We start from the raw sequence: 54,490 nt of genomic DNA, 5'->3' as shown, positions 1-54,490 counted from the left end.
GAAGTTAAGCTCTTCAGCGCCGATGGTAGTTGGGGGATCTCCCCCTGTGAGAGTAGGACGTCGCCAGGCAATAGAGAAAAAAGCAGCTCATTTGATGGGTTGCTTTTTTTGTGGTGTTTTTTCGTTGGCAGGGAATGTTGGTGCTGGTGATGTTGGCCGTTTGAAATAGGGTGGCTAGAAAGATGTTGATTAGAGAGATATGTGAAGATCGCAGGTTGAAAGGGTTGGCTAGGAGGACCAGATTACGGTTAGAGTATGGGATGAGGACGGTGAGCAAGGTCAAAGAGACAGAGTTTAAGAGCTTGAATGACATGTGGGAGTATATGATCAGCCAAGTGGGTTGGACAGAGGCGTTATCTGGAGATGAGGCTATGGGGAAGTCGCGCTTATTTGCGACTTTTTTTCATTCCGTACGAAGGGGGCGTGATACCTGCGGATAGGATGCTTTTATCAGTGAAGTTTTTCCAGATAAAGTATTCACTTATGTACCTGACACCATTCGACATTCCTCGCAACATCTTTTTCCCATTTGAAGCACTCAAGGACCCATCGTTCCCTTCCACGCACGAAAATACCTGCGAAATTCAACCATCTACTTGCGACATTTTTGATTTTATTTGTGAAAATCGACTTTTTATTTGCGAAACGGACCACTGGCCATTTTTCTATTTGCGATCCGACCCCTGTATTTGCGCAAGGCCGTGCATACCTGCGACCTTTCAATCGTAGTTTCAAGTTCGTAAGGGATAAAATTATTACGGCTTAAATCCCAAAAAATCCCATAACTTGACGTTCTGTCTGTGTACAATAAATGAGAAAAATGGTAGGAGCTATAAAAAAATAAATTAAAATATCCAATACCTCCCATAACTTGACGCTTTGTCTGTGTACAAAACCCACCGAATATGCTAAAGATGTAAACCTCACCGTAGGATCAAATCAGAAATCCCTCTCCTTCAACCAGTTCATCCCAAAACTTGACGCTCTGTCCCTGTACAAACAAAAAAGATTATGAAACAGCTTTCTCCTCAGAACGCCCAACTTTTTTCAGCCTGTGAACACAGACCAAGCCGGTGATACATAAGATGGAAGTACACCGTGATAATTCAGTTAGTTGAAAAGTTGATAATTGCGTATACAATTCATCGGTTGGTGGCAGAATAGATGTATGGAGGAGGAGAGCCCTATGAGTAATGTGAATGCGAAGGCGGTTGGTGAATGCTGCATTGTTTGCAGTGAGGAAAAGCGGATCGGCATCCATCTGTATACATCGTTTATATGCTATGAGTGCGAGCGTGAAATGGTGGAGACTGAGACGAGTGATCCTCTTTATAAGCTGTTCGTGCAAAGGTTGAAGAAAGTGAATACTTCAGAAATCTATTCATAGCCGATTTGGTTATGATTTTTTTTTGCCCGGGAAGCTCAGGTAGAATAAGCCTGAGCGCAATGGAGCCTGGATATGATACGATAGATGGATAGAGTGTTGGAAGGGTTAGTGGAAGATGAACGTTGATCAATCAAAGATGCCGCTTGTGCAGGCAATCAATAAACATATAAAGAACAATCCGATTTCGTTTCATGTACCGGGTCATAAAAATGGCATCCTTACGGGAGATCCCGCTCATAAAGGGGATATGACGGAACTCACGGGGTTGGATGATCTTCACGATGCCGAGGGGCCGATTGCGGAGGCGCAGGCTTTGCTTTCCAATTTGTATGGGAGCACGTCGAGTCATTTTCTTGTGAATGGTAGTACTTCAGGGAATATGGCTGCCATCCTGGCTACTTGTACGGACGGGGATTATATACTGGTCCAGAGGAATTGTCATAAGTCGGTATGGAATGGAATCAGGCTTGCTGGTGCTGTCCCGGTCCTGCTCGAACCAGAGTGGGAGGAAAAGGGGGAATCGGTTCTTGGTGTCTCGTTAGAAACGGTCAAGGAGGCACTTGAGGCGTTCCCGAATGCAAAGGCCTGTGTGCTGACCTATCCGACCTATTATGGGTTTACCTATTCCATTGAAGGAATCATAGGGGAACTTCATGCGAGGGGGATTCCCTGTATCGTGGATGAAGCGCATGGCGCGCATTTTCAGGCAAGCGATAAGTTTCCCGAGTCGGCACTTGCTCTTGGCGCGGATATCGTCATCCAGTCAGCTCATAAGATGCTGCCGGCCATGACAATGGGTTCTTATTTACATATCAAGGGTCCCCGGGTGGATGAGGGTCGGTTGAAGGAGTATCTCTCCATGCTACAGTCTAGCAGTCCTTCCTATCCCATTATGGCATCCCTCGATTATGCCCGTTCTTATCTTGGGACGATGACACCATCCGAAGTGGACAGGGGGTTGGAGGCTATCTCCGGGTTCATCTCGAAATTGGATAGGCTACATCCGGGACTGGAAGTGGTCAGGGCCGATGATCCCCTTAAAGTTCTTGTCAGGTTTACGGGATGGTCCGGCTACCGCCTTCAGAAAAGGCTGGAGGAAATAGGGGTTTTTGCAGAGCTTGCCGATCCCAGGCAGGTGTTGTTCATTTTTCCACTATTGAAGGAATCCGATGGCTTTCCTTATGGGGAAGCTCTGGAAAGGATCAGGGCCATGCTTGAAGGGGAAGGGGACGGGGTGAAAAGGAAAGAAACGTTCATTCCACCTGCATCCAGCCGATCGTACAGCCTTTTGTCCATGGAGTGGAAGGAAATGAAGGATCGGGATGAAGAGGCCGTGTCTCTTCAATCGGCTGCAGGCCGCATTTCTTCACAGATGATCATCCCGTATCCTCCTGGCATCCCCCTGCTCCTGAAAGGGGAAGCTATCACAGATGATGTGATGGTCCGGTTGAAGGAGTATGTGGACATGGGCGCAGCGATCCAGGGGCGTCACGAATTGAAAGAAAAAAAGATTTATGTGTTCAAGGAATTGGAGGAACAATCATGATGAATGGTAGCTTCATAACGGTTGAAGGGCCTGAAGGGGCCGGGAAGTCGACCGTATTGGCCGTGCTGGCAAAACGATTGGAAGAAGACGGCGTACCCGTTGTCATTACCAGGGAGCCTGGTGGCATCAAGATTGCCGAACAGATACGGGAAGTCATTTTACATACGGAGAATACAGAGATGGATGAGCGAACGGAAGCTTTGCTTTATGCTGCTGCGAGGAGGCAGCATCTCGTTGAGAAGGTGCTGCCGGCACTTCGGGAAGGGAAAGTGGTCCTGTGTGATCGGTTCATCGACAGTTCCCTCGCTTATCAAGGGAAGGGCCGGGGAATCGGGATGGATGCCATCGAGGAGATCAATGCATTTGCCATCGAGGATCATATGCCTGACCTTACCCTTTACTTTGATATCGAGCCAGAGGAAGGGTTGAAGCGGATCAATCAGCATAAAGGGAGAGAGGTCAACCGTCTCGATCTTGAATCGGTCGGATTCCATCATAAGGTACGGGAGGGGTATTTGGAACTTGTGAATAAATATCCAAACCGTATACAAGTGGTCGATGCGAGCCGGAGTGTGACAGCTGTAGCCGATGCGGCGTACGACATCGTGAAGGGCTTTTTACAGAAACGGACAGTGTAAGAAAGCGCCGTTCAGTGCTATAATAGTAGGAAGTATATGGATGATTGAATGAGAGGATGATTCAGATGAAATTGATTATGGCTGTAGTTCAGGATAAGGATAGCAATAAATTATCAAATGCTCTGCGGGATCATAATTTTCGTTCGACAAAATTGGCGAGCACCGGTGGTTTCCTGAAATCGGGAAATACCACATTCATCATCGGAACGGAAGATATCAGGGTGGATAAAGCCCTTCAAGTAATCAAGGATAACTGTCAGTCCAGGGAACAGATGGTGGCCCCTGTCTCACCGATGGGTGGAAACGCCGATTCATACGTTCCCTATCCGATCGAAGTCGAAGTCGGCGGAGCGACGGTCTTTGTCATGCCGGTTGAGCAATTCCATCAGTTCTAAGAAGGGCGTGTAGGGATGAAGATTAATCAGGACCTGCGGATACCCGTCGATAAGTTGCCGAAGGATCAGCGCCAGGCGGGATCGGCGCAAGCCCGCTTTGGTCAGATGGTACAGCAGCATGATCAGAAGCTGCATATGGAGCAGTTGAATCAACTTCTGTCCACCATCGGAAATGCCGGCTCCCGTCTGGGACATAGCCGGTCCTTCCGGGATCTTGCTAAATATAAGACGCTGGTGAAAAAGTTCCTCAAGGAAGCGGTGGACTACGGGGTGGAGCTACAGGAATCCCATACGTGGAATCAGTTCGGCGAAGGCAGGAAGCTGCGCCTCGTCGAAACCATCGACCAGCACCTGATCGATCTTGCCGAGGCGGTGATGGATCAGGAGAGGCCGTCCATTGACATCCTGGATAAAATCGGGGAAATCAAAGGATTGCTCATCAATCTATACAGGTAAGAGAGTGATTAGGAAATGATGATTGAAGAATTACAACCATTCCAGCCCGTCGTTCTTCAAATGCTTCAAAACAGCATCCAGAAGGACCGGGTGGCCCATGCCTATCTGTTTGAAGGAGAAAAGGGAACAAGGAAAAAGGAAATGAGCCTGCTGTTTGCCAAGGCACTCCTGTGTGAGCGGAAAGTGGACGGGCTTGCCTGTGGAGAGTGCTCCAACTGCAAGCGGATCGATAATGGGAACCATCCTGACCTCCATTTACTGGAACCGGATGGCCTTTCCATTAAAAAAGAACAGGTCAAAGCGCTGCAGGAGGAATTCTCCAAAACCGGAGTAGAGTCCAAGAAAAAGGTATACATCATTGTGCATTCGGATAAAATGACTGCCAATGCAGCCAATTCCCTTCTGAAGTTCCTCGAAGAGCCCCTTGCTGATACGACGGCCATCCTCGTCACGGAGAATGTGCACCGCATCCTGCCGACGATCCTGTCAAGATGCCAGGTTGTATCCTTCAAGCCCCTTCCGAAAGAGCAGCTTGTCAAACAGTTGCTGGAAGAAGGAATCGAACCCCAATTCGCATCGTTGGCCGCGAATCTGACCAATCATTATGAGGAAGCTGTAGAATTATGTCGCAATGAGTGGTTTGCACAAGCAAGAATAATAGTGTTAAAATTATATGAAGTCCTTCAGAAAAGTCCCTTCCAAGCGATGGTGAAAGTCCAGGAGGATTTTGTACAGCACTTCAAAGAGAAAGATCAAGTCGATCGCGCACTGGATCTTTTACTTCTGATATATAAAGACTTACTCCATATCCAGCTGGGAAAAGTCGAACAGCTTGTATACCCGGACCAAAAGGAAAACTGGAAATCCAACGCACTTCATGTATCGACGAACCGTCTTTCTACTAATATGACGGCCATACTTGAAGCCAAACGCAAGTTGAACGCCAATATGAATTCGCAGCTGCTGGTAGAACAGCTTATGCTAAAACTGCAGGGGTGATGGTCCTTTGTACGATGTTGTAGGAGTACGCTTTAAAAAAGCGGGGAAAATCTATTATTTCGATCCGGGTCAGCTCGACGTCCATAAGAATTGTTATGTGATCGTGGAGACCGTACGCGGGGTCGAATTCGGTAAAGTAGTTGTTGAACGTAAGTCAGTGGGAGAGAATGACGTTGTGCTTCCCCTTAAAAAAGTCATTCGGATCGCCGATCAAAAAGATCGGTTGATTGTGGACGAGAATAAGTCGTCTGCTGAGGAAGCCTATAATGTCTGCTGTGACAAGATCAATCAGCATCGTCTGGATATGAAGCTGGTTGATGTGGAATATACATTCGACCGCAATAAGGTCATTTTCTACTTCACAGCGGACGGACGCGTGGATTTCCGGGAGCTGGTCAAAGACCTGGCTTCCATCTTCCGTACGCGCATCGAACTTCGTCAGATCGGCGTTCGTGACGAAGCGAAGATGCTCGGTGGGATCGGTCCTTGTGGCCGAATGCTGTGCTGCTCGACGTTCCTGGGTGATTTTGAGCCTGTATCCATCAAGATGGCGAAGGATCAAAATCTATCCCTCAACCCTACGAAGATCTCAGGGTTGTGCGGACGCCTGATGTGCTGCCTTAAGTACGAGAACGATGAATACGAGGCAGCCAAGGAAGAACTTCCGGATATGGGGGCTGTGATCAAGACACCTCATGGAAAAGGCAAAGTGGTTGGTCTTAATATTCTTGAGCGTATCCTTCAAGTGGAGATCAAGGAGGAAGAACGCGTTCTTGAATTCACATTAGATGAAATTATGAATGAGAGTGCCGTATCAGTCCAAGCCACAGAGTAACGGGGTGTAGCATTGTGGATAAGAAAGAATTCTTTGATTCAGTCAGTAATATGGAACAACAAATTGATCATTTACATCGTCAATTGGGTGAGCTCAAGGAGTTCCTGGCTGAGATGGTGGAGGAGAATCATTCTTTGAAGCTTGAGAATGAACATTTACGCCGCAGGCTGGAGCAAACGGAGGCCTCATCCGCAGCGGCTGCCGGAGAAGCGCAAGCGATGGAACGAGCAGGAGAAGGGGAGAAGGCACTGGATATCGGGGAAGGTTACGATAACCTTGCCCGCCTGTATCAGGAAGGCTTCCACATCTGCAATATCCATTTCGGCAGTCCGCGCAAGAATGAAGATTGTCTGTTCTGCCTTTCCTTTTTAAATAAAAAATAGGCAGGAAGAGAACGAAGGACTGATTCCTAACCGGATTGGTCCTTTTTCTTGATGTAAAACAGGAGGAACGCATGCTTGAACTAAAAGATGATGAACGATTGGATTACTTATTGGCAGAAGATATGAGGATCATCCAGAGTCCCTCGGTGTTTTCATTTTCCCTGGATGCCGTCCTCCTTGCCCACTTCACCTACCTTCCGCTCCAAAGGGGGAAGATCGTCGACCTTTGTTCGGGAAACGGGATCATTCCCCTTCTGATGGGAGCGAGGACGAATGTGCCCATCACAGGAGTGGAGATTCAGGAAAGGCTCCATGACATGGCGACGCGGAGCATACGGTACAACAAGCTCGATGATCAGATTGAGATGAAGCTCGGGGACGTGAAAGAGATCGGCGATCTTCTTCATCACTCTCATTATGATGTCGTCACATGCAATCCGCCGTATTTCGATACCCCGGCAGAGGACAAACGGAATGAGAACGAGCACTTTGCGATTGCGAGGCACGAGATCCTCTGTACCCTCGAAGACACGATAGAGGCTGCCGCCTTTGTGTTGAAACAGCGCGGGAAAGCGGCCTTCGTCCATAGACCTGGACGGTTGCTGGATATCCTTTCTCTGATGAGGAAGCATAGACTGGAGCCGAAGAGATTGCGATTCGTCTATCCGAAGGCCGGACGTGAAGCCAATACGATCCTGGTGGAGGGTATCAAGGACGGCAAGCCCGACCTGAAGATCCTGCCGCCGCTATATGTATACGATGAACATGGAGAGTACACCGAAGAAGTGAGGGAGATGCTCCTCGGGAAGGGAGGCAACAAGGATGAACCAACAGAAAAGCTTTGAAGACGGGCAGGCAGGGAGCCTGTACCTCGTTCCGACTCCAATCGGGAATCTGGAAGACATGACGTTCAGGGCGATCAGGATGATGAAGGAAGCGACGGTCATCGCCGCCGAGGATACGCGGAATACGAAGAAGCTCTGTAATTACTTCGAAATCCAGACCCCGATCGTCAGCTACCATGAACATAATAAGGAAGCAAGTGGGCCGAAGCTGATCGAACGGATGAAAGACGGGGAGACCGTAGCCCTTGTAAGCGATGCGGGCATGCCGTCGATCTCGGATCCCGGATATGAGCTTGTACAGCTGGCAATCGAAGAAGGGGTGGCGGTCATTCCGCTTCCGGGTGCCAATGCTGCCCTGACTGCGCTTATCGCCTCCGGACTCGCTCCGCAGCCATTTTACTTCTATGGCTTCCTGCATCGGGGCAAGAAGGATAAGCGGAACGAGCTGGAGGAACTGAAGCAGATCGAAAGTACGTTCATCCTTTATGAATCACCGCACAGGTTAAAGGAAACCCTCAAGGAGCTGCATGCCTCCCTCGGTAACCGTCAAATCGTGGTCTGCCGTGAGCTTACGAAGAAGTTCGAGGAGTTCATCAGGGGCTCTCTTGAAGAAGTGATGGAATGGGCTCAAGACGGAGAAGTACGCGGGGAGTTCTGCCTGCTGATCGAAGGCCGGCCTCCGGGTGAAAAGGTTGCCGAGGAAGAATGGTGGACATCCCTTCCGGTGAAAGAGCATGTCGAGCATTACATGGAGAAGGAGGGTGCTTCTTCAAAAGACGCAATCAAGAAAGTGTCACTGGAGCGATCCCTTCCGAAGCGTGATGTGTATCAAGCGTACCATGTAGAATAACTGGGAATAAGAAAAGGACTGGCCAATGGCCAGTCCTTTTTATAACGACAATTATTTTGTAGTAAGGGCGTTTTGGATTTCTTTAAGAAGGATATCCGCACCTTCGCGGCTAAGGATGAGTTTACCGTCAGCTAGTTTGATGTTGTCATCAGATACTTCACCAGTGATTTGGCAAGTCATGCTTGGTTTGTATTTCTTAAGGATGATTCTTTCGTCATCAACGTAGATCTCAAGAGCGTCTTTCTCAGCAATGCCTAGTGTACGACGCAATTCGATAGGAATAACCACACGACCAAGTTCATCAACTTTTCTTACAATACCTGTAGATTTCATAGTAAATCTCCTCCATTAAATAGAAATGAATGTATATCTCTCTGTAGTTCGTCAATATTCGACAAATTTCTTTTACTGCTATTATCATACCAACGATTTGGTAACACGTCAACAAATTAATCTGTAAAAAATTACGAATTTATGGATATTCAAATGTTGTTATAACAACATTATCGGAACCTTGTAAAAAAATGTATTACCAATTAAACATTATTGTAATAAGTGTAACGAATCAGAATATTGTCGAATTTCATTTGAGGACAGCGATTATTCGACTTATTTCGACACCAATCACCTTTTGTTTCGACATCGTTTGAGGGGATTCCGCTATAGTTGCAGAAACCAGCATTTTTAGGTATATTTTGATGAGATAAGCGGTTAAGATGATAAGAAGAAAATGGAATTACATAACAATTATACCACTGTAGACCTTTCGGCTGGAATGGGCTATTTGTGGGGGTCGTTTTTATCTAGGAAAAAGGTTTTTTAGGAGAGCGGGTCGGTCAAATCCTTGAGAGTTGCTGGATGGTCGATTTGTGACAGAAATGAAAACATTGCTTCAGATGAAGAGGTTCATCGGGCATTAGGATAACGAGGAGGAATTATGGTGGAAGAGAAATTGAATACCTTCTATTTAACAACACCGATTTACTATCCAAGTGGAAATCTACATATTGGACATGCGTATACGACCGTGGCAGGGGATGCCATGGCCCGATACAAACGGATGCGTGGATTCGATGTGATGTATTTGACCGGAACGGATGAGCACGGACAAAAGATCCAGCGCAAAGCGGAAGAAAAGGGAATCACCCCGCAGGCCTATGTGGATGAAATCGTCAGCGGCATCAAGGACCTTTGGGGTAAACTCGACATCTCTTACGACGACTTCATCCGTACGACGGAAACCCGTCATAAGGAAATCGTCGAGAAGATCTTTACCCGCCTGTTGGAACAAGGTGATATCTACCTTGACCAGTACGAAGGCTGGTATTGTACACCGTGTGAATCATTCTTCACGGAAAGACAACTTGTGGACGGGAACTGTCCTGACTGTGGCCGTCCCGTTGAAAAAGTAAAGGAAGAATCCTACTTCTTCAAGATGAGCAAATACGTGGATCGTCTTCTTGCTTATTATGAAGAAAACCCGGAATTCATCCAGCCAGAGTCCAGGAAGAATGAAATGGTCAATAACTTCATCAAGCCGGGCCTCGAAGATCTTGCCGTTTCCCGTACGACCTTTGATTGGGGCGTAAAGGTACCGGGGGATCCGAAACATGTCATTTATGTTTGGATCGATGCTCTTTCGAACTACATCACCGCCCTTGGATATGGAACGGAAAATGATCAGAAGTACCAAAAATACTGGCCTGCAGATGTTCATCTTGTCGGAAAGGAAATCGTCCGTTTCCACACCATCTACTGGCCGATCATGCTTATGGCGCTCGAGCTGCCGCTGCCGAAAAAAGTCTTTGCCCATGGCTGGTTGCTCATGAAGGACGGGAAAATGTCCAAATCGAAAGGGAATGTCGTGGATCCCGTGACACTCATCGATCGTTATGGACTGGACTCCCTCCGCTATTATCTTCTCAGGGAAGTACCGTTCGGTTCAGATGGCGTCTTCACGCCTGAAGGATTCGTGGAGCGCATCAATTTCGACCTTGCCAATGATCTCGGGAACCTGTTGAATCGTACGGTTGCCATGATCAATAAATACTTTGACGGCGTCATCCCGAGCTATGCAGGGCCACGTGGCGAGTACGATAAGCAGCTTGCCGATATGGGCCTTGATACCGTGAAGAAATACGAAGAAGCAATGGAAAACATGGAGTTCTCGGTTGCCCTTTCAAGTCTGTGGCAGTTTGTCAGCCGCACGAACAAATACATTGATGAAACACAGCCTTGGGCCCTTGCCAAGGACGAAGAAAAGCGGGAAGATCTCGGCAGTGTCATGAGTCACCTGGCAGAATCATTGCGACGGGTCGCCGTTCTCTTACAGCCGTTCTTGACGCGTACGCCGAAGAACATCTTTGAACAGCTGAATCTGCATGATGAAGCTCTTCAAACGTGGGCAAGCCTTGAAACATTCGGAGTGATTCCTGCTGGTACAGAAGTGGTGAAGAAAGGGGAGCCGATCTTCCCACGCCTTGACCTAGCTGAAGAAGTGGCCTTCATCAAAGAAAAGATGCAGGGGTCAGCGCCTGCTGCAGAGGAAAAACCATCCGTGGAGGAATCCGACGAAATCGCCATTGATGATTTCATGAAAGTGGACCTCCGTGTTGCTCAGGTGACGGCTGCAGAACCGGTGAAGAAAACCGATAAGCTGCTCAAGATCCAACTGGATCTCGGATATGAAAAACGACAAGTCGTCTCCGGCATTGCCAAATTTTATTCTCCGGAAGACCTGGTCGGTCGGAAGGTGATCTGTGTCACCAATCTGAAACCGGTCAAACTCCGCGGGGAATTGTCACAGGGAATGATTCTTGCCGGAGAGGAAGACGGCATCCTTTCCCTTGCAACCGTCGATCAAACCCTTGCCAATGGAGCGCGGGTGAAATAAGAAAGGAAAGGGGTGTTCCACGTGGAACACCCCTTTCTTCTTTTATTATAGTAAGAAAACGATTTTGAGTTCGGTTTGCATGAATCATTTGTATTGAGAGAAGATAAAGCTATTGCTAATAAAGCAATTCGTTACTTGATTATGTAATGGCGCTTTCCGTTTCCTCTGGAGATCCAATAGACCTATAAACAAATCATTTTGGATTTCCGCTGGCGTTTTATACAATGTGTGAAGGACAAAAAGCAACATAAATTACTAAAAACCAACCAATATAACCATAATATGTAACGCAATTGTTACAATTCTGAGAAGCTTGTCATGATTTTTTATATTAAACTAATCTCACACAAGGAGTGTTTAACATGCTATTTGACACACATGTCCACTTGAATGCAGAGCAATTCGATGAAGATGTAGAGGAGGTCATAGCACGGGCAAAAGAGGCTGGGGTTGAGAACATGGTCGTAGTCGGATTTGACCGGCCGACGATCGAAAGGGCAATGGAGCTTGTTGAAACCTATGATTTTCTTTATGCAAGTGTAGGGTGGCACCCTGTGGATGCCATCGATATGAAGGACGAAGATCTTGATTGGATCGAAGAATGGACAAAGCATCCGAAGGTCGTGGCTTTAGGTGAAATGGGCCTTGATTATCACTGGGATAAATCACCCGAGGATGTGCAAAAGGACGTGTTCAGAAGGCAGATCCGTCTGGCTAAGAAAGTGAAGCTGCCGATCATCATACATAATCGCGAAGCCACACAGGACATCGTTGATATCCTCAAGGAAGAGGGGGCTTCTGAAGTGGGCGGAATCATGCACTGCTTCAGCGGAAGTCCGGAAGTGGCGAAGGAATGTGTGGATATGAATTTCTATATATCATTAGGAGGCCCTGTCACTTTCAAGAATGCGCGCAAGCCGAAGGAAGTGGCAAAGGAGATCCCTCTCGAGAAGCTGTTGGTGGAAACCGATTGTCCGTATCTTGCACCGCATCCCAACAGGGGCAAGCGGAACGAACCGGCCTATGTGAGGCTGGTTGCTGAACAGATTGCCGAGCTGAAAGAAATCTCCATCGAAGAGGTGGAAGCAGCTACAACCCGCAACGCAAAGAAATTATTCAACATTAATTGACAAAAGCTGTTGTCGATTTGGGGGAGAGCTTGTCCGGTAGGGCTACAATAACAAAAAGTTCTACAAAGGAAAGTCCATACATAGGATAACCTTGTCGACAACTCTCCCTTTCCTTTTTTTCTTTCTTTTTGCATAATATGTTTTGTGTTCCCTTGATTTCAACATTTTGCTAGATTAAGAAAAAAGAAGTACAGGTTGACAGTCTTTGGATTACTCTATATAATCACTCCGAGAAAAGGAGGCGTTTTTCATGAATGAGAAAAACATGAAAAGCCTGTTTTCCAAGTCTTTGAGTCGAGGGAAATGGATCGTGACGGTTGCAACGATCGTTACCAGTGCAGCGATCTTCGGAATTCTTTTTTATGAAGGTTCAAAGAAGGCGGTCGCATTGACCCTGGACGGCGAGCAAAAAGAGATAAGAACGCATGCAAATACAATTCAAGATATATTAGAAGAATTAGATGTTTCAAATCGCTCTGAAGACTATTTGTATCCCTCGGGAGATACAAAGGTATCCAATAATATGAAAATAGTATGGGAACCGGCTAAACAGGTAGATGTGACAGTGGGAGATCAGAACAAGAAGGTCTGGACGACTGCTGACACGGTAAAGGATTTACTCTCTGAACAGGATATTGAATTAGGGGAGCACGACGAGATTCAACCGGATGTATCAGAGAAGATTGACGGGAACACGAAGGTAAAGATTGATACCGCATTTGCCCTGTCCCTTGTAGACGGCGGGAAAAAGAAAAAGGTATGGTCTACTTCGACTACGGTCGCTGACTTTTTAAAGCAACAGGGAATCACACTCAAGAAAACAGACCGAGTTGAACCAGAATTAGACACAGTCATTGGGGAAAAAGATGTCGTAAATGTTGTTCGAGTTGAAAAAGTCACCGATGTAGTGGAAGAGGCAACAGATTTTACGGTTGTTTCCAAAAAAGATGCCGATCTTGAAAACGGCCAGGAGAAGGTTGTTCAAGAAGGGAAAAAAGGCAAAAAGGAAAAGAAATTCGAGATCGTGAAGGAGAATGGGAAAGAAGTCTCCAGAAAGCTGATCAGTGAAAAAACGGTCAAAGAAAGCCAGGATAAGATTGTCAGTGTCGGTACGAAGAAACTGGTAGCCCAGGTTTCCCGCGGGAAATCGACGACTGCAGCCAAACCTGTCAGCACCAGCACCAAGGAAGAGCCGAGCGGCGGCAAGGAATTCTATGTGAGCTCTACTGCTTATACGGCTTCTTGTAATGGATGCTCGGGTCATACGGCTTCAGGTATGAACCTGAAAGCAAATCCGAATGCGAAAGTGATCGCCGTTGATCCATCCGTCATTCCTCTGGGCACGAAGGTATATGTAGAGGGATATGGATATGCGGTCGCCGCTGATACAGGCGGTGCCATCAAAGGCAACAAAATCGATGTGTTCTATTCAGATCATGCCGATGCCTATCGCTGGGGCCGGAAAACGGTGAAAGTGAAGATCTTGGATTAAGGCAGGGGAATTCTCCTGCTTTTTTTTCATTTTTATCAGAAGAAGGTATAATGGTCGTTAGGTATTCAATCTATAAGACGGGTGAGACCCGAAAAAAGTTTCAACGACTTTGGAGGAAATATGAAAATTAAAGAAATCATCGTGGTGGAAGGGAAGGATGACACGGTCGCGATCCGTCGCTCCGTGGATGCAGATACCATTGAAACGAATGGATCTGCCGTTTCTCCTGTAACCATTGAAAAAATAAAGCACGCACATGAAAAGCGAGGTGTCATCATCTTCACGGATCCCGATTTCCCCGGGGAGCGGATCCGGAAGATCGTCAGCGATGCCGTACCCGGCTGCAAGCATGCCTTCATCCATAAGAAGGATGCCCTTCCGAAGGCGGGAAGGGGCATCGGCGTGGAGCATGCCAGTCCTGAAGCGATCAGGGAGGCCCTTAAAGAGGCTCAAGTCATTCAAGAAGACCAGGAAGAGCTGATCACACAGGAAGACCTCATCGACGCGGGACTGATCGGCAGCGCGAAATCAAAAGATCGCCGGATCGCCCTTGGTGAGAAGCTGAGAATCGGTTACACTAATGGGAAACAATTGCACAAGCGTCTGCGGATGTTCAATATCCAAAGGGAAGAATTCAAGAAGGCATTAATGGAGATCATTCAGGAGGAAGAGCATGCATAAAGATATAGCGACACCCATACGAACGAAGGAAATCTTGGAGAAGCACGGATTCTCATTCAAAAAGAGTCTAGGACAGAACTTTTTGATCGATCCGAATATCCTCCGTAATATCACCGACCATGCCGGTTTATCCAAAGAGACGGCGGCAATCGAAATCGGGCCCGGGATCGGGGCTTTGACGGAGCATCTTGCCCGGACTTCCGGGAAGGTGGTTGCATTTGAAATCGACCAGCGCCTGATCCCGATTCTTGAAGACACCCTTTCTCCTTATGACAATGTGACGATCGTGAACCAGGATGTGCTGGAAGCGGATGTGGCATCGATCATCGAGACGGAACTCGCTGGATATGAAGATATCATGGTCGTGGCGAACCTCCCGTATTACGTCACGACGCCGATCATCCTGAAGCTGTTGATGGAGCGCCTGCCGATCCGGGGGATCTGCGTGATGCTCCAGAAGGAAGTAGGGGACCGTATATCGGCCCGTCCCGGGACAAAGGCCTATGGCTCCCTCTCCATCGCGATCCAGTACTATACGGAGGCAGAGATGGTCATGACCGTGCCGAAGTCTGTCTTCATGCCGCAGCCGAACGTCGATTCAGCTGTCATCAGATTGACGAAACGGAGCGTGCCTCCCGTCCAGGTACAGGATGAAGACTTCCTTTTCACGGTTTCCCGTGCTTCCTTTGCCCAGCGCAGGAAGACCATCCTGAACAACCTGACAAGTCAGCTTCCACAAGGAAAAGAAAAGAAAGATCTTATCCTGGAGGCCCTGTCGAAAGCAGGCGTCGATCCGACTCGTCGGGGGGAAACCCTTTCCATTGAAGAATTCGGTGTCCTCAGTGACGCCTTACTACCCGATTTTAAAGAATAACGTATGAAGAGACCGGCTTTGTCCGGTCTCTTTTTCTTTTCCTGGGACGCTGACACAGATCAATGGTGGGCTGCATAGGGTAAGTAAAGGAATCTGCAGGATAGACATCGGCAGACCTGAGTCTTGATCGTCTATGGGAGTGACGGATATGAATATCGAAATCAATGATGTCGTCGGCCGGCTATCGTATCAGTGTGATATATTATTCCGCGTGATCGATATCCGTATGGTGAATGGCCAAAAAACGGCGATGCTATACGGGGAAGATTATCGATTGATAGCGGATGCTCCTTTTCACGACCTGAAGAAGATGGATCCGAGGGAACGCGACCGGATCACCAGGGAATTCCGCAACCTCGAGGAGCAATCATTCGACTTGTTCAAGCAGGATATCGAACTCCTCAAACATAAGCAGGAATACAGAGTGACCAATGCCTACAGGGAGGACTATAACTACTTCCAGGTTCCAGGAAAGGTCCTTCACCTCGATGGGGACCCCAGTTACTTACGGAAATGCCTCGATCTGTACGAAAAGATCGGCGTGCCCGTCAAGGGGATACACTGCAGTGAAACCGAGATGCCGAATCGTATCGGTCCTCTGATTGATAAATACAGGCCGAACATCATCGTCCTCACCGGACATGATGCGTACACCAAATCAAAAGGCGGTAAAGGCGAAATCAATGCCTATAGGCACTCCAAGTATTTTGTGGAGGCCGTCAAGGAAGCGAGGAGGAAATCTCCCCACCTTGATCAACTAGTCATCTTTGCAGGGGCCTGCCAGTCCCATTTTGAGTCCCTCATCCATGCCGGGGCCAACTTCGCAAGCTCTCCTTCCAGGGTGAATATCCATGCCCTCGACCCCGTCTATATTGTGTCAAAGATCTGCTTTACGGGTTTCAAGGACTCCGTCAACGTGTGGGATGTGATCCGCAACACGCTCACGGGAGAAAAGGGCCTTGGGGGGATCGAGACCAAAGGGGTGCTCCGGACGGGAATGCCATTTAAGATTACCGACGATCAATGAAGAGACAGTGAGATCTTACAAGGGGATTGTAAGGTCTTTTTGTGTGCTTGTACATCCCGGGATAGCTGAGGAATAAGGGTTTTGGACGAGGTCTACATAATTTTTCAACTTCTGGGGAAAGGTAGGGGTGTAGAAAAAACGTACTTTTTGTTGAATAAAATATGTTGACAGGTATTCATGGTTCTTGTTAAAATAATAAATTTATTTGACTGAAATTACATAATGTGTTATACTTATCTTTAGTGAGGTGGAAGCGAAATGCCAAAAACATTAGCCGACATTAAAAGGTCCCTTGATTCCAATCTGGGGAAACGATTAATGCTCAAAGCAAACGGTGGACGTCGCAAAACGATTGAGCGTTCAGGCGTTCTTGCCGAAACGTATCCTTCAGTGTTCGTGGTTCAGCTCGATCAAGAAGAGAATGCGTTTGAAAGAGTTTCTTACAGCTATGCAGATGTTCTCACTGAGACAGTTCAACTAACATTTTATGATGAAGCAGCAGGAAATATCATCTTTAGCCAGCAGTAGACAACTCGTTTACTGCTTTTTTATTTGTCCAAAAATCCAATTGGTGCAAACTCCCTTCGTATCCGACCGGGTACAGGCACATACTAAGCCCAGGTGGATCTTGAAGGAGGATGACTATGGCTAAACGAAAAGGTGTCATGTCTGATCAATTGAAGGCGGAACTGGCCAAAGATCTTGGTTTTTATGATGTCGTGGAGCGTGAAGGCTGGGGTGGCATTTCTTCAAGGGATGCCGGCAACATGGTGAAGCGGGCAGTAGAACTCGCAAGCCAGCAGCTGACGTCAAGGGATCAGTCGTAGTCTGCCGACTTTTATCATTTACCGAAGGAGCCTTCCTGATCAACGGGGGGCTCCTTTCCTTTAAACGGAGCATCGTGATAAAATTACTTACTGCTTTGATGTAAAACACTCGTTATAATTAGTGTATGATACAATATAGAGCAAAGAGATTGGTAAGAAGGTGATGATATGAGGTTATCAGTAAAGGCGCCTGCAAAGATCAACCTGTCTTTGGATGTGTTACATAAGCGGCCGGACGGTTACCATGAAGTCGAAATGGTCATGACGACGATCGATCTTGCGGATCGAATTGAACTGGTGGATCTACCAGAAGATAAAATTACAATTCTTTCGCATAATCGGTTTGTTCCGGATGACGGACGGAATCTTGCTTATCAGGCGGCCCAGTTGTTAAAGAAGAGGTTCAATATCAAAAAGGGTGTGGCCATCACCATTGATAAGGTGATCCCTGTGGCAGCAGGACTGGCAGGCGGCAGTAGCGATGCAGCCGCCACGCTGAAAGGTCTGAACGAGCTGTGGGGCCTTGGATTGAGCATGGACGAGCTTGCGGATCTTGGGGCTGAAATCGGCTCTGACGTTTCGTTCTGTGTGTACGGGGGAACGGCCCTGGCATCGGGACGAGGGGAGAAGATCCGACACCTTCCATCCCCGCCGAACTGTTGGGTCATCCTGGCCAAGCCGACGATCGGTGTATCCACAGCAGATGTTTACAAGAATCTGGATGTGAAAAACCTGAAGCACCCGGATACAGAAGCGATGATCAAAGCGCTGGAAAATGAGAGCTACCATGGGATTTGTGATCATCTCAGCAATGTTTTGGAATCTGTCACATTAAATATGTATCCAGAAGTGGCGCATATTAAAGAGCAAATGGAGCGCTTCGGTGCCGATTCGGTATTGATGAGTGGAAGCGGTCCGACGGTATATGGATTGGTGCAGTATGAATCGAGGGTCCACCGGATCTACAATGGCCTTCGCGGCTTCTGTGATCAGGTGTTCGCGGTCAGGATGCTTGGGGAATAAGAGGTCCTTGCCTAAATCCGTATAATAATGATATATTTACATTACATTATTCGGATTCGGGAGGTTTCTTTAGTGAAGTTTAAACGAAGTGAGCGATTAATCGACATGACCCATTACATGTTGGATCGTCCTCATCAGCTTGTCCCTTTGACTTTTTTCTCTGAGCGGTACGGTTCAGCCAAGTCTTCCATCAGCGAAGACCTGACCATCATCAAGGAGACATTCGAGGGGCGCGGGGTAGGCACGGTCCAGACGGTTCCAGGGGCAGCGGGCGGAGTGAAATATATCCCCAAGGTGAATACGGAGGAAGCAAAGGCGATCGTCAGTGAGCTTTGCGAACATATGGAAAGTTCAGATCGCCTCCTGCCGGGGGGATATTTGTTCATGACCGATCTTCTGGGAAATCCTCAGCTGATGAAGAAGGTAGGGAAAATGCTCGCTTCTGCATTCGCTGAAAAGGAAATCGACGTCATCATGACGGTGGCGACCAAAGGGATTCCCATTGCCAATGCCATTGCATCGTTCCTGAACGTGCCCGTTGTGATCGTCCGTCGCGACAGCCGCGTAACAGAAGGGTCCACTGTGAGCATCAATTACGTGTCGGGGTCTTCAAAGCGGATCCAATCCATGGTCCTTTCAAAGCGAAGCTTGAAAGAAGGATCAAAGGTATTGGTCGTCGATGATTTCATGAAGGCCGGTGGCACGGTCAACGGAATGAAGAATCTGCTGGAGGAATTCTCTGCAACCCTCTCGGGGATCGGGGTCCTTGTCGAATCGGACACGTTGGACGAACGACTGGTGGATGACTATGTTTCCATCCTGAAGCTGTCGGAAGTCAATGAACGGGATAAACAGATTTCGTTGACGGAGGGGAATTACTTTCAGTCAGGGGTAACGTTTTTACCATAAAGACATGAGGAGGAATACCAATGCGTACAGTTTCAACGAATCAGGCACCTGCAGCCATCGGACCATACTCTCAGGGAATCGTGGTGAATAATCTGTTCTACAGTTCTGGGCAGATCCCATTGACTCCGGAAGGGATGATGGTAGAAGGAGACGTGCAGGCGCAGACACATCAAGTGTTCCGCAATCTCCAAGCCGTGCTTAAAGAAGCCGGTGCAAGCCTTGAATCCGTCGTGAAGGCGACCGTATTCATCAAGAACATGGATGATTTCGGTTCAATCAATGAAGTGTACGGAGAGTATTTCAGCTCTCATAAACCGGCCAGGTCCTGTGTGGAGGTAGCGAAGCTGCCGAAGGACGCACTGGTGGAAATAGAAGTCATCGCACTCGTGAAGTAACGCTTCACGGGTGTTTTTTTATGAGGTTGAGCATGCAAACGGTACCATTTCAAAAGAAGACTAGTTCCTTTGAAATAGAAAAATACGGATAATAAAATAAAATTTTGAAAAAAATATGATCTTTAAGAAGGAATATTCAAAAAAATGTTGAATACATACAGTAGATTTCATCTAGGGAAAAGGTGGTGAACAGAATGGAAGTGACAGACGTAAGATTACGCCGTGTTAACACCGATGGCCGAATGAGAGCGATTGCATCTATCACGTTGGATAATGAATTTGTCGTACACGACATCCGTGTGATCGATGGGAACAATGGCTTATTTGTGGCAATGCCAAGTAAGCGCACTCCTGATGGGGAATTCCGAGATATCGCCCACCCGATTAATTCAGGTACCCGAGGTAAGATCCAAGATGCTGTTTTAGAAGAGTATCATCGTCTAGGTGAGTTAGAAGAAGTAGAACTGGAAGAAGCGGGGGCTTCTTAAGAATTGAATGCATCTAGAGCCTACTACTATGTAAGGCTCTTTTTTTATGTGCGGGGGTTTTTGTTTCGCTTACCTTATACCCTCTAACGGGAGGGGTAAACCGGTTTTTGTGAACTTTTTTCAAAAAATGGGTGATTGTGCATCTGGAGGGGTTTCCCATGGATGAATCGCTTTCAATTTTCAGGGTGACATTTTTCCTCTTCCATGCATGCATCCTCTCCTTTAACAAATATATGTACTTTTAGAGGAATCCTTGAAATGGTAGAGTTTTTAGGATATATTCGTTATGGATAAAAAGGTTATTGGAGGATCCGAGATGACAAATAGATATGCCGTTATTTTAGCTGCCGGTCAGGGGACCCGGATGAAGTCCAAGCTATATAAAGTGCTTCATCAGGTGTGCGGGAAGCCCATGGTTGAGCATGTGGTCGATCATATTTCCACATTGAACGTGGAAAAGACGGTCACGGTCGTCGGCCATGGTGCAGAGCTCGTCAAGTCCCATCTTGAAGGGAAGAGTGACTTTGCCCTGCAGGCGGAGCAGCTGGGAACGGCTCATGCGGTAAGGCAGTCGGAAGATGTGTTAGGGAATCTGGAAGGCACTACTTTAGTCGTATGCGGAGATACTCCCCTCATCAAGGGAGAGACGATGGAAGCGCTGGTGGCGCATCATGAAAGTCTCGGCGCGAAGGCGACCATCCTTACAGGGCATACGGAAGCTCCGGATGGATATGGACGTATCATCCGTAATGATCAGGGATTGGTCGAGCGGATCGTTGAGCATAAAGATGCGACAGACGAAGAGCGACGCGTGAAGGAGATCAATACGGGAACGTACTGCTTTGACAATAAAGCTCTTTTCGAGGCTTTGACGAAGGTATCGAATGATAATGTCCAAGGGGAATATTACCTCCCGGATGTGATTGAGATCCTTAAGGCCGAAGGAGAGATTGTCAGCGCATATCAAACAGGCGATTTCGCTGAAACGCTGGGTGTGAATGATCGAGTGGCCTTGGCACAGGCCGAGATCACCATGCAAGGGCGCATCAACGAATTTCATATGAGAAATGGTGTAACCATCAAAGATCCAAAAAATACGTACATTGATTCAGATATTACGATAGGGAGAGATACGGTCATCCTGCCAGGGACGGTGCTCAAGGGGAACACAGTCATCGGTGAGGATGCAGTGGTCGGACCGAATACGGAAGTGAAGGATTGCACAATTGGCGATCGCACTGTCCTGAGACAATCCGTCGCACACGATAGTTTCATAGGAGCAGATGTCCAGATCGGTCCATTCGCTCATATCCGACCGGCTTCGAACATCGGCGATGAAGTGAAGATCGGAAACTTTGTCGAGATTAAAAAGGCTTCATTCGGAAAAGGAAGCAAAGCGTCCCATCTCAGCTACATCGGCGATGCCGAGGTAGGCAGTGACGTGAATCTCGGCTGTGGCTCCATCACAGTGAACTATGACGGGAAGAATAAATTCCTCACCAAAATCGAGGATGGTGTATTCGTAGGCTGCAACTCGAACCTCGTGGCACCGGTGACGATCGGACAGGGCGCCTATGTGGCTGCCGGGTCGACCATCACGGAAGACGTACCGGGTGAGGCACTCTCTATCGCAAGAGCACGCCAGGTAAACAAAGAAAATTATGCTCAAAATCTAAATCATAAGAAATAATTGGAGGTCCACCATGCCAAACTCTTATACTAATTCGAAGCTTAAAATATTCTCTCTTAATTCCAACTACCATCTAGCGAAGGAAATCGCTGATGAAGTAGGCGTGGAACTCGGTAAATCATCTGTTAAACGATTCAGCGATGGGGAAATCCAGATCAATATCGAAGAAAGCATCCGTGGCTGTGATGTATTCGTCATTCAATCGACTTGCGAACCGGTGAACGAAAACCTCATGGAACTTCTGATCATGGTGGATGCCCTTAAACGTGCGTCTGCTAAAACAATCAGCATCGTTATGCCATACTACGGTTATGCCCGTCAGGACCGTAAAGCGCGTGCCCGTGAGCCAATCACGGCGAAGCTTGTGGCGAACCTGCTTGAAACGGCTGGAGCAGACCGCGTCATCACACTTGATCTTCATGCTCCACAGATTCAAGGTTTCTTCGATATCCTCATCGATCACCTTATGGGTGTTCCGATTCTTGCGGATTATTTCGAGAAGAGAGACTTCAACCGTGATGACCTCGTGATCGTATCCCCTGACCACGGAGGAGTGACACGTGCCCGTAAGCTTGCAGAAAGACTCAAAGCACCAATCGCCATCATCGACAAACGCCGTCCGCGTCCAAACGTAGCGGAAGTCATGAATATTGTCGGGAATATCGATGGAAAAGTGGCCATCCTCATCGATGACATCATCGATACGGCTGGAACCATCACCCTGGCAGCCAATGCCCTTGTGGAAAATGGAGCGAAGGAAGTATATGCATGCTGTACGCATCCTGTCCTTTCAGGTCCTGCCATCGAGCGCATTGATAACTCCATGATCAAAGAACTTGTTGTCACGAACTCCATTCCTCTCGGAGACGAGAAAAAGATCGGTAAAATCAAACAGCTTTCCGTTGCACCGCTCATCAGTGAAGCGATCATCCGCGTCTATGAGCAGCAATCTGTCAGCACGTTGTTCGATTGATGTTTTGAAAGGATCCCCCAGAATCACTGGGGGATCTTTTTGCGTTTTTCTACGAAAAAGCTAAAACGGTCATAAGCCTTGATATGAAGGCATCCTTCCCGCTCCCAAAAGGTGATCTGCCTGTGGATATGTTTAAATCGATACTCAATGGGGAAACAAATAGATATAGAAATTTTCATCTAAACGAATTTGGGAAGGTGTTGGATAACTTATGGCAACAGAATTGAAAGCAACCAAACGTAAAGACTTCAAACGTTCTTCACTAACAGAACTACGACATAAAGGAAGCATCCCTGCAGTAGTGTACGGGTATAAAACGGATAATACGGCCATCGAGGTCGACGCGATTACATTCATCAAGACGATTCGCGAAGTTGGACGCAACGGGATCATCTCCCTTAATGTGGACGGCAGCAAACAAAACGTCATCCTGAACGATTATCAACAGGACCACCTCAAGGATGCCGTCACTCACGTGGACTTCCTGGCAGTCAACATGTCACAGGAAATTGACGCTGACGTACGTATCGATCTATCGGGTGAATCGGCAGGAGTGAAAGAAGGCGGAGTCCTTCAGCAACCACTGTATGAGGTATCGGTATCAGCGAAACCATCTGATATCCCAGACAGCATCGAAGTCGATATCGCCGGACTGCAAATCGGGGATACCGTCACGATCGGTGATATCCGTGATCAATATAACTTCACAATCAACGATGAAGACGAAACAACCATCGCTTCCGTCCTTGCACCGCGTCAAGAGGAAGACATTGATTCCGGCGAGAAGCAGGAAGAAGATTCTCCTGAAAGCGAAGAAGGCGGGGAGCCTGAAGCCTCTTCAGAAAAAGGATCCGAAGAAGAATAATTTAACGTTTTACAGCGTAACCTTTTGCAGGTTACGCTTTTTGCGTTATTCTAATGATATAAGGTCAAAACGAGGTGTAAGAAATGAAATTGATAGTAGGATTAGGAAACCCGGGAGCGCGCTTTGATCAAACGCGTCATAATATCGGGTTCGACATTATAGATGCCCTTGCCCACAACCTGGGCACCCCCCTTGATCAGTCGAAGTTCAAGGGAGTCTATGGGGTTCATCGGCATAACGGAGAGAAGATCGTCCTTCTCAAGCCCCTTACGTTCATGAACCTTTCAGGTGAAAGCATCGTTCCCCTGATGGATTACTTCGACATTGCCAACGAAGACCTCCTCGTCATCTATGATGATCTGGATCTGCCCGTCGGTAAGATCCGCCTCCGGCAAAAAGGGAGCGCGGGCGGTCATAATGGAATCAAATCCACGATTGCCCATCTCGGTTCTCAGAACTTCAACCGGATCCGAGTCGGGATCGATCGACCGACAAACGGGATGAGCGTCCCTGATTACGTGCTCGGGAAGTTCTCCAAGGAAGATCAGGTTGAGCTCGACAAAGTCATCACTTCCAGCGTGGAAGCATGTAAAACGTGGTTTGAAAAACCGTTCATCGAAGTGATGAATCACTTCAACTGATGAATGAATACTTCCTTCCAAAGCCGTTCATACTAATGGGTAATAAAAGGTTTGGAGGGAAGGAAATTTGGCTATTCACTATCAGTGCCGGCATTGCGGTACAAAGGTCGGGACCCTTACCCACGCATGCAACTCGGAAACCCTCGGTCTTGATCGGCTATCGGATGAGGAGAGGCTGCACATGATCCATTACCGGAATGACGGTGATATCGAGATTAAAACCATTTGTGAAGACTGTCAGGAAAGCCTTGAGCGGTATCCTGACTATCATGGGTTGGACCATATCATCCAGTAAGACGCTTTGGTGAAGAACCAAAGCATTTTTCTGTTTAAATATGAAAGAACGATCATATATATAGATTGAAACATGGGGAGGAGCGTACTCTTGAAAGGAATTCTAACATATGTCCATCAGAGCGAAGAAGTCCAGTCCCTGATCACAGGGATCGAGGAACGTCTTTCAGAGCAGCTTGTGGCAGGACTTTCGGGTTCTTCCAGAAGCGCCTATATAGCAGATGTTTATCTGCAGACGAAGCGGTCGACGATCGTTGTCACACATAATCTGTTCCAGGCACAGAAAATCTATGAGGATCTTGTGCAGTTCCTCAGTGAGGATGAAGTCTATCTATATTCAGCCAACGAACTGATAGCAGCTGAACTGAGCGTGGCGAGCCCGGAACTCAGGGCCCAGAGGATCGAAGTGCTGAACAAGCTTTCCCAGCGTCAGAACGGAGTGTACATCGTCCCGGTATCAGGCTTGAGAAAGATCCTGCCACCGATGGACCTGTGGATCAAGAACCAGATCCGTTTCAACGTAGGTGAAGACATCGATCTGGATGAGGTCTTGAATCAGCTTGTCCAGATGGGCTATCAGCGCGCAGGTATGGTAAGCACGCCGGGTGAATTCAGCCTCAGGGGAGGGATCGTCGATATTTTCCCGTTGACTTCACAGCATCCGGTCCGAATTGAATTATTCGATACGGAGATCGATTCCATCCGCATGTTTTCAGTGGAGGATCAGCGGTCCATCGACAAACTGAAGACGGTCGATATCGGACCTGCCACAGAGGTTCTCCTCACCTATCAGAACATCGAGCGGCTGATTGGAGAAATCAATAAAGGTCTATCCAAAAGCTTGAAAAAGATCAAGTCTGCAGGCGTCAAAGAAAAGATGACGGAATATATCGGTCATGAAGTCGAGCAGCTTGAGAACGGTCAGGTGCCGGAACAGATCTTCAAGTATCTGTCCCTCGCCTATGAAACGCCTGCTAGTCTATTAGATTATCTGCCTGAAGACGGCGTCCTCTTCTTCGATGAGTACAGCCGTGTGCAGGAGATGAGCGAGTCCCTTGAGAAAGAGGAAGCCGAATGGTATACCTCGTTGCTCTCCGAGGGACAGATCATCCATGACATGGTCGTGTCGCATCCTTTTGCCTCTCTTGTATCCAATGCCAAACGATCAAAGGTGTATTTCTCCCTGTTCCTTCGTCAAATACCGAATACGAGCCCTCAGAACATCTTCAATGTATCCACCAAGCCCATGCAGAACTTCCACGGGCAGATGAATGTGTTGAAAGCTGAGCTCGACCGGTGGAAAAAAGGAAAGTATACCGTCGTTCTCTTGGGGCCGGATGAAGAGCGTGTGAAAAAGCTTCAGCGCGTACTGGATGATTATCAGATCGAAATCGCATTTGTAAAAGATGGTGGTAGCCTTCTTAACGGAAAAGTCCAGATGATCAATGGAAGTTTGACGAATGGCTTTGAACTTCCGCTGCAGAAGCTTGCCGTCATCACGGAAGAGGAGCTCTTCAATAAGCGCACGCAGAAAAAACCGAGACGGCAGAAGATGTCCAATGCCGAGCGGATCAAGAGTTATTCCGAGCTGAAGGTGGGAGACCTCGTCGTCCATGTGAATCACGGTATCGGGAAGTACCTTGGTATTGAAACGCTTGAGATAAACGGTGTCCACAAGGACTATCTCCATCTGAAATACCAGGGCAGCGATAAGCTCTATGTCCCAGTCGATCAAATCGATCTGGTCCAGAAATATGTTGCCTCGGAGAATAAAGATCCGAAGCTGTATAAACTGGGCGGGAACGAATGGAAGAAGGTTAAATCGAAGGTTGCTTCCTCCGTCCAGGATATTGCCGATGACCTCATCAAACTTTATGCCGAAAGGGAAGCAGCGAAGGGATACGCCTTCTCACCTGATGGGGACATGCAGAGAGAGTTTGAAATTGCATTCCCATACGAAGAAACCGAAGATCAGCTCAGGTCGATCCATGAAATCAAACTGGACATGGAGCGGGAGCGCCCCATGGACCGCCTCCTGTGCGGGGATGTCGGATACGGGAAGACCGAAGTTGCCATCCGTGCGGCCTTCAAGGCCATTGCCGACGGGAAACAGGTCGCCCTCCTTGTACCGACTACGATCCTTGCTCAGCAGCATTATGAAACCATCAAGGAACGATTCCAGGACTTCCCGGTGGAGATCAGCCTCTTGAGCCGATTCCGTACGCGGAAGCAGCAACAGGAGACCACGAAAGGCCTGAAAGACGGCACGGTCGATATCGTCGTCGGTACCCACAGGCTCTTATCGAAGGATATTCAATACCGCGACCTTGGCCTTCTCATCATTGATGAAGAACAACGATTCGGCGTCACACATAAAGAAAAGATCAAACAGTTGAAAACCAATATCGATGTACTGACACTCACGGCTACACCGATACCGCGTACCCTTCACATGTCCATGCTCGGAGTGAGGGATCTCTCGGTCATTGAAACGCCGCCTGAGAACCGTTTTCCTGTCCAGACCTATGTGATGGAGTACAACGGCGCCCTCATCAAAGAGGCGATCGAACGTGAGATGGCACGTAATGGTCAAGTATACTTCCTATACAACCGCGTCGAGGATATCGAGCGGAAGGCAGACGAAATCTCGATGCTGGTACCGGATGCCAGGGTGGCGTATGCCCACGGCCAGATGTCAGAAAACGAACTGGAAGCCGTGATCCTCGGCTTCCTGGCAGGGGAATACGACGTCCTCGTCACGACGACGATCATCGAGACAGGGGTCGACATACCGAACGTCAATACTCTCATCGTCTTTGATGCGGATCGAATGGGTCTCTCCCAGCTCTATCAATTGAGGGGGCGTGTCGGAAGGTCGAACCGCGTGGCGTACTCGTACTTTACCTACCGCAAGGACAAAGTCCTGACAGAGGTGGCGGAGAAGAGGCTTCAGGCCATCAAGGAATTCACGGAACTCGGGTCTGGGTTCAAGATCGCCATGCGCGATTTGACCATCCGGGGAGCGGGGAATCTGCTCGGAGCCCAGCAACATGGGTTCATTGATTCCGTCGGTTTCGATCTGTATTCCCAGATGCTCAAAGAAGCGATCGAGGAGCGTAAAGGTGATCGTCCGAAGCAACCGGAAGCCTCACTTGAGGTCGATCTTGATCTTGATGCATACATCCCGGACACCTATATCAAGGACGGCCATCAAAAGATCGAGATGTATAAACGGTTCCGTGCCCTTTCTTCCCTTAAAGAAGTTGAGGAGCTGGAAGAAGAGATCCTTGACCGGTTCGGGGAATATCCTGAAGAAGTGGGCTATCTGTTCCTGATATCGGAAATGAAGGTCTATGCGAGGAATACAAGGCTCGACAGCGTCAAGCAGGATAAGAAGAGCGTGAACATCTTCATGTCGCCTGAAGGTACGGCTGCCATCGATGGATCGAAGGTATTCGACATCTGTTCGAAACACGGAAGGGTCGTAGGACTCGGCATGGAAGGGTCCAAACTCAAGATCTCCATCAATACCACAAGACTGAAAGCAGACAAATGGTTCAATATGGCATATGACATTGTGAAGAATTTGGACCAGGCTTTGAAAACGGAAGTTCATGAAGCCTGACCAATCTTAATATTTGTCATAGAAAACATATACAGTGCCGGTTTTCCTTACCAATCGTTATGATAATGTAACTCAAATGTAAATGCGCTCGTAGTTTGATTTTACTATGATAAGGGTATTAGTATTAATGCAGCTGCCATTGATGGAAAAAGATACCTCTATTAGCATTTAAGAGAAATGACAGAAATAATAACTGATTGTGTATAGAACTTCTAAGTTGTAAGATACTAAACTCAATTACGGTAGAGCGGCTTCAATCGCTTTACCCTATAAAATCATCTGATGAAAGTGAGGCAGCTATAGATGAAGGCAACTGGTATTGTTCGTCGTATTGATGATTTAGGTCGTGTAGTCATCCCGAAAGAAATCCGCAGGACCCTGAGGATCCGTGAAGGAGATCCCCTTGAGATCTTCGTCGATCGCGACGGCGAAGTCATCTTGAAGAAGTACTCTCCGATCTCGGAACTTGGAGACTTTGCGAAAGAGTATGGTGAAGCACTGTATGACAGTCTCGGAAGTGCGGTATTGATCTGCGACCGTGACGCCATCATCGCCATCTCAGGAGCGTCCAAGAAGGAATACCTCAATAAGAATGTCGGTGAACTCATCGAGAAGGTGATGGAGGACCGCGCATCCCTCCTTCACACCCAGCAGGGACAAGCCGAGCTTGTTGACGGCCACGGTGAGGATCTTGCTTCCTACACCATCGCCCCGATTGTTGCCAATGGCGACCCGATCGGTGCAGTGGCGATCTTCTCAAAAGATCGCACAGTTGGCGAAGTGGAACAAAAAGCAGTCGAAACGGCAGCTGGCTTCTTGGCAAGACAGATGGAGCAATAATATTTTCATGGGAGCGGCTCTTAGCCGCTCTTTCTTTTTTTGTTGATAGTGGAATTCATCCCGCCACTTTCATTTGTGGTAAACTATTTTTAAGAAATCCCACGCTTCGATCATTGGGAATATGCAGGGTTCCTTCATGGAAGGAAGCCTTTGAAAGGCAGAGATTTCATTGGGTCATACATACTCCTCCAAAGGATTTCTGAAGGGTGCGATGATCCTCACCATGGCGGCACTTGTGACAAAGTTATTAAGCGCCGTCTATCGGATCCCTTTTCAGAATATCGTAGGAGATATTGGATTTTATATTTATCAGCAGGTGTATCCTTTTTACGGGATTGCCCTTGCCCTCTCCACTTATGGATTCCCTGTGATCATTTCAAAAATGGTGGCAGAGAAGGTCGACCGGGGAGATCAGGAAGGGGCAAAGAAGGTGGCGGCCACCTCATTCATCTTCCTCCTCCTCGTGGGAGTGATCTGGTTTGTTGCCGTCTATGCAGGCGCCGATATGATCTCGACCTGGATGGGGGATCCTCAACTGGCCCCTTTGATCCGTGTCATATCCTTATCCTTCTTGCTACTCGCCCCATTATCGGTTCTCAGGGGGTACCATCAGGGGAAGGAGCAGATGGTCCCTACGGCGGTCAGTCAGGTGGCTGAGCAAAGCATACGCGTCGTGACCATCCTGGTGTCGTCCACTGTCCTCCTTGCCAAGGGGAACTCTCTCTACGCTGCCGGACAGGGGGCGCTATTCGGCTCGATCACGGGAGGGCTTGGTGCCGTGATCGTCCTGGTTTTATTTACGGCAGCGAAACAGGAAGGGTTGTTTACCGGCATTTCTTTTTTCCCTAAAGGGTTTGGAGGGATCTGGACGGCCCTCATGAAAGATGGAACAGCCATCTGTGTGAGCGCCATGCTCCTCGTCCTTCTTCAGTTTGTCGACTCCCTGAATGTATATGCACTGTTGACTACACACGGGGTGGGACAGGAAGCCGCGAAGACCCTTAAAGGTGTCTATGACCGTGGACAGCCATTCATACAGCTTGGGACCGTGGCGGCCACCTCCATCTCGCTGACGATCGTTCCCCTGGTCACCACGGCTTACCTGAAAGGGAAGCAGGAGCTCGTGAGGGACTACAGTCAGCTTGCGTTGAAGATCAGTATCCTTATCGGTTTTGCGGCAACGCTCGGACTCGTGAATATCATGGTGCCCACGAATACGATGCTGTTTGAGAATGCAGACGGGTCCAGCGTATTGTCGGTGTTTTCCCTGTCGATTTTCTTCAGCTGTCTGATCCTTACGTTTTCAGGCATCCTGCAGGGGATCGGAAGGATTTATTTCCCTGCAGCCATCATCATTGGCGGGATCCCGATCAAATACATCGTGAATATGCTCCTTATCCCTGTGTTCGGGGTCATGGGTGCATCACTCTCGACGGTTCTTACATTGGGATTGATCACGATCGGGCTTGTGTGGAAGATGAAGCGATTATTCGGAATCAGCTTGATCACCCCGTCATTTTATAAGAGCCTTTTTATCAGCGGTGCAGGGATGACCCTCGTCCTGCAGGGCCTGTTGCTTGGCTACAGGTGGCTCCTGACAAACGGGGCGCATGAGCGGATGACCTCGGCGCTCTTCGCCCTTGTCGGTGTGGCAGTGGGGGCGGGGGTGTTTCTCTTCTTATTCCTAAGAGCGGGGCATCTATCTGAAGAAGAAATCAGCTTTTTGCCATTCGGCAGTAAAATGAACCGGTTGAAGAAAGGCCTTGGGCCCCGGTATAGAAAGTAGTGAATGCAAATGAGCCATACCATAACAGTCATCGGACTCGGTGCAGGGGATTTGGATCAGATCCCCTTGGGTGTATATAAACAGTTGAAAAACGAACATCATCTATTCCTCCGTACAAAGGAACATCCTGTCGTGAAGGAATTGGAATCGGAAGGGATGACCTATACATCCTTCGATTCCGTATATGAAAAACACGAGCGCTTTGAAGCTGTATACGAGGAGATCGTTCAGGAGCTTGTGGCCGCTTCCAAGGAGCATTCGGTCCTGTATGCGGTTCCGGGACATCCCCTCGTAGCGGAGAAGACCGTCCAGCTACTCCTTGAGCTCCATGAGAATGGAGAAGCGGAGATCGTGATCGGAGGGGGACAAAGCTTCCTGGATGCCCTGTTTGCTTCCGTCGGTGCAGATCCCATTGATGGCTTCCAGCTCCTTGACGGGACGAGCCTCAGCGTCCACGATATCCAGATGACCCAACAACTCATCATCGGTCAGGTGTACGACGGCTTTATCGCGTCGGAAGTGAAACTGACACTCATGGAGCTCTATCCATATGATTTCGAAGTCATGCTGGTAACGGCGGCCGGCAGCTCAGAAGAGAAGGTGGAGCGACTCCCTCTCGTCGAGCTCGATCGTGTTGCACAGCTGAGCAATCTTACGAGCCTGTATGTACCTGCAGTAAAAGATCGCTCACAGCGATACAAGCAGTACAGTACCCTGAGGGAGATCATTTCGACTCTGAGGGGACCGGACGGCTGTCCGTGGGACCGGGAGCAGACCCATCAGTCACTGAAGAAATATCTGATTGAAGAAACATATGAGCTCTTGGAAGCGATCGATGAGGATGATATCGATCATATGGTTGAAGAATTGGGTGACGTCCTCCTCCAGGTCCTCCTTCATGCCCAGATCGGGGAAGATGAAGGCATGTTCAATATGGAGGAAGTAATGGAAGGACTATCTTCCAAAATGGTACGCCGGCATCCTCACGTATTCGGTGATGTCGAGGTCGGGGATTCGGCAGAAGTGAAAGCGAACTGGGCAGAGATCAAGAAGCAGGAGAAGGGCGGACAGAGTCAGCCACCGCTTCTAAAAGGTGTCGCCAAAGGAGCACCTGCCCTTATGAAGGCCTATGAGTATCAGAAAAAGGCAGCAGGTGTCGGCTTTGATTGGGACAACGTCAAAGGTGCCTGGGAAAAAGTGTGGGAAGAACTGAAGGAATTCGAACAGGAAGCCGAGAATGGAAGTGAACAGGACCGGAAGCAGGAATTCGGTGACGTCCTGTTCGCCCTCGTGAATGTATCAAGATTTTACCGCATTCACCCTGAAGAGGCCTTGTCCATGACCAATTCAAAGTTCTATCGCCGCTTCTCGCATGTGGAAGAGCGCGTGAACCAATCAGGGAGATCATTCGAAGATCATTCCCTTGAAGATCTGGATGCATTTTGGGATGAAGCGAAGAAACAATCACATTAATGGCTGTAAAGCCGTCAAAGGAGAGAATGAAAATGGCAACCACCATGAGGCTGGATAAGTTTTTGAAGGTATCACGTTTGATCAAACGGAGGACCCTTGCCAAGGAAGTGGCCGACCAGGGGAGGATCTCCATCAATGGGACCCAGGCCAAAGCGAGCTCCAATGTAAAAGTCGGAGATGAGCTCAGTGTGAGGTTTGGGCAAAAGGTCATGAGGGTAAAGATTGAAAGGCTTTTGGAGACGACGAAGAAAGAAGAAGCAAGCGGCCTGTATACGGTCCTGTCCGAAGAAAGGGTCAACCAGGAGGAAGAGTGACCCCTGTTTTGGTTCTAATTCCATCATCCACACCATAACATGGTACAAAGCTTGTACTATGGGATGTGAGGGATGAAGATGAATCAATATCATGATGGCAATAAAGAAAAGGCAGTCTTTCAGGAACACGATGTCATGATGAGGGGACGCAAACTCCTCGATATCACGGGAGTCAAGCAGGTGGAGAGCTTCGATAATGAAGAGTTCCTTCTGGAGACGGTCATGGGTTTTTTATCCGTCCGTGGACAGAACCTTCAGATGAAGAACCTCGATGTGGATAAGGGGATCGTCTCGATCAAAGGGAAGGTGTTCGACCTCGTCTATCTTGATGAACAAAGCGGGGAGAAAGCTAAAGGTTTCTTTAGCAAGCTGTTTCGATGACACTCACCACCCAATTCTATACGATGCTCTCCATGATCGGCATGGGGGCATTATTCGGGGCGTCCCTGGACACGTACAATCGATTTCTCAACAGGAGCCAGCGGAAGCGCTGGTTCGTCTTTATCAATGATGTCCTGTTCTGGGTCCTGCAGGCCCTCGCCATGTTCTACATTTTATTCGTCGTAAACTTCGGTGAGATCAGGGTGTACATATTCGTGGCCCTGCTCTGCGGATTCGCAGCGTATCAGGCGCTTTTCAAGACGTTGTATACAAATCTGCTGGAGAAGCTCATCCTCTTCACGATCTCCTTTTACCGCTTCTTGGTGAAGATGGGGCAAAAGCTCATCTATTCACCGGTGAAATGGATCATTTTCATGATCCTGGCAGTGGTCCTCTGGATATTGAAAACGGTATATGCCGTCATCCGATTCGTATTCAGGACAGCATGGCGGATCGTATACGGGGTACTGAAGGTCGCATTGGCTCCGATCTGGTGGATATTTCGAACAATTTGGAAACTATTGCCGAACCATCTTACAAAAAGAGTCGATAAGTTATATAATAAAATGGCAGGAATTATGAAGTCTAATGGCAAAAAAGTATATACATGGATCCGGAAATGGACCATTAAAAAAAATAAAAAATGACCGCATCGGGGAAAGGGAGGTTTGGAAATGGGAAGAAACGTCACTCCGATGGAGAATGAATATGTCCGCCAGCAGGAAAACAAACATAAAGCATCCTCTAAAAGAAAAAAACGTTTAGTCCGCCGTCTTTCCGTGTTCTTCGTCTTAGCAATCGCCATCACAGGATTTATGGTCTCGACGCTCATTTCCAGGGCTCAGGTGCTTGAAGACAAGAAAGCAGAAAAGGTGCAGCTGGAGAAAAACCTCGACGCACTGAAGGAAAAACAAACGGCATTGGAAGAAGAAATCGTGAAGTTGAATGATGATGATTATATCGCCAAACTGGCCAGGCGTGATTATTTCCTATCGGATAATGGAGAGATTATCTTTAATATTCCTGAATCTGGAAAGGATAAAGAGAACTAAAGGAGAGGTGTCTTATTGACACTCTTTTTTTTAATTGGCTATAATATAGAGTAGGTTTATCTAACATTCTAAGGAGGAGCATTTCTTTTATGTCAATTGAAGTAGGCAGCAAGTTACAGGGTAAGGTAACAGGAATTACAAATTTCGGAGCGTTCGTGGAATTAGCAGAAGGTACGACAGGTCTGGTTCACATCAGTGAAGTAGCCGACAATTATGTCAAAGACATCAACGAGCACCTTAAAGTTGGAGACGAAGTGACAGTTAAGGTTATCAACGTTGAGAAAGATGGAAAGATCGGCTTGTCTATCCGTAAAGCTAAAGACCAACCACAACGCCCACAGCGCCCGCAACGTCCTCAACGCCCACGCAACAACAAACCGGCTGACACCCGTACGAAGGAAAACTTCGAACAAAAGATGGCGCGCTTCTTGAAAGACAGCGAAGACCGCTTATCTTCATTGAAAAAAAATACAGAGTCTCGCCGTGGTGGAAGGGGAGCGAAAAAAGGATAACTTGCTGTCTATTAATCCATATAGCAGGTCCTCATGCAGATGCATTCAATGAATGTATCTGTTTTTTTATTGTTTTTCATCCAGGTGCATACAAAAAAGGACCACTTCGATTGAAGTGGTCCTTCTGTATGATGACCCGTACGGGATTCGAACCCGTGTTACCGCCGTGAAAGGGCGGTGTCTTAACCGCTTGACCAACGGGCCTCAAAGATANATGGTAGCGGCGGAGGGGATCGAACCCCCGACCTCACGGGTATGAACCGTACGCTCTAGCCAGCTGAGCTACACCGCCATATAGTGGCCTTTAAAGCACAAAATCAATAATACCCACAAAGAAATGCAAAGTCAATACTATTTCATAAATAATTTGTCAAAACGCGGTTGAGCCTGATGGGAGTTGGATTGGAGGAAGAAAAGGGAACAATCATCGATATGTTTTCTGAATATTTTACCACTTCGTCCGGAAACACGTCGAAACTTTTTGGGTATACATTCCCTCATTCTGACAAAGTTCTGAGCATGTCCCATTTATACTAGTAAAAAAAGTTATGGGGAGTGTTTGTTACATGGGGAAAGCTGATCAAACAATCATCGAACCTGTTCAGAACGTAGACATCGAACAAACGAGGGTCGAGATGTCCAAAGGGATCAAATCGATTTATTCGAAGCTGGAGTGGCTCTTCATTGAAAAGGGACTGGCTCTGTTTGTGATTGGCTTTTTACTTGGGAGAGCCTTGATCCTCTCTCATCTTACACCATTTGCCCTGCCATTCTTTGCAGCTGTCTATCTTGTCCGAAGGGAAAAATCACCCATCGCGCTCATGGGGCTGCTGGCCGGAGCTGTCACCTTATCCTTCTCCAGTATCAGTTATACGTTCGCAACGGCGATAATATTCCTCCTTGCGTTCCGGCTGACGCAAAAATTCCACCAGAATGATATGAAGATCGTATCCTTTTACGTTCTCTTTTCCGTCGCTTTCGTCAAGCTCGGCTTTGATTACGTCCAGCAGGGGCAGGTGCTCACCCTCTATAACGGGGTCATGGCCCTCATCGAAGCGTTCCTTGCTTTCCTCCTTACCTATATCTTCATCCAAAGCGTCCCGTTCGTCACCGTTCAAAGGAGAAGGAGGTCCCTGAAGACGGAGGAAGTCGTCAGCCTGATCATCCTTCTTGCGTCCATCATGACCGGAACGATCGGATGGGCCTTCCAGGGGCTTTCTGTCGAGCATATCCTTTCGCGGTATCTTGTCCTTCTATTCTCCTTTGTTGCAGGAGCGACAGTCGGCTCTACGGTTGGCGTCGTCACAGGGCTTGTATTCAGCCTGGCCAGCGTGGCAAGCTTTCAACAAATGAGCCTCCTTGCATTTGCGGGCCTTCTCGGGGGCTTGATGAAGGAAGGGAAGAAATTCGGCGCGGCCATCGGGTTGCTCATTGCCACCCTGCTTATGGGGATGTACGGGGATAACAGTATGGTACTGACGACCACCCTTTATGAGTCAGGGGTGGCGATCGTGCTTTTATTCCTTACGCCCCAGAGCCTGGTCAAGCGAATCGCCAAGCACATACCGGGTACCACCGAGTACCATCAGGAGCAGCAGGGCTATATGCGCAAAGTGCGGGACGTGACGGCAAGCCGCGTCACGCAGTTCTCTTCTGTCTTCCAGGCGCTATCGAACAGCTTTCAGCAGGTGGAAGAGAAGATGAAAATGGAAGAAGTCGAGGATAAAGAGTTTGACTATTTCCTCAGCAATGTCACGGAGAAGACGTGCCAGACCTGCTTCAAGAAGGATCAGTGCTGGGCGAGGAATTTTGATAAAACCTACAATATGATGAAAGAGGTCATGACTGAATACGACCAGGGCAGGGTACCCCTGTCTTCACGATTATCACGAGAGGTGGAGAAGCACTGTACAAGGGAGAAAAAGCTGAAGGAAACCATTTATCAGGAGCTGACGTTCTATCAGGCCAATCTGAAGCTGAAGAAGCAGGTGCAGGAAAGCAGGAAGCTCGTGGCCGATCAGCTTCTCGGCGTCTCGGAAGTCATGGGCAACTTTGCGAAAGAAATCCAGCGGGAGAGGGAGAACCATTATCTGCAGGAAGAGCAGATCCTCGCGAGCATCGGCGAGTTCGGCATTGAAATCGATCATATTGAAATCTATAACCTTGAACAGGGCAACGTCGATATCGATATGGTGATCCCGTACTCTGGGGGGCACGGTGAAGGGGAAAAATTGATTGCACCCATGCTGTCGGATATCCTTGGTGAAAACATCGTCGTCCAAAAAGAGGACTGCTCCCAATTCCCTAATGGACAGTGCCATGTCACCTTCCAATCAGCGAAGAAATTCGTAGTGGACACAGGTGTGTCCCATGCAGCCAAAGGGGGAGGTCTGGTCTCGGGAGACAGCTATTCCATGATCGAGCTCGGCAGGGGGAAATATGCCGTGGCCATAAGCGATGGGATGGGTAATGGGGAGCGCGCCCATTATGAAAGCAATGAGACCCTGAGACTGCTCAAGAAGATCCTCGAGTCGGGGATTGAAGAGCAGGTGGCCATCAAGTCGATCAACTCGATTCTGTCACTGCGGACCAATGACGAGATCTTCTCCACTCTCGACCTGGCCATGATCGACCTTCAGAACGCTTCGTCCCGTTTCCTTAAGATCGGTTCGACACCAAGCTTCATCAAAAGGAATGACCAGATCATGAAGATCGAAGCGAGCAATCTTCCCATGGGGATGCTGCAACAGGACTTCGATGTGGATGTCGTCTCCGAGCAGTTGAAGGCGGGAGACCTTTTGATCATGATGAGCGACGGGGCATTCGAAGGACCGAAGCACGTGGAGAACTATGACGTATGGATGAAACGGAAGATCAAAGAGCTCCAGACGGATGATCCTCAGGAAGTGGCCGATCTCCTCATGGAAGAAGTCATCCGGTCGAGCTCGGGGATGATCGATGACGACATGACGATCGTGGTCTCCACGATCAAACATAATATTCCGAAATGGTCATCGATCCCGATCCAGAAGAGCAGGCAGAAGAAGCAGATCTCCTGAGAAAGGTTCACGGAACCGCCATAAAAAGAGAAGAAAGTAGTTCACTAGAGTATAAATCCCTCCTCATTCGGCGATGCTGATAGCAACTATGAAGGAGGAGGAGACTCTTATGAAGACAGGTACACTTCGTCAGATTCTATTGATCACGGATGGTTGCTCCAATCAGGGGGAAGACCCCATTGCCATGGCCGCATTAGCAAAGGAACAGGGGATTTCCGTCAACGTCATCGGCGTCATGGACAATGACGTCATCGACCAAAATGGAATGGTGGAGATTGAAGGAATCGCTCTATCAGGAGGAGGGGTCAGTCAGGTCGTCTATGCCCAGCAGCTTTCCCAAACCGTCCAGATGGTCACGCGGAAGGCGATGACCCAGACGCTTCAGGGTGTCATCAATAAGGAGCTGAAGTCGATCCTCGGGAAATCGGCCTCCATGGAGGAACTGCCACCGGAACAGCGCGGAGAAGTGATGGAAGTAGTGGATGAACTGGGTGAATCGGTGGACATGGAAGTGTTGATCCTTGTCGATACGTCTGCAAGCATGAAGCACAAGCTTCCCACTGTGAAGGAAGCGCTCTTGGACCTATCCCTCAGCTTGAATGCCAGAATGGGAGATAACAAATTTTCCGTTTTCGTATTTCCCGGGAAACGACAGGATGTCGAAAAATTGCTGGACTGGACCCCGCGTCTGGAAACCTTATCAAGTATATTCTCGAAGCTTTCCCCGGGAGGCATCACACCGACGGGACCGGCGATTTCAGAGGCCATCACCCACTTCAAGAAAAAACGTTCACTAAGGGGACTGCTCTCTCGTGGCGATGATGAACAATACTTCGAAGAAACCATTTAATCTTCCGCCCGGTACGACCATAACGGGGAAATGGCATGGGGCTTCTTATACCATCATGAAAGAGCTGGGATACGGGGCCAATGGCATCGTGTACCTGGTAAGGGACGGGCAGGGCTACCAGGCCCTCAAGATGAGCGATAATAATGTCACCATCACATCCGAGGTGAACGTACTCAAAGCGTTCTCGAAACTCCAGGGGACCCCGCTTGGCCCCGGGCTCATGGATGTGGATGACTGGGAATACAGGGGGAAGAAGATCCCTTTTTATACAATGGAGTACATCCAGGGACCTACGCTTCTCTCCTTCGTACAGGGGAAGGGGTTCTCCTGGACGGGTGTCCTCGTCGCCCAGCTCCTTGCCGACCTGGAGCGGATCCACCAAGCGGGGTGGGTGTTCGGAGATCTGAAACCCGAGAACCTGATCGTCACAGGTGCACCCCACCGGATCAGGTGCATCGATGTGGGGGGCACGACCATCCAGGGACGTGCCATCAAGGAATTCACGGAGTTCTTCGATCGGGGTTACTGGATCGGGGGGTCCCGCCGGGCGGAACCAAGCTATGATCTGTTCGCCGTCGGGATGATCCTGATCAATCTTGCTTATCCAAACCGATTCTCCAAACGCGAGAACGGACAGCTTCAGCAGCTGAAGATGGCGGTGGAGGGAACAGATAGCTTGAGGAAATACCGGGGGACGATCTTCGGGGCGCTGGAGGGGACCTTTTCTTCCGCACAGGAGATGAGAGAAGACCTTCTAAGAGGCATATCCCGCTCAGCGAATCACGGACCGGCAAAGAAGCATTCGCACAAGCCTGCATCTACCAGGAAGATACCCCAGGCAGCGCCGAAGAAGCCTGCTAAACAATCAAAGGCAAGCAGGTCCTTGGAGACCGTCCTCATCATCCTCATTGTGGGGATGATCTACTTCCTCTACATCTACGGGGAACTGTTGTAGCGTCTCCCGTGAGTTTCCACGGGGATACTGATACAATATAAGGAAAACGGTTGGAAAGAGGATTGCTATGCTAGAACAGACATCCCGGGAATTTATTCAAAGGCATCGATTGCTCGAAAAAGGAGACCGGCTCGTCGTTGCCGTTTCCGGAGGTCCCGATTCCCTGGCCCTTATCCATTTCCTTCATGCTCTCCGTGACGAACTCGACGTGGAGGTGGCTTGTGCCCATGTCGATCATATGTTCAGGGGCCGGGAATCGTATGAAGATCTTTTGTTCGTCGAAGGGTTCTGCAAGGAGCGGGACATCCCCTTTTTTGGTGAGCGCATCAATATCCCGGAACTGATGGAGACGGAAAAAGGCAGCCTTCAGGAGATGGCGAGAAAGGCCCGCTATGGGTATCTCCGACAGGTTATGGATAGATACGGAGGCAATAAACTCGCGCTCGGGCATCACGGGGACGACCAGGTCGAGACCATCCTGATGAAGTGGACGCGTGGAGCGGGGGCCAAAGGACGTGCCGGCATTCCGTTCAAACGTCCTTTCTCAGCAGGGGAGATCATCCGGCCGTTCCTTCCTGTGACCAAGGCAGAGATCCTGGATTACTGCAAGCGGGAGCGTCTTTTCCCGAGGATCGACCCAAGCAACAGCAAGGATACATATACGAGGAACCGATTCCGTTCCAGGGTGCTGCCCTTTTTAAAGGAAGAGAATCCGCACGTCCATCGGAATTTCCAACAATTCAGTGAAGAATCATTGGAAGATGAAGAGTTTTTGGAGGAATTGACAAGGGTAAAGTTGAATAAGGTATGGAAGGTGGAGGAGGATTTTTCCACTCTTGATATCAAACGCTTTCTCCAGATGGCTCAGCCTTTACAAAGAAGAGCGATTAATCTAATATTAAACTATCTTTATAAACTTAAACCCGCTTCTTTATCGTCTATACATATTTACGATGTATTACGTCTGTTAAAGGGGGAGAATCCCAATGCCCAATTGGATTTACCCTCGGGGCTTAAGGTTACAAAGGCTTATCAGACATGTTATTTTCACTTCGGGAACCTTTCCGGAGGTCCATACTATTTTGAACTGGGAATCCATTCATCGATCATCCTTCCGACCGGCATCCGGATCTCGCTTATGCCCTCAAGGGGGTATGTACAGGATGACGGGGGTGAAACGATCCATCTGAACAGGGATGGAGTCACCCTTCCGTTGATTGTACGCACGAGGGAAGCCGGGGATCGCATGAAGGTGAAAGGGATGGAGGGCTCGAAGAAGCTCAAGACCCTTTTCATCGATGAAAAAATCCCTTTGCATCTTCGGGACCGGTGGCCGGTCGTCACCGATTCTGAAGGCAGGATCCTTTGGGTTCCCGGATTAAGGAAGTCCGTTTACGATACGGGAGAGGGACGCGAGGATAGTTTAGTGTTACAAGTCAAGAGCAATCATCTTCTAGGAGGCAGTTGAACATTGTTAAATCAGGATATTGAAAAGGTACTTATTTCAGAAGAAGAACTTCAAGAAAAAATCAAAGCGCTGGGTGCTGAACTGACGGATGCCTATCAAGATAAGTTTCCGCTGGCAATCGGTGTACTGAAAGGCGCGATGCCATTCATGGCGGATCTGTGCAAGCGCATCGATGCCCATATGGAAATGGACTTCATGGATGTGTCCAGCTATGGCAGCTCCACTGTCTCTTCAGGAGAGGTAAAGATCGTCAAAGACCTCGATACGAAAGTGGAAGGGCGCGACATCCTGATTATCGAAGATATCATCGACAGCGGCTTGACGCTGAGCTATCTTGTCGAACTGTTCCGCTACCGTAAGGCAAAATCAATCAGCATCGTCACTCTGCTTGATAAGCCGACGGGACGCAAAGCAGATATCAAGGCAGACTATGTAGGCTTCATCGTACCGGATGAATTCGTTGTCGGCTATGGCCTTGATTATGCGGAAAGATACCGTAACCTCCCTTACATCGGAGTACTGAAACCAGCGGTGTATACAACAGGGGAATAACGTCCATCTTAAGAAGAGTCTTCGCAAGTGCAATTTGTTGTAATGCCATGATTTACTATGATACTATTTTACGTAGTTTGTTTACCGTGGGAGGAGGTAAGGGATGAAACGGATCTTTTCTAACACCATATTCTATTTACTTGTATTTTTACTGATCATAGGTGTGGTGAGTTTTTTCAACAACAACAACGAACCAACCAAAACGATCGATTACAGTACGTTTATTAATAAGTTGGAAGACAATCAAGTCAAATCATTCTCCGTCCAGCCTTCAAGGGGCGTCTATGAACTGAAGGGGCAGATGAGGGATGCTAAGAAAGACGAGTACTTCGTGACTCACATCCTGTCTACCGATGGAAAGCTCATGGATCGGATCAACGACGCCGCCAGTGGCACAACTGGTGATAATGCCCTTAAGAAGGTAGACGTCGAAATCCTGGAAGCGAAAGAAACCAACGGATGGATTTCCGTCTTTACGACGATCATCCCATTCGTCATCATCTTCATTCTCTTCTTCTTCTTGCTCAATCAGGCTCAGGGCGGTGGAAGCCGTGTCATGAACTTCGGTAAGAGCAAAGCCAAGCTTTACAGCGAAGAGAAGAAAAAAGTCCGCTTCAAGGATGTTGCCGGAGCAGACGAAGAGAAACAGGAACTTGTGGAAGTCGTTGAATTCCTCAAGGATCCACGTAAGTTCTCTGAAATCGGTGCACGCATTCCGAAGGGTGTCCTTCTTGTAGGACCTCCTGGTACCGGTAAAACCTTGCTTGCCCGTGCGGTTGCCGGTGAAGCAGGCGTTCCGTTCTTCTCCATCAGTGGTTCGGACTTCGTGGAAATGTTCGTAGGGGTCGGTGCATCCCGTGTACGTGACCTGTTCGAAAATGCGAAGAAAAATGCTCCATGTATCATCTTCATCGATGAGATCGATGCAGTCGGTCGTCAACGTGGCGCAGGACTCGGCGGAGGTCACGATGAACGTGAGCAGACGTTGAACCAGCTCCTTGTTGAAATGGATGGATTCGGTGCCAACGAAGGAATCATCATCGTGGCTGCAACAAACCGACCTGATATCCTTGACCCTGCACTGCTTCGTCCAGGACGTTTCGACCGTCAGATCACAGTCGATCGCCCGGATGTGAACGGTCGTGAAGCGGTACTGAACGTGCATGCGAAGAATAAGCCACTCGATGATTCAGTTGATATGAAGGCCATTGCCCAAAGGACACCTGGTTTCTCTGGTGCCGATCTTGAGAACCTTCTGAACGAAGCTGCCCTTGTGGCCGCCCGTGAAGACAAGAAGAAAATCGACATGCGCGACATCGACGAAGCAACGGACCGTGTCATTGCCGGACCTGCCAAGAAGAGCCGTGTCATTTCAGAGAAGGAACGCAAGATCGTTGCCTACCACGAAGCAGGTCATACCGTCATCGGCTGTGTCCTTGATGAAGCCGATATGGTTCATAAAGTGACCATCGTACCTCGTGGCCAGGCCGGTGGATACGCAGTCATGCTTCCTAAGGAAGATCGTTACTTCATGACGAAGCCGGAACTCCTTGATAAAATCACAGGACTCCTTGGTGGGCGAGTAGCGGAAGAAGTCATCTTCGGAGAAGTTTCGACCGGTGCCCATAATGACTTCCAGCGCGCCACAGGCATTGCCCGCAAGATGGTGACGGAATATGGAATGAGTGAAAAACTCGGACCACTTCAATTCGGTCAGCAACAAGGCGGTCAGGTGTTCCTTGGACGCGACATCAACAGCGAGCAAAATTATTCAGACGCCATTGCTCATGATATCGATCTTGAAATGCAGCGCTTCATCAATGAAAGCTATGCGCGTGCAAAAACGATCCTTACTGAGAATCGCGACAAACTGGAACTCATCGCTAAGACATTGCTTGAAGTCGAGACTCTTGATGCCGCTCAGATTAAGAACCTAATGGATCACGGTAAACTTCCAGAGCGTGTATATGAATCCGACGTCGAAACAAGTGACGTGAAAGTGAACATCCAGAAAAAGAATGATGAACCGGTAAGTGGAGACTCCTCAAACAGAGACGATACAGACCGCGTATAATATGGTTGGACTTCCGACCAAATGAAAATCCGAATGGCACTCGTGGCCGTTCGGATTTTTTTGTAGTTTTTCATGGGGCACCTTTGAAGTGGGGATAGGCAGAAAGAGCGATTCCTTTCAGAACCTCCAATGCGTTCCCACTGTCAGTAAAGCGGTTGGTCACGCCTGCTCACGTTGGGTACGATACCGTTGCTTTACAAATCCAAGCCGGCCCCTTGTGAAACATCCGGTCCATTCAACCCATCAAGACGTGTACAGCGCTTGTCGGTTATCTCCCATTCAGTTCAACCCAGTCGCCTACCCAAACGGATTATGGTATGATGTTGGCAGTGTGAAAACAATGACCGAGTAGGTGAAAATTGTGATTTTTGTAATGGATGTTGGAAATACGAACATTGTGTTCGGTGTATATGAAAATGACGAATTGAAGTATCACTGGAGAGCCGAGACGAATCGCCATAAGACCGAGGATGAATTTGGCATGCTTGTAAAGAATTTGTTTGAGCATGCGAAGCTATCCTTTGATGATATTGATGGTATTATTATATCCTCCGTTGTTCCTCCCATCATGTTCAGTCTTGAAAGGATGTGCGTGAAGTACTTCCATATCACGCCCCTTGTCGTAGGACCTGGAATCAAGACGGGCTTGAATATCAAATATGATAATCCCAAGGAAGTCGGAGCCGACCGTATCGTCAATGCCGTAGCAGGTATTTATGAATACGGAGGGCCACTGATCATCGTGGACTTTGGTACAGCTACCACTTACTGCTATGTGAATGAAGACAAGCAGTATATGGGCGGTGCCATTGCCCCTGGGATCGGGATCTCGACGGAAGCACTCTATTCAAAGGCTGCGAAATTGCCGCGGATTGAAATTGCGCGTCCGGAGAATATTATTGGAAAGAATACTGTCACTGCCATGCAGGCCGGAATTTTATACGGATATGTGGGACAAGTGGAAGGCATCGTACGCCGTATGAAAGAACAAAGTACTCAGGAGCCGACCGTCATCGCCACCGGCGGATTGGCGACGTTGATTTCGAAAGAATCGACAGTCATCGATGTGGTCGATCCATTCCTGACGCTGAAAGGCTTGAAGCTGATTTATAAACGCAACATTAACGGATAAGGAAGGAGCTTTTATATGAGCGACTATTTAGTAAAAGCGTTGGCCTATGATGGTCAAGTAAGGGCATATGCCGTCAAAAGTACAGAAACCGTAGGAGAAGCACAGCGACGCCACAATACATGGCCGACTGCTTCTGCAGCCCTTGGGCGTTCTATGAGTGCAGGTCTCATGATGGGGGCCATGCTCAAAGGAGAGAACAAACTTACGATAAAAGTGGAAGGTGGCGGACCGATCGGTGCCATCATCGTCGATAGCAATGCGAAGGGTGAAGTAAGGGGTTATGTCACCAACCCCCACGTCCACTTCGACCTGAATGAACATGGTAAATTGGATGTGCGTCGTGCTGTTGGGACAGAAGGTACCCTTTCTGTTGTAAAAGATATCGGCATGAGGGATAACTTCTCCGGACAGGTGCCGATCGTATCAGGCGAACTTGGTGAAGACTTCACCTACTATTTTGTGACCAGTGAACAGGTGCCTTCTTCTGTCGGAGTCGGCGTACTTGTGAACCCTGACAATACGATCCTGGCATCAGGAGGCTTCATCCTTCAGCTTCTTCCTGGAGCAGAAGATGAGACGATCACGAAGATCGAGGAACGCCTAGGGAAGATCGAGCCGATTTCAAAGCTCATCCAACGCGGCCTTTCGCCTGAACAGATTTTGGACGAGGTCCTTGGCGAAGACAATGTGAAGGTCCTTGAAACCATGCCTGTCAACTTCAAGTGTCAATGTTCAAAGGAGCGGTTCGGTGATGCGATCATCAGCCTCGGTGAAGAGGAAATCAAAGATATGATCCAAGAAGACGGCATGGCCGAAGCCAAATGTCACTTCTGTAACGAAACGTATATCTTCTCTGAAAAAGAACTGAAAGAGCTTCAGCTGCAAGCAAAATAATACGATCTCAGGCCGGGGAGAATGGATGATGAGAATTAAACGTTCCGTCCTATTGACGGTGATCGGACTTTTATTGACTACAAATATCCTGACGCTCATCTTCTCAGGAAAAGGGGAAGGAAAGAATACAGAGAGCGTGGCAAGCATCGACGGGAAGGATATCACCCGGGAGGAGTGGCTCCATTCTCTTGAAGACAAGTATGGAAAAGAGGAGCTGAAGGCGCTCATCAACCGGAAGGTGATGGATCGCCTGGCCCTGAAATATGATATTTCCGTCTCTCAAAAGGAGATCGATCGGGAATTCGCCATGATCCAGTCCGCTTATAATGTTTTCGATGAAGGCAATCTCCAGGACGAGAAAGACATCAAGTCCCAGATCAAAGCGGATCTCCTCTTGGAAAAGCTCCTCACAAAAGACGTGGAGATTTCCGATAAGGAACTGAAGAAGTATTATGAACAGAATGAACGCTTATACACCATTCCGAAAATGGTGAAGTTGAAGCAGATCCAAGTGCCGGATCAGTCTGAAGCCGACCAGATACTCAAGGAACTGAAAGATGGGTCAAGCTTCGAAGCGCTGGCCATGGAAAAATCCACTGATCAAAAGACTGCTCCCCTTGGTGGAGATCTCGGCTACATCCCTGACGATGGAAACATCCTGACCCAGGAAGCAAAAGCAGAGGTCGACACGCTGTCCAAGGGAGAGTGGAGCAAACCTGTTCCGTCTGATGACGGATACCTCATTTACTTTGTGGAGGATACGATCAAGAAGAATCACTATTCCTTCAAACAGGTGAAAGAGCAAATCAGGCGGAAGATTGCTCTTGAGCAGGTTGAATCTCCCATGCGTGCAGAATCCTTTTGGGATGAGCTCGATGTGGATTGGTATTATGGGAAAGACCAAACAAAATAACCATGTTGCTGGGTCACCGATTGTGTATCGGTGGCTCTATTTTAATACCTCGGGGAAAATGCTTTTGCCTGGTGCAAATCATAGTAATGATCCGAATGGCATATGTTAAGTTTGTGTAGGGACTGAAGGCATATGTGTTGACAAATAAATTGAAAATTGTTACATTTTAATTAAAACCAACAAAAATGCTTGGAATTAGGAGTGAGGAATCATGGTCAGAGTAGCTAATTCAATTTCGGAATTGATCGGGCAGACGCCGATTGTGAAACTGAATCGAATTGTGGAAGATGGAAGTGCCGATGTTTATTTGAAGCTTGAATATATGAATCCGGGAAGCTCGGTAAAAGACCGGATTGCCCTTGCGATGATCGAAGCCGGTGAAGAGGCAGGATCATTGAAGGCCGGGGATACAATCGTGGAACCGACGAGTGGAAACACGGGAATCGGCCTTGCCATGGTGGCTGCGGCGAAAGGGTACCGTGCCCTTCTTGTTATGCCTGATACGATGAGTATGGAGCGTCGCAACCTCCTGCGTGCCTATGGTGCCGAGCTTGTCTTGACGCCTGGGGCAGAAGGAATGGGGGGAGCCATCCGCAAAGCCGAAGAGCTTTCCAAGGAGAAGGGTTACTTCATGCCTCAGCAGTTTAAGAATACGGCCAATCCAAAGGTGCACCGTGAAACGACGGGGCCAGAGATCGTGGAGCAGATGGGTGATCAGCTCGACGCCTTCATCGCAGGGATCGGTACAGGTGGTACCATCACCGGTGTCGGTGAAGTCCTGAAAGAGAAATATCCTGATATCAAACTGTACGCTGTGGAGCCATCGGATTCCCCTGTGCTGTCAGGTGGAAAGCCGGGTCCTCATAAAATCCAGGGGATTGGTGCCGGTTTCGTTCCGGAGATCCTGAATACCTCCCTTTATGATGAGGTCATCCAGGTCGGGAAGGAAGAAGCATTCGACTATGCAAGGAGAGCTGCAAGCGAAGAAGGGATCCTTGGTGGAATCTCATCCGGTGCGGCAATCTACGCGGCGAATGAAGTGGCGAAGAAGCTTGGGAAAGGCAAGAAAGTCCTTGCCATCATCCCAAGTAACGGAGAGCGCTATTTGAGCACGCCTCTCTATCAATTCGACGAAGAGTGATATAACAACATGCGGCCGTGGAGCAGTCTTTGCTTCACGGCCGTTTTATTTGCCTGTATTTTTCATACTTTAATCGATGAAACCTTGTGCTTCTTCATGTATCATGAAAGAAGAAAAACATGAGGGAGTGTGGCCAATGCAGCACGTATACTTTCTGAAGCATCCATCATCCAAAGAACAATTTTTCGCATCATATGAACGGATCAGCCGTCGTGAATCACATCACGTCCTCCTGGAGAGCGGGCGCGGAGGAAGGTATAGCATCGCTGGCATTAGGCCCGAAGCTATTCTGACAGGACACTCCCACGGACTTGAAGTTGAACATGAAGGGTCAGTCGAGGTGCTTGAGGGGGATCCCCTCGTACAGCTGGAAGGGTGGCTGGCCCAAAGGAAAGCCCCGAGACAAGAAGAGCTCCCCGATTTTCAAGGAGGGGTAATCGGGTTCATCACCTATGACTATGCGAGGCAGATCGAACGCATCCCGAACGTTGCCCATGATGATCAGTCCCTGCCTGATCTCTATTTTTATTATTTCAACGAGTGGGTGGTCTTTGATCATGAAACCGACTGCCTGTGGATCATGATGCTTTCTTCTCTGGGGGATGAGGGCGCCGGGGGCAGGCTGGAAGAACGGCTGGCTGAATGGAGCGAGCCTGCAGGGGAGACCGCTGCAGGTGAAGATGTGTATGAGCCGGGAGAAATTCAGGTATCCATGGACGAAGAAGCTTTTTCAGATGCGGTCAGGAAGATCCAGACGTATATCGCTCAAGGGGACGTATTCCAGGTGAACCTATCCGTACGACAATCACAGGAATTGAAAGTCGACCCGTTCCTGGTCTATAAAGAGCTCCGTCTTTTGAATCCTTCTCCATATATGAGCTACATGCATTCCCCGGCACTGCAGGTGGTATCCGGTTCTCCGGAGCTGCTCGTCAAAAAGCAGGGTCTTGAAGTCAGCACCCGGCCGATTGCCGGGACGCGCTCAAGAGGGGCAGACGATGAAGAAGACGCGCGCCTAGCTTCTGAGCTCCTCCACAATGAGAAGGAGCGCGCCGAGCACGTGATGCTCGTCGACCTTGAGCGGAACGACCTTGGAAGGGTCTGTGAGTATGGTACCGTGGAAGTGAACGAATTCATGGTCATTGAAAAATACTCCCACGTCATGCACATCGTGTCCAACGTCAGGGGTAGGATACACGACACCAAGACAGGGGCGGACTTGATCCGCTCGGTCTTCCCTGGTGGAACCATCACCGGGGCCCCGAAGGTGAGGACGATGGAGATTATCGAGGAGCTGGAGCCTGTGAGAAGGGGGATCTATACTGGATCCGTCGGTTGGATCGGCGTGAACGGTGACATGGAACTGAATATTGTCATCCGAACGATGCTGGTGAAGGAAGGGGTCGGCCACATCCAGGCTGGAGCAGGTGTCGTCATCGACTCCAATCCTGCCCACGAGTACAAAGAATCCCTCAAGAAGGCAAAAGCCATGTGGGTGGCGAAGGGCCGCGCGGAAGGAAGGGGAGTGAAGGCATGATCCTTATGATCGATAACTATGATTCATTTACGTATAATCTGGTTCAATTCCTCGGGGAGCTAGGTGAAGAACTCATCGTGCGTAGGAATGATGACATAACGTTGGCAGAAATCGAGGAGTTGAATCCGGACTATCTGATGATTTCTCCAGGACCGTGCACACCTGATGATGCAGGGATCAGTCTAGAGGCGATCCGGACCTTCAAGGGACGCATCCCCATCTTTGGCGTCTGCCTCGGCCACCAGTCCATCGCGCAGGTATTCGGGGGAGAGGTGGTCCGGGCCGAGTGGCTTATGCACGGCAAGGTCTCTCTCGTTCACCATGACGGAAAGACGATCTTCAAGGATCTTCCCGCCCCGTTTGCCGCCACCAGGTATCATTCCTTGATTGTGAAGAGGGAGACGCTTCCTGACTGTCTGCAGATCACGGGTGAAACGGAAGAAGGGGAAATCATGGGGATCCGTCACAAAGAGCTTCCCATCGAAGGCGTTCAGTTCCACCCCGAGTCCATTATGACCGAAGGCGGAAAGCAGCTCCTTGCAAACTTCCTTGCAACCTATAAAAGCACAGGGGTGACGGTATAGGATGTATATCTACTTGAACGGTCAGATCCTACACAGGGATGAAGCCCGCATATCACCATTTGATCATGGGTTCCTATACGGTATGGGCCTGTTTGAAACATTCCGCACCTACAAGGGACATCCCTTCCTTATCGGGGACCATCTGGACAGGCTCTCAAGATCCCTCCAGGATATGAAGATCCACTGCTCCCTCCCTGAAAGCAAGGTCGTCGGGATCGTAAAGCACCTACTTGAGCGGAATGGATGGGAAGACGCGTATTGCCGCTTGAATATCTCCGGTGGCCCGGGGGAAATCGGTCTTCCTTCATCGCCTTACGAGGATCCGACGATCATTCTGTTCCAGAAGCCCCTTCCTGACAAAGGACCGGCTTCCAAAGAAGGGGTCTTCCTGTCATTGGCTCGCAATACACCTGAAACCGGTGAGCGGCTTAAATCCCATCACTACCTCAACAACCTGGCAGGTAAAAGGGAAGTGGGCCCATCCCTGGGCAAAGAGGGCATCTTCTTAACGGAGGAAGGCTGGATCTGCGAAGGAGTGACGTCCAATCTCTTCTGGATGAAAGACGATGTCCTATATACTCCGGCGGTCGGGACGGGGTTGCTCAATGGGATCACCCGCCGCTTCATTATGGCCTTGGCAGGAAGAGCAGGACTAAGGGTAAGAGAAGGGTATTATAAAAAGGAAGATCTTCTTGAAGCTGATGAAATCTTCTTCACCAACTCCGTTCAGGAAGTGGTACCGGTCCATCAAGTGGGAGAGACCCTTTATCCCGGGGCGGAGGGAAGGTGGACTGTGCATCTGCAACGGGAATATGCAGCCTGCACCTCCACCCTTACAAGAATTAGTGAATTGAGCTAGGAGGCAACAGCGGAATGAAGCAAGTAATCAAATGTGGAAAGTACGAACTCGATTTCAGCGCAAAGACGTTGATCATGGGGATCCTTAATGTGACCCCCGATTCCTTTTCGGACGGAGGGAAATACAATCATATAGAAGCGGCAGTGGAGCGTGCCAAGGAAATGGTGGACATGGGGGCGGATATCATCGATATCGGAGGCGAGTCCACCCGGCCGGGCTATGAACCTGTACCGGTCGAGGAAGAAATCGCCCGCGTGGTCCCTGTCATTGAAGCGATTGCTGCCAGAGTCGACGTGCCGATCTCGATTGATACATTCAAGGCAGAGACGGCCAGAAGGGCCATTGAAGCAGGAGCATCTATCATCAATGATGTATGGGGCGCAAAGAAGGATCCGGATATGGCAAGGGTCGCTTCCGATACGGGTGCACCCATCATCCTGATGCACAACCGGGAGACGGAAGAATATGAAGACTTTATCCGTGACAGCATCCAGGACATACAGGAAAGCATTTTTCTCGTGAAACAGGCGGGGGTGAAGGATGATCAAATCATCCTCGATCCCGGTATAGGCTTTGCGAAAACGATGGATGACAACATGACGATGATGAGGAATCTTGATATTCTTGTGTCGCTGGGTTACCCTGTCCTTCTCGGTACATCGAAGAAGCGGCTGATCGGGCACGTGCTCGATCTTCCTGTAGACCAACGCATGGAAGGAACGGGTGCAACGGTATGCTACGGTATCCAGAAAGGCTGCCACATCTTACGGATCCATGATGTGAAGGAAATGGCGAAGATGGCGAAAATGATGGACGCATTAGTCGGAAAGGGGAAGTGGAATGGATAAAATCTATGTGAATGAAATGGAATTCTACGGATATCACGGGGTGTTTGAAGAAGAGAACAAGCTGGGCCAGCGTTTCAGGGTGAGTGCCGAACTTCATCTGGATCTCAGCACATCCGGTAAGAGCGATAACCTGGAGGACTCTGTGAACTACGCTGAAATCTATACAGTCACCAAATCGGTTGTGGAGGGTGAGGCCCTGAATCTTGTAGAAGCAGTGGCAGAGAGGATCGCCGGCAACCTCCTTGAGTCTTTCCCGAGCGTTGCCGAGTGCAAGATCACCGTTATCAAGCCGGATCCCCCGATTCCCGGTCATTATAAATCCGTCTCCGTCGAAATCACCAGGGGACGATAATATGTATAACGCTTACATTTCTCTCGGATCCAATATCGGGGACCGGGAGGCATATTTAGAAAAAGCCATTCAAATCCTCGGCAGTCATGGTAAGATAGAAGTCAAAAGGCTCTCTTCCATTTATGAAACAGAGCCCGTCGGATATACGGATCAAGGCGAGTTTTTGAACATGGTCATTGCAGTTCAAACCAGTTTGCGTCCAGAAACGCTGTTGCATCAATGCTTACAGGTGGAATTTGATCTTGGTCGGGAAAGGGAGTTCAAGTGGGGTCCGAGGATCATCGACCTTGACGTGCTGCTGTATGAACAAGAGACGATCGAAACCGCAGATCTTCTCATCCCCCACCCGAGGATGCAAGAAAGAGCTTTTGTCCTCATACCGCTGTTGGAGATCGCTCCCGGCCTGGAACATCCCTCATTCGGTGCCCCGTTGGAGAATCTTCTGGACGAAATACCTGACAAAGAAGGAGTTCGGCTATGGAAACAGATAAATGGGGAAGACGCATTCGTGCATTCAGGAAATTAAAAGGATTTACACAGGACGGTCTTGCAAAGGAACTCGGAGTGTCTGTCTCGGTCCTGGGAGAGATCGAGCGGGGGAGTCGTGTTCCGAGCGATGATTTTCTGACAAGTGTCTCCGAGGCATTGAGTATCCCGTTGGAGGAGCTTTCTCCTTCGGACGATGAAGAGTGAATGCTGCCCATATCAACGGACGATTGGGAGTAGCATAGGAGAAAGGCTTGAGAAGGTGAGCGGAAGAACCCGCCTGCCCGATCGGCCTTTTTTGGATGTTTTTAGAAGCGGATACTTTAGGGGTGTTACAAACCGAGATATTGTGTAAAATAGTAGGGTATATAATTTAGACAGTCAGTGAAAGTAGATAGAATAGGAGTGAAACAAATGAGCGAAGAAATAAATGACCAGCTTCAGGTCAGACGCGACAAAATGGAAGCCATCCGCGAAAAAGGATTGGATCCATTCGGTAAACGTTTCGACCGTTCCCATAGCTCTCGCGAAATCAAATCTCAATTTGACGAGTTTTCAAAAGAAGAGCTTGAAGAGAAAGACATCACGGTAACCATAGCAGGACGGATCATGACGAAGCGCGGAAAAGGTAAGGCAGGATTCGCACATCTTCAGGACCTCGAAGGCCAAGTGCAGATCTATGTCCGTAAAGACGCCATCGGTGAAGAGGCATATGAACTTTTCAATTCAGCAGACCTAGGGGACATCATCGGGGTGACCGGTACCGTCTTCAAAACGAAGGTCGGGGAACTTTCTGTCAAAGCGAAGGAATTCCGCCATCTATCCAAAGCCCTTCGCCCGCTGCCTGAGAAGTTCCACGGTCTTAAAGATGTTGAACAGCGTTACCGCCAACGCTATCTTGACCTCATCACAAGCCAGGAAAGCAAAGAAACCTTCATCGCAAGAAGCCGCATCATCCAGTCCATGAGACGCTACCTTGATACAAACGGCTATCTTGAAGTGGAAACACCAATGATGCACAGCATTGCAGGTGGAGCGTCCGCCCGCCCGTTCAAGACGCACCACAATGCCTTGGACATGCCATTATTCATGAGGATCGCCATCGAGCTTCATCTGAAACGCCTCATCGTCGGTGGTCTTGAAAAAGTATATGAGATCGGACGCGTATTCCGTAATGAGGGAGTATCGACCCGTCATAATCCAGAGTTCACCATGATCGAATTGTATGAAGCCTATGCGGATTACCGTGATATCATGGCGCTGACTGAAAACCTGGTTGCCCATATCGCGAAAGAGGTATTCGGTTCTACCACCGTCCCTTATGGTGATTATGAAGTGAACCTCGAACCGCAGTGGACGCGCCTTCACATGGTGGATGCAGTCAAGGAACACTCCGGTGTAGACTTCTGGAAGGAAATGAGCGACGAAGAGGCTCGTTCCCTTGCGAAAGAACATGGCATTGAAATCAAAGACAATATGACGTATGGCCACGTCGTGAATGAGTTCTTCGAACAGCTTGTAGAAGAGAAGCTTATTCAGCCTACCTTCATCTATGGTCATCCGGTTGCCATTTCTCCACTTGCGAAGAAGAACGACGAAGACCCAAGGTTCACGGATCGTTTCGAGTTGTTCATCGTCGGACGGGAACATGCGAATGCCTTCACCGAGCTCAACGACCCTATCGACCAGCGCGAGCGTTTTGAAGCTCAGTTGAAAGAACGGGAAGAAGGAAACGATGAAGCCCATATGATGGATGATGACTTCATTGAAGCACTAGAGTACGGTATGCCTCCTACAGGAGGACTTGGTATTGGAATCGACAGGCTTGTCATGCTTTTGACAAACTCCCCTTCGATCCGCGACGTCCTGCTCTTCCCGCAAATGCGTCATCGCGACTGATCCATAAAAAAGGCTGCGGATATCCGCGGCCTTTTTTTATGCTTGAAATCTTATATATAGAAGCAATCGTTTTTGGGTAGGGGCAATGGGCATTGTAAGATTCGAAATGTTTTTTTACAAAGTTGATATAAAATCGAAAAAAACTATTGCACACCCTTTGATATGGTGGTATAGTATTATCTGTTGCCGCAAACGAGCAACGAAGAAACATCCAGTTGAAAATAACTTTTTGAAAAAAGTTATTGACATCGAGATGAAAAACCTGTAAAATTATAAGGGTCGCTTCAAACGAAGCAACGAACATTTGAACCTTGAAAACTGAACAAAACAAGACAAACACGTCAACGTTAATTCTAGATTTATTTTTA

55 protein-coding genes and 2 tRNA genes are annotated in these 54,490 nt (G+C 48.6%); 54 read left to right on the top strand and 3 right to left on the bottom strand.

Features of this window, described 5'->3' with window-relative positions:
• Window positions 1-1,186 precede the first annotated feature (1,186 nt).
• The 10 genes from AF331_RS21635 to rsmI all read left to right on the top strand — a co-directional run bounded on the left by AF331_RS21635 (window position 1,187) and on the right by rsmI (window position 8,334).
• Entirely contained in the window at window positions 1,187-1,387 is a 201-nt protein-coding gene (locus AF331_RS21635; protein WP_053430012.1) for a sigma factor G inhibitor Gin, read from the top strand.
• Window positions 1,388-1,502: 115 nt separating this feature from the next.
• Window positions 1,503-2,933 (top strand): aminotransferase class I/II-fold pyridoxal phosphate-dependent enzyme, encoded by a 1,431-nt coding sequence (locus AF331_RS21630; protein WP_053430011.1) that lies wholly within the window; start codon window positions 1,503-1,505, stop codon window positions 2,931-2,933.
• Window positions 2,930-3,571 carry a dTMP kinase gene (tmk, locus tag AF331_RS21625; RefSeq protein WP_053430010.1) on the top strand — a complete coding sequence of 214 codons (642 nt, stop codon included), beginning with the start codon at window positions 2,930-2,932 and terminating at the stop codon, window positions 3,569-3,571. The genes AF331_RS21630 and tmk overlap by 4 nt, the downstream gene beginning before the upstream one ends.
• A gap of 65 nt (window positions 3,572-3,636) precedes the next feature.
• On the top strand, window positions 3,637-3,966 hold the full coding sequence (locus AF331_RS21620) for a cyclic-di-AMP receptor (RefSeq protein WP_048007747.1): 330 nt from the start codon (window positions 3,637-3,639) through the stop codon (window positions 3,964-3,966).
• Between the two features lie 15 nt (window positions 3,967-3,981).
• Entirely contained in the window at window positions 3,982-4,422 is a 441-nt protein-coding gene (locus tag AF331_RS21615) for a YaaR family protein (protein ID WP_053430009.1), read from the top strand.
• Window positions 4,423-4,437: 15 nt separating this feature from the next.
• Entirely contained in the window at window positions 4,438-5,421 is a 984-nt protein-coding gene (gene holB, locus AF331_RS21610) for a DNA polymerase III subunit delta' (protein ID WP_053430008.1), read from the top strand.
• Between the two features lie 7 nt (window positions 5,422-5,428).
• A complete protein-coding gene (locus tag AF331_RS21605) occupies window positions 5,429-6,256 on the top strand; it encodes a PSP1 domain-containing protein (RefSeq protein ID WP_053430007.1) in 828 nt (275 codons plus the stop codon).
• A 14-nt stretch (window positions 6,257-6,270) separates the two neighbouring features.
• Window positions 6,271-6,639 carry a DNA replication initiation control protein YabA gene (gene yabA / locus AF331_RS21600; protein WP_053430006.1) on the top strand — a complete coding sequence of 123 codons (369 nt, stop codon included), beginning with the start codon at window positions 6,271-6,273 and terminating at the stop codon, window positions 6,637-6,639.
• A 71-nt stretch (window positions 6,640-6,710) separates the two neighbouring features.
• Window positions 6,711-7,484 carry a tRNA1(Val) (adenine(37)-N6)-methyltransferase gene (locus AF331_RS21595; protein WP_053430005.1) on the top strand — a complete coding sequence of 258 codons (774 nt, stop codon included), beginning with the start codon at window positions 6,711-6,713 and terminating at the stop codon, window positions 7,482-7,484.
• A complete protein-coding gene (gene rsmI / locus AF331_RS21590) occupies window positions 7,462-8,334 on the top strand; it encodes a 16S rRNA (cytidine(1402)-2'-O)-methyltransferase (RefSeq protein WP_053430004.1) in 873 nt (290 codons plus the stop codon). The genes AF331_RS21595 and rsmI overlap by 23 nt, the downstream gene beginning before the upstream one ends.
• A 51-nt stretch (window positions 8,335-8,385) precedes the next feature.
• Here rsmI and AF331_RS21585 read toward each other — a convergent pair whose 3' ends face one another.
• On the bottom strand, window positions 8,386-8,667 hold the full coding sequence (locus AF331_RS21585) for an AbrB/MazE/SpoVT family DNA-binding domain-containing protein (RefSeq protein WP_048007712.1): 282 nt from the start codon (window positions 8,665-8,667) through the stop codon (window positions 8,386-8,388).
• 607 nt (window positions 8,668-9,274) lie between these two features.
• Here AF331_RS21585 and metG point away from each other — a divergent pair.
• The 26 genes from metG to AF331_RS21455 all read left to right on the top strand — a co-directional run bounded on the left by metG (window position 9,275) and on the right by AF331_RS21455 (window position 34,519).
• On the top strand, window positions 9,275-11,227 hold the full coding sequence (gene metG, locus AF331_RS21580; RefSeq protein ID WP_053430019.1) for a methionine--tRNA ligase: 1,953 nt from the start codon (window positions 9,275-9,277) through the stop codon (window positions 11,225-11,227).
• A gap of 362 nt (window positions 11,228-11,589) precedes the next feature.
• The gene (locus AF331_RS21575; RefSeq protein ID WP_048007713.1) at window positions 11,590-12,357 is read left to right on the top strand and encodes a TatD family hydrolase; all 768 of its coding nucleotides are present in this window, start codon (window positions 11,590-11,592) and stop codon (window positions 12,355-12,357) included.
• A gap of 250 nt (window positions 12,358-12,607) precedes the next feature.
• A complete protein-coding gene (locus AF331_RS21570; protein ID WP_162838968.1) occupies window positions 12,608-13,849 on the top strand; it encodes a G5 and 3D domain-containing protein in 1,242 nt (413 codons plus the stop codon).
• A 120-nt stretch (window positions 13,850-13,969) separates the two neighbouring features.
• Window positions 13,970-14,530, top strand: coding sequence for a ribonuclease M5 (gene rnmV / locus AF331_RS21565; RefSeq protein ID WP_053430003.1), 561 nt, complete (start codon window positions 13,970-13,972; stop codon window positions 14,528-14,530).
• A complete protein-coding gene (gene rsmA, locus AF331_RS21560; protein ID WP_053430002.1) occupies window positions 14,523-15,404 on the top strand; it encodes a 16S rRNA (adenine(1518)-N(6)/adenine(1519)-N(6))-dimethyltransferase RsmA in 882 nt (293 codons plus the stop codon). Before rnmV ends, rsmA begins: the two co-directional genes overlap by 8 nt.
• A 148-nt stretch (window positions 15,405-15,552) precedes the next feature.
• The gene (gene yabG / locus AF331_RS21555; RefSeq protein ID WP_053430001.1) at window positions 15,553-16,431 is read left to right on the top strand and encodes a sporulation peptidase YabG; all 879 of its coding nucleotides are present in this window, start codon (window positions 15,553-15,555) and stop codon (window positions 16,429-16,431) included.
• Between the two features lie 258 nt (window positions 16,432-16,689).
• Window positions 16,690-16,959, top strand: a complete 270-nt coding sequence (gene veg / locus AF331_RS21550) for a biofilm formation stimulator Veg (protein ID WP_048007716.1) — start codon at window positions 16,690-16,692, stop codon at window positions 16,957-16,959.
• A gap of 116 nt (window positions 16,960-17,075) precedes the next feature.
• A complete protein-coding gene (locus AF331_RS21545) occupies window positions 17,076-17,258 on the top strand; it encodes a small, acid-soluble spore protein, alpha/beta type (protein WP_053430000.1) in 183 nt (60 codons plus the stop codon).
• 168 nt (window positions 17,259-17,426) lie between these two features.
• The gene (gene ispE / locus AF331_RS21540; protein WP_053429999.1) at window positions 17,427-18,281 is read left to right on the top strand and encodes a 4-(cytidine 5'-diphospho)-2-C-methyl-D-erythritol kinase; all 855 of its coding nucleotides are present in this window, start codon (window positions 17,427-17,429) and stop codon (window positions 18,279-18,281) included.
• A gap of 72 nt (window positions 18,282-18,353) precedes the next feature.
• Window positions 18,354-19,190: a pur operon repressor gene (purR, locus tag AF331_RS21535; RefSeq protein WP_053429998.1), complete on the top strand. Its 837-nt coding sequence runs from the start codon at window positions 18,354-18,356 to the stop codon at window positions 19,188-19,190.
• 20 nt (window positions 19,191-19,210) lie between these two features.
• Window positions 19,211-19,585 carry a RidA family protein gene (locus AF331_RS21530; protein ID WP_053429997.1) on the top strand — a complete coding sequence of 125 codons (375 nt, stop codon included), beginning with the start codon at window positions 19,211-19,213 and terminating at the stop codon, window positions 19,583-19,585.
• Window positions 19,586-19,779: 194 nt separating this feature from the next.
• Window positions 19,780-20,073 (top strand): septation regulator SpoVG, encoded by a 294-nt coding sequence (spoVG, locus tag AF331_RS21525; RefSeq protein ID WP_048007721.1) that lies wholly within the window; start codon window positions 19,780-19,782, stop codon window positions 20,071-20,073.
• A 316-nt stretch (window positions 20,074-20,389) separates the two neighbouring features.
• Window positions 20,390-21,763 (top strand): bifunctional UDP-N-acetylglucosamine diphosphorylase/glucosamine-1-phosphate N-acetyltransferase GlmU, encoded by a 1,374-nt coding sequence (gene glmU / locus AF331_RS21520; RefSeq protein WP_053430017.1) that lies wholly within the window; start codon window positions 20,390-20,392, stop codon window positions 21,761-21,763.
• Between the two features lie 13 nt (window positions 21,764-21,776).
• Window positions 21,777-22,736, top strand: coding sequence for a ribose-phosphate diphosphokinase (locus tag AF331_RS21515; RefSeq protein WP_053429996.1), 960 nt, complete (start codon window positions 21,777-21,779; stop codon window positions 22,734-22,736).
• Window positions 22,737-22,947: 211 nt separating this feature from the next.
• Entirely contained in the window at window positions 22,948-23,601 is a 654-nt protein-coding gene (locus AF331_RS21510) for a 50S ribosomal protein L25/general stress protein Ctc (protein ID WP_053429995.1), read from the top strand.
• Between the two features lie 83 nt (window positions 23,602-23,684).
• Window positions 23,685-24,242, top strand: a complete 558-nt coding sequence (gene pth, locus AF331_RS21505; protein ID WP_053429994.1) for an aminoacyl-tRNA hydrolase — start codon at window positions 23,685-23,687, stop codon at window positions 24,240-24,242.
• 67 nt (window positions 24,243-24,309) lie between these two features.
• Entirely contained in the window at window positions 24,310-24,537 is a 228-nt protein-coding gene (locus tag AF331_RS21500) for an anti-sigma-F factor Fin family protein (RefSeq protein ID WP_048007726.1), read from the top strand.
• Window positions 24,538-24,627: 90 nt separating this feature from the next.
• Window positions 24,628-28,161 (top strand): transcription-repair coupling factor, encoded by a 3,534-nt coding sequence (gene mfd / locus AF331_RS21495; RefSeq protein WP_053429993.1) that lies wholly within the window; start codon window positions 24,628-24,630, stop codon window positions 28,159-28,161.
• Window positions 28,162-28,464: 303 nt separating this feature from the next.
• Complete coding sequence (gene spoVT, locus AF331_RS21490) at window positions 28,465-29,001, top strand: stage V sporulation protein T (RefSeq protein WP_053429992.1); 537 nt, start codon at window positions 28,465-28,467, stop codon at window positions 28,999-29,001.
• A gap of 211 nt (window positions 29,002-29,212) precedes the next feature.
• Entirely contained in the window at window positions 29,213-30,787 is a 1,575-nt protein-coding gene (locus tag AF331_RS21485; protein ID WP_152915750.1) for a putative polysaccharide biosynthesis protein, read from the top strand.
• A 9-nt stretch (window positions 30,788-30,796) separates the two neighbouring features.
• Window positions 30,797-32,260, top strand: coding sequence for a bifunctional methyltransferase/pyrophosphohydrolase YabN (yabN, locus tag AF331_RS21480; RefSeq protein WP_053430015.1), 1,464 nt, complete (start codon window positions 30,797-30,799; stop codon window positions 32,258-32,260).
• 44 nt (window positions 32,261-32,304) lie between these two features.
• Window positions 32,305-32,574 (top strand): RNA-binding S4 domain-containing protein, encoded by a 270-nt coding sequence (locus tag AF331_RS21475; RefSeq protein WP_048014352.1) that lies wholly within the window; start codon window positions 32,305-32,307, stop codon window positions 32,572-32,574.
• Window positions 32,575-32,652: 78 nt separating this feature from the next.
• Window positions 32,653-32,955, top strand: a complete 303-nt coding sequence (gene yabP / locus AF331_RS21470; protein ID WP_048007754.1) for a sporulation protein YabP — start codon at window positions 32,653-32,655, stop codon at window positions 32,953-32,955.
• Window positions 32,952-33,602, top strand: a complete 651-nt coding sequence (yabQ, locus tag AF331_RS21465; RefSeq protein WP_053429991.1) for a spore cortex biosynthesis protein YabQ — start codon at window positions 32,952-32,954, stop codon at window positions 33,600-33,602. Before yabP ends, yabQ begins: the two co-directional genes overlap by 4 nt.
• A gap of 27 nt (window positions 33,603-33,629) precedes the next feature.
• Window positions 33,630-34,007, top strand: a complete 378-nt coding sequence (locus tag AF331_RS21460; protein WP_053429990.1) for an FtsB family cell division protein — start codon at window positions 33,630-33,632, stop codon at window positions 34,005-34,007.
• Between the two features lie 89 nt (window positions 34,008-34,096).
• Entirely contained in the window at window positions 34,097-34,519 is a 423-nt protein-coding gene (locus AF331_RS21455) for a S1 domain-containing RNA-binding protein (protein WP_053429989.1), read from the top strand.
• A 132-nt stretch (window positions 34,520-34,651) separates the two neighbouring features.
• Here AF331_RS21455 and AF331_RS21450 read toward each other — a convergent pair.
• Window positions 34,652-34,723, bottom strand: a tRNA-Glu gene (locus tag AF331_RS21450).
• Window positions 34,724-34,734: 11 nt separating this feature from the next.
• A tRNA-Met gene (locus AF331_RS21445) sits at window positions 34,735-34,811 on the bottom strand.
• A gap of 274 nt (window positions 34,812-35,085) precedes the next feature.
• Between AF331_RS21445 and spoIIE the strand changes: the two genes are divergently transcribed.
• The 18 genes from spoIIE (at window position 35,086) to lysS (ending at window position 54,122) form a co-directional block, all read left to right on the top strand.
• Window positions 35,086-37,578 carry a stage II sporulation protein E gene (spoIIE, locus tag AF331_RS21440; RefSeq protein ID WP_053429988.1) on the top strand — a complete coding sequence of 831 codons (2,493 nt, stop codon included), beginning with the start codon at window positions 35,086-35,088 and terminating at the stop codon, window positions 37,576-37,578.
• Between the two features lie 88 nt (window positions 37,579-37,666).
• Entirely contained in the window at window positions 37,667-38,428 is a 762-nt protein-coding gene (locus AF331_RS21435) for a VWA domain-containing protein (RefSeq protein WP_082347091.1), read from the top strand.
• Window positions 38,397-39,383, top strand: a complete 987-nt coding sequence (locus AF331_RS21430) for a protein kinase domain-containing protein (protein WP_053430014.1) — start codon at window positions 38,397-38,399, stop codon at window positions 39,381-39,383. The genes AF331_RS21435 and AF331_RS21430 overlap by 32 nt, the downstream gene beginning before the upstream one ends.
• A 67-nt stretch (window positions 39,384-39,450) precedes the next feature.
• On the top strand, window positions 39,451-40,851 hold the full coding sequence (tilS, locus tag AF331_RS21425; protein WP_053429986.1) for a tRNA lysidine(34) synthetase TilS: 1,401 nt from the start codon (window positions 39,451-39,453) through the stop codon (window positions 40,849-40,851).
• Window positions 40,852-40,854: 3 nt separating this feature from the next.
• Complete coding sequence (hpt, locus tag AF331_RS22980; protein WP_048007735.1) at window positions 40,855-41,403, top strand: hypoxanthine phosphoribosyltransferase; 549 nt, start codon at window positions 40,855-40,857, stop codon at window positions 41,401-41,403.
• Between the two features lie 103 nt (window positions 41,404-41,506).
• A complete protein-coding gene (gene ftsH / locus AF331_RS21415) occupies window positions 41,507-43,477 on the top strand; it encodes an ATP-dependent zinc metalloprotease FtsH (protein WP_053429985.1) in 1,971 nt (656 codons plus the stop codon).
• Window positions 43,478-43,838: 361 nt separating this feature from the next.
• A complete protein-coding gene (locus tag AF331_RS21410; RefSeq protein WP_053429984.1) occupies window positions 43,839-44,609 on the top strand; it encodes a type III pantothenate kinase in 771 nt (256 codons plus the stop codon).
• Between the two features lie 15 nt (window positions 44,610-44,624).
• Entirely contained in the window at window positions 44,625-45,503 is an 879-nt protein-coding gene (gene hslO / locus AF331_RS21405; protein WP_053429983.1) for an Hsp33 family molecular chaperone HslO, read from the top strand.
• 28 nt (window positions 45,504-45,531) lie between these two features.
• Window positions 45,532-46,416, top strand: a complete 885-nt coding sequence (locus AF331_RS21400; protein ID WP_053429982.1) for a peptidyl-prolyl cis-trans isomerase — start codon at window positions 45,532-45,534, stop codon at window positions 46,414-46,416.
• 211 nt (window positions 46,417-46,627) lie between these two features.
• Window positions 46,628-47,557 (top strand): cysteine synthase A, encoded by a 930-nt coding sequence (gene cysK, locus AF331_RS21395; protein ID WP_053429981.1) that lies wholly within the window; start codon window positions 46,628-46,630, stop codon window positions 47,555-47,557.
• 136 nt (window positions 47,558-47,693) lie between these two features.
• Window positions 47,694-49,094 (top strand): aminodeoxychorismate synthase, component I, encoded by a 1,401-nt coding sequence (gene pabB / locus AF331_RS21390; protein ID WP_053429980.1) that lies wholly within the window; start codon window positions 47,694-47,696, stop codon window positions 49,092-49,094.
• Entirely contained in the window at window positions 49,091-49,678 is a 588-nt protein-coding gene (gene pabA / locus AF331_RS21385) for an aminodeoxychorismate/anthranilate synthase component II (RefSeq protein ID WP_053429979.1), read from the top strand. Before pabB ends, pabA begins: the two co-directional genes overlap by 4 nt.
• A 1-nt stretch (window position 49,679) precedes the next feature.
• Entirely contained in the window at window positions 49,680-50,537 is an 858-nt protein-coding gene (gene pabC / locus AF331_RS21380; RefSeq protein WP_053429978.1) for an aminodeoxychorismate lyase, read from the top strand.
• A 14-nt stretch (window positions 50,538-50,551) separates the two neighbouring features.
• The gene (gene folP / locus AF331_RS21375; RefSeq protein WP_053429977.1) at window positions 50,552-51,385 is read left to right on the top strand and encodes a dihydropteroate synthase; all 834 of its coding nucleotides are present in this window, start codon (window positions 50,552-50,554) and stop codon (window positions 51,383-51,385) included.
• The gene (gene folB, locus AF331_RS21370; RefSeq protein WP_053429976.1) at window positions 51,378-51,737 is read left to right on the top strand and encodes a dihydroneopterin aldolase; all 360 of its coding nucleotides are present in this window, start codon (window positions 51,378-51,380) and stop codon (window positions 51,735-51,737) included. The genes folP and folB overlap by 8 nt, the downstream gene beginning before the upstream one ends.
• Window position 51,738: 1 nt before the next feature.
• Window positions 51,739-52,263 (top strand): 2-amino-4-hydroxy-6-hydroxymethyldihydropteridine diphosphokinase, encoded by a 525-nt coding sequence (folK, locus tag AF331_RS21365; protein ID WP_053429975.1) that lies wholly within the window; start codon window positions 51,739-51,741, stop codon window positions 52,261-52,263.
• Window positions 52,215-52,430 carry a helix-turn-helix domain-containing protein gene (locus AF331_RS21360; protein ID WP_053429974.1) on the top strand — a complete coding sequence of 72 codons (216 nt, stop codon included), beginning with the start codon at window positions 52,215-52,217 and terminating at the stop codon, window positions 52,428-52,430. The genes folK and AF331_RS21360 overlap by 49 nt, the downstream gene beginning before the upstream one ends.
• Window positions 52,431-52,637: 207 nt before the next feature.
• Complete coding sequence (gene lysS, locus AF331_RS21355; RefSeq protein WP_053429973.1) at window positions 52,638-54,122, top strand: lysine--tRNA ligase; 1,485 nt, start codon at window positions 52,638-52,640, stop codon at window positions 54,120-54,122.
• The last annotated feature ends 368 nt before the right edge of the window (window positions 54,123-54,490 follow it).

The sequence above is a fragment of the Rossellomorea marisflavi genome, from assembly GCF_001274775.1.
In the GTDB taxonomy this organism is placed as follows: domain Bacteria; phylum Bacillota; class Bacilli; order Bacillales; family Bacillaceae_B; genus Rossellomorea; species Rossellomorea marisflavi.
Note: the sequence above shows the minus strand (reverse complement) of the source record. Positions and strands in the feature narration are given on the sequence as shown.

Excerpts from the sequence above, each read along its gene's own strand:
- lysS (WP_053429973.1), top strand. The coding sequence starts at position 52,638 with ATGAGCGAAGAAATAAATGACCAGCTTCAGGTCAGACGCGACAAAATG.
- holB (WP_053430008.1), top strand. The coding sequence starts at position 4,438 with ATGATGATTGAAGAATTACAACCATTCCAGCCCGTCGTTCTTCAAATG.
- AF331_RS21400 (WP_053429982.1), top strand. The coding sequence starts at position 45,532 with ATGAGAATTAAACGTTCCGTCCTATTGACGGTGATCGGACTTTTATTG.
- AF331_RS21510 (WP_053429995.1), top strand. The coding sequence starts at position 22,948 with ATGGCAACAGAATTGAAAGCAACCAAACGTAAAGACTTCAAACGTTCT.
- yabN (WP_053430015.1), top strand. The coding sequence starts at position 30,797 with ATGAGCCATACCATAACAGTCATCGGACTCGGTGCAGGGGATTTGGAT.
- veg (WP_048007716.1), top strand. The coding sequence starts at position 16,690 with ATGCCAAAAACATTAGCCGACATTAAAAGGTCCCTTGATTCCAATCTG.
- ftsH (WP_053429985.1), top strand. The coding sequence starts at position 41,507 with ATGAAACGGATCTTTTCTAACACCATATTCTATTTACTTGTATTTTTA.
- spoVT (WP_053429992.1), top strand. The coding sequence starts at position 28,465 with ATGAAGGCAACTGGTATTGTTCGTCGTATTGATGATTTAGGTCGTGTA.
- rnmV (WP_053430003.1), top strand. The coding sequence starts at position 13,970 with ATGAAAATTAAAGAAATCATCGTGGTGGAAGGGAAGGATGACACGGTC.
- AF331_RS21530 (WP_053429997.1), top strand. The coding sequence starts at position 19,211 with ATGCGTACAGTTTCAACGAATCAGGCACCTGCAGCCATCGGACCATAC.
- AF331_RS21615 (WP_053430009.1), top strand. The coding sequence starts at position 3,982 with ATGAAGATTAATCAGGACCTGCGGATACCCGTCGATAAGTTGCCGAAG.
- pabA (WP_053429979.1), top strand. The coding sequence starts at position 49,091 with ATGATCCTTATGATCGATAACTATGATTCATTTACGTATAATCTGGTT.
- AF331_RS21360 (WP_053429974.1), top strand. The coding sequence starts at position 52,215 with ATGGAAACAGATAAATGGGGAAGACGCATTCGTGCATTCAGGAAATTA.
- folP (WP_053429977.1), top strand. The coding sequence starts at position 50,552 with ATGAAGCAAGTAATCAAATGTGGAAAGTACGAACTCGATTTCAGCGCA.
- pabC (WP_053429978.1), top strand. The coding sequence starts at position 49,680 with ATGTATATCTACTTGAACGGTCAGATCCTACACAGGGATGAAGCCCGC.
- folB (WP_053429976.1), top strand. The coding sequence starts at position 51,378 with ATGGATAAAATCTATGTGAATGAAATGGAATTCTACGGATATCACGGG.
- AF331_RS21430 (WP_053430014.1), top strand. The coding sequence starts at position 38,397 with ATGATGAACAATACTTCGAAGAAACCATTTAATCTTCCGCCCGGTACG.
- folK (WP_053429975.1), top strand. The coding sequence starts at position 51,739 with ATGTATAACGCTTACATTTCTCTCGGATCCAATATCGGGGACCGGGAG.
- AF331_RS21585 (WP_048007712.1), bottom strand. The coding sequence starts at position 8,667 with ATGAAATCTACAGGTATTGTAAGAAAAGTTGATGAACTTGGTCGTGTG.
- AF331_RS21545 (WP_053430000.1), top strand. The coding sequence starts at position 17,076 with ATGGCTAAACGAAAAGGTGTCATGTCTGATCAATTGAAGGCGGAACTG.
- AF331_RS21435 (WP_082347091.1), top strand. The coding sequence starts at position 37,667 with ATGAAGGAGGAGGAGACTCTTATGAAGACAGGTACACTTCGTCAGATT.
- AF331_RS21620 (WP_048007747.1), top strand. The coding sequence starts at position 3,637 with ATGAAATTGATTATGGCTGTAGTTCAGGATAAGGATAGCAATAAATTA.
- AF331_RS21635 (WP_053430012.1), top strand. The coding sequence starts at position 1,187 with ATGAGTAATGTGAATGCGAAGGCGGTTGGTGAATGCTGCATTGTTTGC.
- yabP (WP_048007754.1), top strand. The coding sequence starts at position 32,653 with ATGAATCAATATCATGATGGCAATAAAGAAAAGGCAGTCTTTCAGGAA.
- AF331_RS21485 (WP_152915750.1), top strand. The coding sequence starts at position 29,213 with ATGATCCTCACCATGGCGGCACTTGTGACAAAGTTATTAAGCGCCGTC.
- pth (WP_053429994.1), top strand. The coding sequence starts at position 23,685 with ATGAAATTGATAGTAGGATTAGGAAACCCGGGAGCGCGCTTTGATCAA.
- AF331_RS21455 (WP_053429989.1), top strand. The coding sequence starts at position 34,097 with ATGTCAATTGAAGTAGGCAGCAAGTTACAGGGTAAGGTAACAGGAATT.
- rsmI (WP_053430004.1), top strand. The coding sequence starts at position 7,462 with ATGAACCAACAGAAAAGCTTTGAAGACGGGCAGGCAGGGAGCCTGTAC.
- glmU (WP_053430017.1), top strand. The coding sequence starts at position 20,390 with ATGACAAATAGATATGCCGTTATTTTAGCTGCCGGTCAGGGGACCCGG.
- yabG (WP_053430001.1), top strand. The coding sequence starts at position 15,553 with ATGAATATCGAAATCAATGATGTCGTCGGCCGGCTATCGTATCAGTGT.
- AF331_RS21460 (WP_053429990.1), top strand. The coding sequence starts at position 33,630 with ATGGGAAGAAACGTCACTCCGATGGAGAATGAATATGTCCGCCAGCAG.
- pabB (WP_053429980.1), top strand. The coding sequence starts at position 47,694 with ATGCAGCACGTATACTTTCTGAAGCATCCATCATCCAAAGAACAATTT.
- AF331_RS21475 (WP_048014352.1), top strand. The coding sequence starts at position 32,305 with ATGAGGCTGGATAAGTTTTTGAAGGTATCACGTTTGATCAAACGGAGG.
- tmk (WP_053430010.1), top strand. The coding sequence starts at position 2,930 with ATGATGAATGGTAGCTTCATAACGGTTGAAGGGCCTGAAGGGGCCGGG.
- hslO (WP_053429983.1), top strand. The coding sequence starts at position 44,625 with ATGAGCGACTATTTAGTAAAAGCGTTGGCCTATGATGGTCAAGTAAGG.
- ispE (WP_053429999.1), top strand. The coding sequence starts at position 17,427 with ATGAGGTTATCAGTAAAGGCGCCTGCAAAGATCAACCTGTCTTTGGAT.
- AF331_RS21595 (WP_053430005.1), top strand. The coding sequence starts at position 6,711 with ATGCTTGAACTAAAAGATGATGAACGATTGGATTACTTATTGGCAGAA.
- tilS (WP_053429986.1), top strand. The coding sequence starts at position 39,451 with ATGCTAGAACAGACATCCCGGGAATTTATTCAAAGGCATCGATTGCTC.
- rsmA (WP_053430002.1), top strand. The coding sequence starts at position 14,523 with ATGCATAAAGATATAGCGACACCCATACGAACGAAGGAAATCTTGGAG.
- yabQ (WP_053429991.1), top strand. The coding sequence starts at position 32,952 with ATGACACTCACCACCCAATTCTATACGATGCTCTCCATGATCGGCATG.
- AF331_RS21575 (WP_048007713.1), top strand. The coding sequence starts at position 11,590 with ATGCTATTTGACACACATGTCCACTTGAATGCAGAGCAATTCGATGAA.
- spoIIE (WP_053429988.1), top strand. The coding sequence starts at position 35,086 with ATGGGGAAAGCTGATCAAACAATCATCGAACCTGTTCAGAACGTAGAC.
- cysK (WP_053429981.1), top strand. The coding sequence starts at position 46,628 with ATGGTCAGAGTAGCTAATTCAATTTCGGAATTGATCGGGCAGACGCCG.
- AF331_RS21630 (WP_053430011.1), top strand. The coding sequence starts at position 1,503 with ATGAACGTTGATCAATCAAAGATGCCGCTTGTGCAGGCAATCAATAAA.
- AF331_RS21515 (WP_053429996.1), top strand. The coding sequence starts at position 21,777 with ATGCCAAACTCTTATACTAATTCGAAGCTTAAAATATTCTCTCTTAAT.
- AF331_RS21570 (WP_162838968.1), top strand. The coding sequence starts at position 12,608 with ATGAATGAGAAAAACATGAAAAGCCTGTTTTCCAAGTCTTTGAGTCGA.
- spoVG (WP_048007721.1), top strand. The coding sequence starts at position 19,780 with ATGGAAGTGACAGACGTAAGATTACGCCGTGTTAACACCGATGGCCGA.